Annotated in this window: 52 protein-coding genes and 1 pseudogene (2 of these 53 running past the window's edge); 29 read left to right on the forward strand and 24 right to left on the reverse strand. The window is 42.1% G+C overall.

Annotated elements, in window-relative coordinates:
- The 4 genes from NOS7524_RS14125 to NOS7524_RS14140 form a co-directional block, all read right to left on the reverse strand.
- Positions 1-704: the 5' portion of a HetZ-related protein 2 gene (locus tag NOS7524_RS14125; RefSeq protein ID WP_015139153.1), read on the reverse strand. 472 nt of this gene lie to the left of the window's left edge; only the first 704 of its 1,176 coding nucleotides appear in the window; it begins with the start codon at positions 702-704; its stop codon lies off the left edge, out of view.
- Positions 705-1,511: 807 nt separating this feature from the next.
- Positions 1,512-1,862 carry a carbon dioxide-concentrating mechanism protein CcmK gene (locus NOS7524_RS14130; protein ID WP_015139154.1) on the reverse strand — a complete coding sequence of 117 codons (351 nt, stop codon included), beginning with the start codon at positions 1,860-1,862 and terminating at the stop codon, positions 1,512-1,514.
- A 91-nt stretch (positions 1,863-1,953) separates the two neighbouring features.
- Positions 1,954-2,265, reverse strand: a complete 312-nt coding sequence (locus tag NOS7524_RS14135) for a carbon dioxide-concentrating mechanism protein CcmK (protein ID WP_015139155.1) — start codon at positions 2,263-2,265, stop codon at positions 1,954-1,956.
- A 100-nt stretch (positions 2,266-2,365) separates the two neighbouring features.
- Entirely contained in the window at positions 2,366-3,049 is a 684-nt protein-coding gene (locus NOS7524_RS14140) for a hypothetical protein (RefSeq protein WP_041555327.1), read from the reverse strand.
- Positions 3,050-3,224: 175 nt separating this feature from the next.
- Between NOS7524_RS14140 and NOS7524_RS14145 the strand changes: the two genes are divergently transcribed.
- Positions 3,225-4,124, forward strand: coding sequence for an alpha/beta fold hydrolase (locus NOS7524_RS14145; protein ID WP_015139157.1), 900 nt, complete (start codon positions 3,225-3,227; stop codon positions 4,122-4,124).
- A 332-nt stretch (positions 4,125-4,456) separates the two neighbouring features.
- On the forward strand, positions 4,457-4,621 hold the full coding sequence (locus NOS7524_RS30055) for a hypothetical protein (protein WP_171815332.1): 165 nt from the start codon (positions 4,457-4,459) through the stop codon (positions 4,619-4,621).
- Between the two features lie 80 nt (positions 4,622-4,701).
- Here the strand turns inward: NOS7524_RS30055 and asnS are convergent, their stop codons facing one another.
- Both asnS and NOS7524_RS14155 read right to left on the reverse strand, forming a co-directional pair.
- Positions 4,702-6,093, reverse strand: a complete 1,392-nt coding sequence (asnS, locus tag NOS7524_RS14150; RefSeq protein ID WP_015139158.1) for an asparagine--tRNA ligase — start codon at positions 6,091-6,093, stop codon at positions 4,702-4,704.
- A 2-nt stretch (positions 6,094-6,095) separates the two neighbouring features.
- Entirely contained in the window at positions 6,096-6,464 is a 369-nt protein-coding gene (locus tag NOS7524_RS14155; protein ID WP_015139159.1) for a hypothetical protein, read from the reverse strand.
- A gap of 51 nt (positions 6,465-6,515) precedes the next feature.
- On the opposite strand from NOS7524_RS14155, the gene NOS7524_RS14160 reads away from it, so the two are divergent.
- Positions 6,516-6,812, forward strand: coding sequence for a DUF6439 family protein (locus tag NOS7524_RS14160; RefSeq protein ID WP_015139160.1), 297 nt, complete (start codon positions 6,516-6,518; stop codon positions 6,810-6,812).
- A gap of 99 nt (positions 6,813-6,911) precedes the next feature.
- On the opposite strand, the gene NOS7524_RS14165 is transcribed toward NOS7524_RS14160, so the two are convergent.
- Both NOS7524_RS14165 and rlmD read right to left on the reverse strand, forming a co-directional pair.
- The gene (locus NOS7524_RS14165) at positions 6,912-7,361 is read right to left on the reverse strand and encodes an ATP-binding protein (protein WP_015139161.1); all 450 of its coding nucleotides are present in this window, start codon (positions 7,359-7,361) and stop codon (positions 6,912-6,914) included.
- 409 nt (positions 7,362-7,770) lie between these two features.
- Positions 7,771-9,153, reverse strand: coding sequence for a 23S rRNA (uracil(1939)-C(5))-methyltransferase RlmD (gene rlmD, locus NOS7524_RS14170; RefSeq protein ID WP_015139162.1), 1,383 nt, complete (start codon positions 9,151-9,153; stop codon positions 7,771-7,773).
- Between the two features lie 178 nt (positions 9,154-9,331).
- On the opposite strand from rlmD, the gene NOS7524_RS14175 reads away from it, so the two are divergent.
- The 4 genes from NOS7524_RS14175 to purF all read left to right on the forward strand — a co-directional run bounded on the left by NOS7524_RS14175 (position 9,332) and on the right by purF (position 15,250).
- A complete protein-coding gene (locus NOS7524_RS14175; protein WP_015139163.1) occupies positions 9,332-9,817 on the forward strand; it encodes an allophycocyanin subunit alpha-B in 486 nt (161 codons plus the stop codon).
- 546 nt (positions 9,818-10,363) lie between these two features.
- A complete protein-coding gene (locus NOS7524_RS14180; protein ID WP_015139164.1) occupies positions 10,364-11,014 on the forward strand; it encodes a hypothetical protein in 651 nt (216 codons plus the stop codon).
- Between the two features lie 136 nt (positions 11,015-11,150).
- Entirely contained in the window at positions 11,151-13,496 is a 2,346-nt protein-coding gene (purL, locus tag NOS7524_RS14185; RefSeq protein WP_015139165.1) for a phosphoribosylformylglycinamidine synthase subunit PurL, read from the forward strand.
- 254 nt (positions 13,497-13,750) lie between these two features.
- Positions 13,751-15,250 carry an amidophosphoribosyltransferase gene (gene purF, locus NOS7524_RS14190; RefSeq protein WP_015139166.1) on the forward strand — a complete coding sequence of 500 codons (1,500 nt, stop codon included), beginning with the start codon at positions 13,751-13,753 and terminating at the stop codon, positions 15,248-15,250.
- Between the two features lie 116 nt (positions 15,251-15,366).
- On the opposite strand, the gene NOS7524_RS14195 is transcribed toward purF, so the two are convergent.
- The 3 genes from NOS7524_RS14195 to NOS7524_RS14205 all read right to left on the reverse strand — a co-directional run bounded on the left by NOS7524_RS14195 (position 15,367) and on the right by NOS7524_RS14205 (position 17,359).
- Positions 15,367-15,648 (reverse strand): hypothetical protein, encoded by a 282-nt coding sequence (locus NOS7524_RS14195; RefSeq protein ID WP_015139167.1) that lies wholly within the window; start codon positions 15,646-15,648, stop codon positions 15,367-15,369.
- Positions 15,649-15,736: 88 nt separating this feature from the next.
- Positions 15,737-16,777, reverse strand: coding sequence for an ABC transporter permease (locus NOS7524_RS14200; protein WP_015139168.1), 1,041 nt, complete (start codon positions 16,775-16,777; stop codon positions 15,737-15,739).
- A gap of 63 nt (positions 16,778-16,840) precedes the next feature.
- Positions 16,841-17,359 carry an adenine phosphoribosyltransferase gene (locus tag NOS7524_RS14205; protein WP_015139169.1) on the reverse strand — a complete coding sequence of 173 codons (519 nt, stop codon included), beginning with the start codon at positions 17,357-17,359 and terminating at the stop codon, positions 16,841-16,843.
- Between the two features lie 440 nt (positions 17,360-17,799).
- Between NOS7524_RS14205 and NOS7524_RS14210 the strand changes: the two genes are divergently transcribed.
- Entirely contained in the window at positions 17,800-18,426 is a 627-nt protein-coding gene (locus NOS7524_RS14210) for a DUF3038 domain-containing protein (RefSeq protein ID WP_015139170.1), read from the forward strand.
- The gene (locus NOS7524_RS14215; protein WP_015139171.1) at positions 18,423-19,925 is read left to right on the forward strand and encodes a DUF4335 domain-containing protein; all 1,503 of its coding nucleotides are present in this window, start codon (positions 18,423-18,425) and stop codon (positions 19,923-19,925) included. The genes NOS7524_RS14210 and NOS7524_RS14215 overlap by 4 nt, the downstream gene beginning before the upstream one ends.
- Positions 19,926-20,012: 87 nt before the next feature.
- Here NOS7524_RS14215 and NOS7524_RS14220 read toward each other — a convergent pair whose 3' ends face one another.
- Complete coding sequence (locus NOS7524_RS14220) at positions 20,013-22,283, reverse strand: transglycosylase domain-containing protein (protein ID WP_015139172.1); 2,271 nt, start codon at positions 22,281-22,283, stop codon at positions 20,013-20,015.
- Between the two features lie 444 nt (positions 22,284-22,727).
- On the opposite strand from NOS7524_RS14220, the gene NOS7524_RS14225 reads away from it, so the two are divergent.
- Positions 22,728-23,228: a hypothetical protein gene (locus NOS7524_RS14225; protein ID WP_015139173.1), complete on the forward strand. Its 501-nt coding sequence runs from the start codon at positions 22,728-22,730 to the stop codon at positions 23,226-23,228.
- Positions 23,229-23,551: 323 nt separating this feature from the next.
- On the opposite strand, the gene lspA is transcribed toward NOS7524_RS14225, so the two are convergent.
- Positions 23,552-24,028: a signal peptidase II gene (lspA, locus tag NOS7524_RS14230; protein WP_015139174.1), complete on the reverse strand. Its 477-nt coding sequence runs from the start codon at positions 24,026-24,028 to the stop codon at positions 23,552-23,554.
- A gap of 124 nt (positions 24,029-24,152) precedes the next feature.
- Positions 24,153-24,740: a biotin transporter BioY gene (locus NOS7524_RS14235; RefSeq protein ID WP_015139175.1), complete on the reverse strand. Its 588-nt coding sequence runs from the start codon at positions 24,738-24,740 to the stop codon at positions 24,153-24,155.
- A 724-nt stretch (positions 24,741-25,464) separates the two neighbouring features.
- Here NOS7524_RS14235 and pstS point away from each other — a divergent pair.
- From pstS to pstB, 4 genes are all read left to right on the forward strand, one after another.
- Positions 25,465-26,646, forward strand: coding sequence for a phosphate ABC transporter substrate-binding protein PstS (pstS, locus tag NOS7524_RS14240; RefSeq protein ID WP_015139176.1), 1,182 nt, complete (start codon positions 25,465-25,467; stop codon positions 26,644-26,646).
- 219 nt (positions 26,647-26,865) lie between these two features.
- Positions 26,866-27,816, forward strand: a complete 951-nt coding sequence (pstC, locus tag NOS7524_RS14245; RefSeq protein WP_015139177.1) for a phosphate ABC transporter permease subunit PstC — start codon at positions 26,866-26,868, stop codon at positions 27,814-27,816.
- Positions 27,817-27,835: 19 nt separating this feature from the next.
- On the forward strand, positions 27,836-28,717 hold the full coding sequence (gene pstA / locus NOS7524_RS14250; RefSeq protein WP_015139178.1) for a phosphate ABC transporter permease PstA: 882 nt from the start codon (positions 27,836-27,838) through the stop codon (positions 28,715-28,717).
- Positions 28,718-28,783: 66 nt separating this feature from the next.
- A complete protein-coding gene (gene pstB, locus NOS7524_RS14255; protein WP_015139179.1) occupies positions 28,784-29,590 on the forward strand; it encodes a phosphate ABC transporter ATP-binding protein PstB in 807 nt (268 codons plus the stop codon).
- Between the two features lie 130 nt (positions 29,591-29,720).
- Here pstB and NOS7524_RS14260 read toward each other — a convergent pair whose 3' ends face one another.
- The 3 genes from NOS7524_RS14260 to NOS7524_RS14270 all read right to left on the reverse strand — a co-directional run bounded on the left by NOS7524_RS14260 (position 29,721) and on the right by NOS7524_RS14270 (position 32,922).
- On the reverse strand, positions 29,721-30,611 hold the full coding sequence (locus tag NOS7524_RS14260) for an ABC transporter permease (protein ID WP_015139180.1): 891 nt from the start codon (positions 30,609-30,611) through the stop codon (positions 29,721-29,723).
- A 91-nt stretch (positions 30,612-30,702) separates the two neighbouring features.
- Positions 30,703-31,785, reverse strand: coding sequence for a polyamine ABC transporter substrate-binding protein (locus NOS7524_RS14265; RefSeq protein ID WP_015139181.1), 1,083 nt, complete (start codon positions 31,783-31,785; stop codon positions 30,703-30,705).
- Positions 31,786-31,791: 6 nt separating this feature from the next.
- Positions 31,792-32,922 (reverse strand): ABC transporter ATP-binding protein, encoded by a 1,131-nt coding sequence (locus tag NOS7524_RS14270; RefSeq protein WP_015139182.1) that lies wholly within the window; start codon positions 32,920-32,922, stop codon positions 31,792-31,794.
- A gap of 484 nt (positions 32,923-33,406) precedes the next feature.
- Here NOS7524_RS14270 and mrdA point away from each other — a divergent pair, with 484 nt between their 5' ends.
- Entirely contained in the window at positions 33,407-35,239 is a 1,833-nt protein-coding gene (gene mrdA / locus NOS7524_RS14275; protein ID WP_015139183.1) for a penicillin-binding protein 2, read from the forward strand.
- Positions 35,240-35,346: 107 nt separating this feature from the next.
- On the opposite strand, the gene NOS7524_RS14280 is transcribed toward mrdA, so the two are convergent.
- Both NOS7524_RS14280 and NOS7524_RS14285 read right to left on the reverse strand, forming a co-directional pair.
- Positions 35,347-35,751: an ExbD/TolR family protein gene (locus NOS7524_RS14280; protein ID WP_015139184.1), complete on the reverse strand. Its 405-nt coding sequence runs from the start codon at positions 35,749-35,751 to the stop codon at positions 35,347-35,349.
- Positions 35,735-36,388: a MotA/TolQ/ExbB proton channel family protein gene (locus tag NOS7524_RS14285; RefSeq protein WP_015139185.1), complete on the reverse strand. Its 654-nt coding sequence runs from the start codon at positions 36,386-36,388 to the stop codon at positions 35,735-35,737. The genes NOS7524_RS14280 and NOS7524_RS14285 overlap by 17 nt, the downstream gene beginning before the upstream one ends.
- Before the next feature lie 260 nt (positions 36,389-36,648).
- Here NOS7524_RS14285 and NOS7524_RS14290 point away from each other — a divergent pair, with 260 nt between their 5' ends.
- From NOS7524_RS14290 to NOS7524_RS14330, 9 genes are all read left to right on the forward strand, one after another.
- On the forward strand, positions 36,649-38,166 hold the full coding sequence (locus tag NOS7524_RS14290; protein ID WP_015139186.1) for an energy transducer TonB: 1,518 nt from the start codon (positions 36,649-36,651) through the stop codon (positions 38,164-38,166).
- Positions 38,167-38,376: 210 nt separating this feature from the next.
- A complete protein-coding gene (locus NOS7524_RS14295) occupies positions 38,377-38,859 on the forward strand; it encodes a chemotaxis protein CheW (protein WP_235622345.1) in 483 nt (160 codons plus the stop codon).
- 43 nt (positions 38,860-38,902) lie between these two features.
- Complete coding sequence (locus NOS7524_RS14300; RefSeq protein WP_015139188.1) at positions 38,903-40,117, forward strand: CheR family methyltransferase; 1,215 nt, start codon at positions 38,903-38,905, stop codon at positions 40,115-40,117.
- A gap of 209 nt (positions 40,118-40,326) precedes the next feature.
- A complete protein-coding gene (locus tag NOS7524_RS14305) occupies positions 40,327-41,967 on the forward strand; it encodes a methyl-accepting chemotaxis protein (RefSeq protein WP_015139189.1) in 1,641 nt (546 codons plus the stop codon).
- A gap of 55 nt (positions 41,968-42,022) precedes the next feature.
- On the forward strand, positions 42,023-42,694 hold the full coding sequence (locus NOS7524_RS14310) for a chemotaxis protein CheW (protein WP_015139190.1): 672 nt from the start codon (positions 42,023-42,025) through the stop codon (positions 42,692-42,694).
- A complete protein-coding gene (locus NOS7524_RS14315) occupies positions 42,691-44,961 on the forward strand; it encodes a hybrid sensor histidine kinase/response regulator (protein ID WP_015139191.1) in 2,271 nt (756 codons plus the stop codon). The genes NOS7524_RS14310 and NOS7524_RS14315 overlap by 4 nt, the downstream gene beginning before the upstream one ends.
- A 259-nt stretch (positions 44,962-45,220) precedes the next feature.
- On the forward strand, positions 45,221-46,204 hold the full coding sequence (locus NOS7524_RS14320) for a chemotaxis response regulator protein-glutamate methylesterase (protein WP_015139192.1): 984 nt from the start codon (positions 45,221-45,223) through the stop codon (positions 46,202-46,204).
- A gap of 235 nt (positions 46,205-46,439) precedes the next feature.
- Entirely contained in the window at positions 46,440-47,813 is a 1,374-nt protein-coding gene (locus tag NOS7524_RS14325; protein ID WP_015139193.1) for an ATP-binding protein, read from the forward strand.
- A gap of 348 nt (positions 47,814-48,161) precedes the next feature.
- Positions 48,162-49,643 carry a cytochrome P450 gene (locus NOS7524_RS14330; RefSeq protein ID WP_015139194.1) on the forward strand — a complete coding sequence of 494 codons (1,482 nt, stop codon included), beginning with the start codon at positions 48,162-48,164 and terminating at the stop codon, positions 49,641-49,643.
- A 74-nt stretch (positions 49,644-49,717) separates the two neighbouring features.
- On the opposite strand, the gene NOS7524_RS14335 is transcribed toward NOS7524_RS14330, so the two are convergent.
- Positions 49,718-50,395 (reverse strand): response regulator transcription factor, encoded by a 678-nt coding sequence (locus NOS7524_RS14335; protein WP_010997804.1) that lies wholly within the window; start codon positions 50,393-50,395, stop codon positions 49,718-49,720.
- Between the two features lie 975 nt (positions 50,396-51,370).
- Here NOS7524_RS14335 and groES point away from each other — a divergent pair.
- The 5 genes from groES to NOS7524_RS14360 all read left to right on the forward strand — a co-directional run bounded on the left by groES (position 51,371) and on the right by NOS7524_RS14360 (position 55,228).
- Complete coding sequence (gene groES / locus NOS7524_RS14340) at positions 51,371-51,682, forward strand: co-chaperone GroES (protein ID WP_015139196.1); 312 nt, start codon at positions 51,371-51,373, stop codon at positions 51,680-51,682.
- A 98-nt stretch (positions 51,683-51,780) separates the two neighbouring features.
- Positions 51,781-53,418, forward strand: a complete 1,638-nt coding sequence (gene groL, locus NOS7524_RS14345) for a chaperonin GroEL (protein WP_015139197.1) — start codon at positions 51,781-51,783, stop codon at positions 53,416-53,418.
- 143 nt (positions 53,419-53,561) lie between these two features.
- Positions 53,562-53,849, forward strand: a complete 288-nt coding sequence (locus NOS7524_RS14350) for a hypothetical protein (protein WP_015139198.1) — start codon at positions 53,562-53,564, stop codon at positions 53,847-53,849.
- Positions 53,850-54,254: a PIN domain-containing protein gene (locus NOS7524_RS14355; protein ID WP_015139199.1), complete on the forward strand. Its 405-nt coding sequence runs from the start codon at positions 53,850-53,852 to the stop codon at positions 54,252-54,254.
- Between the two features lie 155 nt (positions 54,255-54,409).
- On the forward strand, positions 54,410-55,228 hold the full coding sequence (locus NOS7524_RS14360; RefSeq protein WP_015139200.1) for a DUF4351 domain-containing protein: 819 nt from the start codon (positions 54,410-54,412) through the stop codon (positions 55,226-55,228).
- 106 nt (positions 55,229-55,334) lie between these two features.
- Here NOS7524_RS14360 and NOS7524_RS31195 read toward each other — a convergent pair.
- The 4 genes and pseudogenes from NOS7524_RS31195 to uvrB all read right to left on the reverse strand — a co-directional run.
- A pseudogene (locus NOS7524_RS31195) lies at positions 55,335-55,412 on the reverse strand (UvrB/UvrC motif-containing protein); the annotation flags it as partial.
- A 35-nt stretch (positions 55,413-55,447) separates the two neighbouring features.
- The gene (locus NOS7524_RS14365) at positions 55,448-55,975 is read right to left on the reverse strand and encodes a hypothetical protein (protein ID WP_015139201.1); all 528 of its coding nucleotides are present in this window, start codon (positions 55,973-55,975) and stop codon (positions 55,448-55,450) included.
- A gap of 26 nt (positions 55,976-56,001) precedes the next feature.
- Entirely contained in the window at positions 56,002-56,448 is a 447-nt protein-coding gene (locus tag NOS7524_RS28735) for a hypothetical protein (protein ID WP_015139202.1), read from the reverse strand.
- 48 nt (positions 56,449-56,496) lie between these two features.
- A protein-coding gene (gene uvrB, locus NOS7524_RS14375; protein WP_015139203.1) for an excinuclease ABC subunit UvrB crosses the window boundary here: on the reverse strand, positions 56,497-57,671 show its 3' portion. 823 nt of this gene lie beyond the right edge of the window; the window shows 1,175 of its 1,998 coding nt (coding positions 824-1,998); its start codon lies beyond the right edge, outside the window; its stop codon occupies positions 56,497-56,499.

The raw sequence follows: 57,671 nt of genomic DNA on the forward strand, positions 1-57,671 counted from the left end.
GCTTCTTGATATTCTGCGATCGCTTGGTTATCTACCAAGTTAACGCGATTATCGCTGTCATCGGATAGCACTTCTTCGGAAACTAACCGTACTAAGTCGTTGGTAGGTACTTGAGTTAAACCGCCCCGTTGAGAGCGCCGCAGATAGTTAACGAAACGATACACTATTAATGGTTGATTACGTACTGGTCGTAAAGCATACTCTTCTACTGTCGCCAAGAGTAAATTATCTTTCAGTCGTTTATCTAAGGTAGTTTCGGCGATGTAAGCCATTTGTTGCTGCATATAGTTATCGCTTTGCAGCATTTCTTGCAATACCTCTTGCAAGACATCCATTACACTGCGCTGGCGATCGCGACTCAGGGAAATCCAGGTTTGGATCTTATTGCGTAATGTGACTAAACTGCCTAACCGCGTGATGAGATTACGATAAGCACGTTCCCGTCCTATCCCTAAGTAGCGTTGAATTAAAATTTTCCAGCGATATTCCATCGCTTGTTTCACAATATCGAGTTCCTTGGGGTTGAGCAGATCAAACCGTTGTAAATCACGACCCAACAGCCAGAGAACAATACTTTCCCTAGCTGCCACATTTTGTTCTGGACATTCCGCAGCTAGCCGCTTATGCCAATATTGCGCTAGTTTTTCTGCTTCCGTTACCATAGCGAGATTGCGCTCCTCGAAACCCTGTTTTAAAGTTTGCATCACAACCCCCTTTCGTCGCCCTCAAATGATTAGCTAGCAGTTGCCCGTAAGTCCATCATCTTCAATGAAGACTTCTCAGCGATTACATTGTTATTACGTCTCTATTGACGAACTTTATGCAGGAATTTACTCAGAAATATAATAATTTCTCTTGTCTAACTACCGGAAAACACGGTATATCAGGAATTTACCTCTCTTGCAGTCAAGTTAAAGTTTTGTATACTTTCTTGTGGGCAGCCAACAAAAGTAGAGGACGATTCGGAAAAGGATTGAGAAAAAACGACATTTTGCACTGATATGAACCTATATGGAGGAGCTAGTTTGATTTACTCCATTAAGACGCTGTTGATATCCTGTAAGTTTCAGTTTATGGGGCTTTATGTTGTCAATGAGGGAATTTTGTAATTTTTATTGTTAGTACCCTATCAGGGTTATTCTACTGATGCAACATTTTGGCTTATAAATGCAATAAAATATCAGATTGACTTGAAAAATTAGCATAAAAACTTAAAAGTACCCTGATGGGTACTCAATTCAAAATTAAAGAATTCCTGGGGATTATTGACTGCTCATAACTCAGACGCGGCTCAACGCCCTGCTACCGCTATAGCAATAGACAAGGCGGTTAAGACAGTAATAGACGATGAAACCTAGACATAAATGTACTTTCAACTCTGTCACCTGTCACCTGTCACCTGTCACCTGTCACCTGTCACCTGTCACCTGTCACCTGCTACAACAGCAATTTCGAGCCAGTAGTCAAAAATGATAGTGGCTACTGACCTGATACGAGCATCAAATATTAATCTAGCGTCCGTTAGATGAGCGAATGATGGGGTTTTCTACGGAGTCCCGATATTGTTGAACCGCTTCGGTATAACCAATTGGTAGCACAGCTTCAACGTTTTCATGGGGACGGGGAATAATCACCCAAGATTCTAGAGTTCCACCATGCACATTTTGTGCTGCTTCTACCCCAGCCGCCATAGCAGTTTTAACTTCTGAAACGTCTCCACGGATATTGACTGTAAAACGTGCGCTACCCACTCTGATATAACCTACAAGGGTAACTCGACCAGCTTTCACCATTGCATCTGCTGCGGCTAATACAGCCGGAAAACCCTTAGTTTCCAACGCTCCAACTGCCTGTAGTGACATTAGTAATCTCCTGTATGAATAAAAGTATGAGGTAGAGGGTATGCCAGTTAATTGTACGCAGCTTCGTTACAAATTTTGATGACGAAATTGCCTAGAAGATTCGGAAAGGCTCAGATTTTTGGGTGAAGTGGATTGGTAAAATATCTTCCACATTTTCTGGGGGGTTGGGAACTATGTAATGGGTGATAACTTCACCACCATAAGCTTGTTCACCAGCTTCAATACCAGCTGCAACTGCTGTTTTGACTTCTGCTACTTGTCCCCTTACGGCCACTAATAAACGGGCGCTTTCTGCTTGACCATAATACACAAGTGTCACCGCCGCAGATTTCACCATTGCATCTGCGGCTGCTAACACAGCCGGAAAACCCAAAGTTTCAATTACGCCAACCGCCATTGGCATGGCATCAGCTCCTCAGTCAATAATAAGTAATATTAATTCTACGAGGCTTTGTCCCTATTTTGACACTGGGGATATTTTTCTCTCTGGGAAAAGTTAAACCTTAGACGGCAGATTGATTTCTGCTTTGCTGCACAAGCCAACTTAATATGCTGCCACTCAACACTGCATAAATTGGCGAAAAACTCACTATGAATATGCCCATACCAGGTAAACCACCGATGTTATAACCCTGGAGAAATACTCCCAAAGCTGCCATTAGCATGATGAAAGCATTGACGGGAATCCACCAAAATGATTGTCGCAGAGTTGAACGCAGAATTAGCCATTGAAATAATCCCATGAGCGCACCGGCTAGGGTAACTTGGGCGATCGCTCCCCCAGCCGAGGGTAATCTAGTCCAAATTGGTTGCCCAAAATCAGGTGAGCCAGGTGCAGATGTAGCTGTGTATAGCATGACAGTCAATGTGAAAGCAATCCCGCACCATCCCAAAGCTGATGCCAGAATCCACCATTGAAAACGCGGTACAATACCACGGAGAACGAAACACTGTGCTGTACCAACTGATACTCCTAGCCCTAAAGCTGCGCCTAATGCTGCACCGATAATCATACAAGAGATCGCACCTTGTCCTTGGCATCCACTAACTACCGTCGTCAGTGGGTAGCCGATAAAGGGGATACCCATAAATCCGCCAATTACGCCCACAATCCCACCAACTAAAAAGCCTGCCAAAGTGAGGAGAGTCCACTTGCGCCACAGATGAGAACTAAAAAATCGAGTCATTATCCTAAACATCAGTATTTTTATTCCTCTTTAGATATCCCCGAAATTGGCAGGGCTTATGCACAGTTAAGCTAGGGGATGAGGGAGTGGAGGGAGACAAGGGAGCAGGGGAAAGAAATATTGACTAATGACTATTGAGTATGGACTAATGACTATTGACTATTGACTATTGACCATGTTTCCAAATTTTTTACCTGCTACCGTTGGACAACTGACAGAACCTAGCTCGATCGCGATCGCTCAAAGTATTCAAACTCAGGCGATCGCTACTCCTTTACTAAATCAGCCAATTAACACCACCTATGTACGTCAGGGAAGTGGTGGTACACCTATTTTATTAATTCATGGCTTTGACAGTTCGGTTTTAGAATTCCGTCGGCTTTTGCCACTGCTAGCTAAAAAAAATGAAACTTGGGCAGTAGATTTGTTGGGTTTTGGATTTACAGACAGACTCTCAGGTATCCAATTTAGCCCCATCGCGATTAAAACCCATCTGTATTATTTCTGGAAAACCCTCATTAACCAACCTGTGATTTTGGTTGGTGCATCAATGGGAGGTGCAGCCGCACTGGATTTTACCCTCACTTACCCAGAGGCTGTACAAAAGCTAGTGTTAATTGATAGTGCTGGATTAAAGGGTGGTTCACCATTAGTAAAATTTATGTTTCCGCCTCTAGATGCCTTTGCTACCTCATTTTTGCGTAGCCCGAAAGTACGCGATCGCATTTCTCGCACTGCCTATAAAAATCCCAGTTTCGCCTCTTTAGATGCTCTATGTTGTGCTGCGTTACATTTGGAAATGGCAAATTGGTCTCAAGCTTTAATTGCTTTTACCAAAAGTGGCGGTTACAGTGCTTTTAGATTTAAAAAACTGGCAGAAATTAACCAACCCACTCTAATTTTATGGGGTGATTCTGACAAAATTTTAGGGACTGAAGATGCTAAAAGATTTAAACTAGCTATTCCTCACAGTCAACTAATTTGGATCGCTAATTGTGGTCATGTTCCCCATTTAGAACAACCAGAAATGACTGCTCATCATATTCTAGAATTTGGTATTTCAGATCATTATTGATCAAATAATTTATAGACCAACTACAACACTAATAAGCTACAAAAAAATATAGCAGCAGGTAGTGCAATTTTAGCAGGGATTGTCTTAAAGAAAGATGTAATTAGCAGAGTCTTAAGGAGCGAGATTATGCGCGAATCATTGAACAGGGTGTAGGGGGTAGGGTGTAGGGGGTAGGGTGTAGGGGGTAGTGAAAACGGCGTTGGAAGAGGATTCAGACCCCTTCCAACGCAGCCGCCCTGAAAGGGCGGGGCTTCTAACCCTACGGTTGTTGGGGCTGTCTTTTCCCCTACACCCCACACCCTACACCCTACACCCCGCCCCAACGGGGCTTGGTGATTTATCAAGAGATTCTACAAGAAGGTGAAGCCAAAGGCAAAGCAGAAACAACAAGAAAGTTGGCTGTAAATTTACTGCGAATTGGTATGAGTTTAGAGCAAATTGCTCAAGTTACTGAATTATCTCTTGAGCAAGTTCAGGCTTTACAAAGGGAGATTTAAAGTTTGTAGTAAAGACTTTAGTCATCAAAGAAAAGGCTTTAGCCTTTACTACGAACTTAATTTCTAATTAGTTGGCACTGCTAAAACTCGGCGTTTTGTGGTGTACGGGGGAAGGGAATCACATCCCGAATATTACCCATACCAGTCATAAACTGTACAAGTCTTTCAAAACCTAAACCGAAGCCAGCGTGAGGAACTGTACCGTAACGGCGTAAATCGAGATACCACCATAAATCTTCGGGTTTCATCCCTTGTGCTAAGACGCGACGTTCTAGAACATCTAGACGTTCTTCCCGTTGCGAACCGCCGATGATTTCACCAATTTTTGGTGCAAGAATATCCATTGCGCGGACGGTTTTCTCATCATCATTCAAGCGCATATAAAATGCTTTAATTTGCGCTGGATAATCTGTCACAATTACCGGTTTTTTAAACAGTTGTTCGGCTAAATAACGTTCGTGTTCTGATTGCAAATCTAAGCCCCAACTTACAGGATATTCAAACTTAACATCGGCTTTTTCCAACAGTTTGATAGCATCTGTGTAAGTCAGACGTTCAAATTGATTGTTAATAATATTTTCGGCTGTAGCTAAGACGGTATTATCAATGCGTTGGTTGAAAAATTCCATGTCTTCAGGGCATTTTTCCAAGACATAGCTAAAAATATGCTTGAGAAATGCCTCAGCTAAATCCATATCACCGTCTAAATCGCAAAATGCCATTTCTGGCTCAACCATCCAGAATTCTGCTAAGTGACGGGATGTATTGGAGTTTTCGGCACGGAAAGTAGGGCCGAAAGTGTAGACGTTGCTAAACGCCATCGCCATGACTTCCGCTTCTAGTTGTCCACTCACTGTTAAGTAGGTAGGTTTAGCAAAAAAGTCTTGGCTGTAATCAACTGCTTGGTTTTCTGTGCGGGGTATATTCTTTAAATCTAAGCTGGTGACGCTGAATAGTTCCCCTGCACCTTCACAGTCACTGGCGGTAATAATAGGGGTGTGTACCCACAAAAACCCTCTTTCTTGGAAGAATTGGTGAATAGCCGCAGAACAGGCATTTCTGACGCGGAACACTGCACCAAAAGAATTGGTGCGCGATCGCAAGTGTCCAATTGTGCGTAAAAATTCAAAAGAGTGGCGTTTCTTTTGCAGTGGGTAGGTTTCGGGATCAGCTTCACCGTAGACTTTCACCGCCTCGGCTTTTAACTCAATACGCTGTCCTTTCCCTTGGGAAGCCACCAGTACGCCTTTTACCTCAACTGACGCACCCGTATTTAGTTGTTTCAAAATTGCTTCGTAGTCTGGCAAATCCTGATTGATGACAACTTGCAAATTAGCTAATGATGAGCCGTCATTCACCTCAATAAACGCAAACCCTTTCAAGTCGCGCTTCGTTCTTACCCAGCCTTGAACTACAAGAGACTCATCAGGTTGACCACTTCGCAGTATTTCTGCAATCCTTTGATTTACCATATTTACCCAGCACAGGACTTTAATATCCAGCCTATAATAACGCCCAATCCACCAAAGCGGACTGCTTGCCAGAAAGGTTTCTTGAGGCTACGCCAAGAAAACAACTGACTTTCTAGATTTAGTTCTAGCACTTCTAACTGCTGTTTGATGTGCCGTAACTCGGCTTTGATTTCTGGTGTTTTATGCTTATTGTGCTGCAATTCGTCCCGACGTTGTTGCCATTGTGCCTGTTGGGAGCGATCGCGTGTTACTTGATCATACCGTTCTCTTAAGGCCAAGAGCGATCGCTCTACTTCTTCTAACTCCTGGGCAAAATCGAGTTCTTGATTATCTTCTGGCGACTGCTGGGATGATTTTTTCGGTGGCTTCATTTACCAAGTAGTAAAGTAATAAGTAAATGTAACTGTTGCCAATAGTTATTTATGTCTCAACCTAGCCAGCTATCTAAAACCAATCAACTGAATGAATTGAGCGATTTGGAACTAGCTCAAGCCCTAATGGAAAGGCTGAGTATTTCGCCTAACGATTGGCATCGCCTCAAGTCTAACCGCAATTCTCGCGCTAGTGAACAAATAGCAGCCGCTATGGTATTTCTGCTCAAAAATCAACCCCAAGAAGCTCTTGCTAGACTAGAACAAGCTGTTGGTTGGTTAGATCGTTCTATTTCCGCCCCTCCCTGTCCGACTCATGGGCATAAGGGAGTAGGGAGTGGGGAGTAGGGGAGATGAGGGGGATGAGGGGGATGAGGAGCAGAGGAGCAGGGGATCTGAAGAGAGTTATTATTCCTAGTACCCAGTCCCCAGTCCCCAGTCCCCAACTTACCGCCTCAAAAATAGACGGGGGCGGTTTTCCATTTGCTTACAAAGTCTTAATTCTGTGCCTTTGCGATTCCACTCTACTTGATCAAAAATTTGGTGAAGAAGACACATCCCTCTACCGTTTTCTGATTCATCGGGTGGTAAATAATCTGTGGGATCTTCATCCCCACCAGCTACGGGATTGAAGCCTTCACCTTGGTCTGATATCACCCACCAATACTGATTATCTATTAGGGAAAACCGGACTACAACTTTTTTGCTAGGGTCAAGATTATTGCCATGTTTAGCTGCATTAACTAAGGCTTCTTGAAGCCCTAGCCGCAGTTCTGCTTGTAATTTTGCTGGAATTTCTGCCAGCAGTAAATCTAAAATCGGACAGAGATAAAGCGTTGAGGCGAAACTAATAGTGCCCCAATAACGTCCAACTGGACGGAGGGAAATGGTAATCACGAGAGAAACCCCATAGCTTTCAGTTAGCTAGACATCAGTTTGCTTTCACTGGCACCCTGATAAATGTTGAGGTGGTCATGCTGCCTTCAAACTTGCGTCTTGATTACTAAATATTGAAAATGCTGGGGAGCATTGACTCTATTTATGATGCTTGATTGCTGATACATAAAACGGCTTTGAGAAATTATGCTAGTACAGTTAGCAGATTGAAAATTATATAAATTACAAGAGTTTTTAGATTCTCTTTACATTGCCGAATTGTACTTTAAACAATCTTATTCATTTGTTGTTAGAGCCTATGCAACTTGAGTTTTTTAACAAAATCATTGCTACTTTTATGTTAATTCGATTCTAGCATTTTTACTATGCAATAGACTACAAATTTGAAATTTGAGTTTTTGATAAAGGACTAAGTATCCTTGTCCAACTGTGATAGCACAAGAAAGGCAGCAGTTTCCACATGAGATGTTTGGGGAAAAAAATCAGCAGGTTGAATGCGTTGGATTGTATACAAACCATCTAGACAAAGTAATTTTAGGTCACGGGCGAGAGTCGCTACTTTACAGCTGACGTAAACGATGCGTGGCGGTTTCGATAATAATAAAGATTCGATGACAGTGCGATCGCATCCCTTACGTGGTGGGTCAAGTAGTAACACATCTGGTAGTATTCCCATTTTTGGCAGCAAATCTTCAACAGCCCCTACTTGAAATTGCACATTCTTTATTTTATTTTGTTGAGCATTGAAAATTGCTTGCTGGATAGCTTCTGGCTGCAATTCTAATCCTATAGCTTGGTGTACCTGTTGAGCTAGGGGCAAGGTTAAAGTACCAATGCCACAATAGGCATCAACTAAAGTCTCATGACCTTGCAAATTCAGTTCTGATTGAATTACCTGTAATAGTGCTTCGGCTGTTTCCGTGAAAACTTGGAAAAATGTATCGGGACGCACTTGAAATTCCAACCCAGCAAAAATTTCTCGCAGATAAGGAACTCCTGCAATACATCGGGTTTCTCTGCCAAAAATCGCATTTGTGCGCTCAGGATTGCGATTTAAGGACACTCCCACTAACTGAGGATAACGCTGTAGCCAGACTTCGGCTTGTTGCTCAATTCCCAGTAAATGCCAATCCTTAACTACCAAAGTTAATAAAACTTCACCTGTCCGCCGTCCAATGCGTAAACCTAGATGGCGGATTTGTCCTTGATGGCGCGTTTCATCGTAAATAGTCCAGCCTTGTTGTTGAATATCTTGCTTAATTTCCGCCAGGAAAGGATTTAAGCGGGGATCTTGGACTGGACACTGATTTAAGTTAACTAATTGGTGACTACCTTTTTGGTAGTAGCCAGCTTGTACTTGACCTGTAGTAGAAACATCCAAAGGATAAGTAACTTTGTTACGATAGCCCAAAGGAGAAGCCGCCACTAATACGGGATCTACTGATGGTGTAGTAAAACCACCGATTCTTTGTAAAGCTTGGATAACTTGATGACGCTTGGCTGTGAGTTGATATTCATAATCAATATGCTGCCACTGACAACCGCCACACTTATCAGCCACAATGCAGCTAGGGCGGATGCGCTGCGGAGATGGTTGCAGCAGGTGTTTAAGCTGACCATGACCGTATTTAGGCTTAACGTGTACTAAACGCACTTGAGCGCGATCGCCTGGGACAGTATCAGGGACAAACACCACGCGATCGTCAAAACGTCCCACCCCATCACCGGTATCACTCAAGTCTGTAATCGTAATTTCAATTAATGCACCCTGATGCCAAATAGATTTAGTCATTAGTCAATAGTCATTAGTCAATAGTCAATGGGCATGGGGCATTGGATTTTTCCCTTGCTTCCCCAACTTCCTCTGCTTCCCCTGCTCCCCCTGCTCCATTGTCTCCCCAATCTCCCTTCACTTGTGTACCTCAGACTCGTTAAACTAACAAATAATATTTCGCGTGATTTAAATAATCATGACTGTAATTAGCCAAGTTATTCTCCAAGCCGACGACGAACTGCGTTATCCCAGCAGTGGCGAACTTAAGAGCATCAGAGAGTTTTTGCAAACTGGTCTCCAAAGAACACGGATTGCTGGTACTTTAGCAGAAAACGAAAAGAAGATTGTTCAGGAAGCCACCAAACAACTGTGGCAGAAGCGTCCTGATTTTATCGCACCTGGTGGCAACGCTTACGGTGAAAAACAGCGTGCGTTGTGTATTCGTGACTTTGGCTGGTACTTACGCCTAATTACCTATGGCGTACTAGCTGGAGACATAGAACCAATTGAAAAAATTGGCATCATTGGTGTACGAGAAATGTACAATTCCCTTGGCGTTCCCGTACCAGGAATGGTAGAAGCTATCAATGCTCTGAAAAAAGCTTCTCTTGACTTACTCAGTGCAGAAGATGCAGCAGAGGCAGCACCTTACTTTGATTACATCATCCAAGCGATGTCCTAGTACAAAGTATTGACCAGTTCAAAGGATACTTTTGGTTTCCTCATTGAGTGTTAAGCATTAACCTCAAAAATCCATAAGATTCTCATTTGATCATAACCTCCCCACATTTGGTAGTGGCTCTGGCAAGCTCTCCGTCAAGTTACCACCCAGTTGTGGGGAAATTTTATTTAGGCAATAGGCAATAGGCAATAGGCAATAGGAATTAGTTTTTCTCCCCTGCTCCCCTGCCCCCCTGCTTCCCACCCAATCCCCAAACAAAAAGCCGACAACCTTTTTTACGGAATGTCGGCAGTTAGTGTGTTCCCTATTAATGACTCGGCTAGAGTTCAGTAATACGTAAATATTCTCTATTTCCTGATACAAGGGAAACGATCTTAATCATTGAACTCTGTGATTGTTATCACTTGTTTTTTATGATCAAACTGCATTTAGGTGAAAAATTTATTCCTACAGGGAGACGACACACATAATGGGACGAAAAAATGTTACTTAAACTACAAAAGTAACTTAATTTTAAGTATTACTACATCTGAGGAAATTCAGAATATGCACTATGTTTATCTTCTAGCTGGGTCAGTTCTTCTGGGAACGTTGTTTGGTTGTACTGTGCCACAACAGGATCAAGTGGTTCAAAGCGACGGTGTTACAGTTACGTCTAATGCTCCCCAAACCAGTTATAACTCGAAATCTCCTAGACCGGCCACAAAAACTGCCACAATTACTATCGAAGGAGAAAAAACTCCCATAACCCTAAAACTGTATGAAGAACAGAACGAATTATTTATTACTTACTTTCCTAGTGAAGAGTTTGTAGCCGAAAGTGTTAGTTCTGGAGAAGGAACGGCAGTGAAATTTATTACCAATTTTGACGGTAATAAAGATGAGAATGCTTATATTAGTATCTTCTTTCCGAACAACGTCAACACTATCAAACAGCTAGAAAGCTTTGTGAATGGTCAATCTGGCCTCCTTGCAGCTAATAAATGGCAAGTGATCAACAGGACTCAAAATGTCTCTTATGCTTGGGCAAAAGAAAAGATTGATTTTCGTCAAGGACCAGAGATTATCGGGACTTTGTATCTTGGTGAACAAAACGGCAAAGTATTCTATGTGATTATCCATTATCCAGCAGAGTACGGTGATGGAATAACACCAAGAGCCGATTTGATTTTACAGAATCTACAGGTTGGAGGCTGATTGATTTGGATGCGATCGCTAGTTAGTGATATGTGGCAACTGAGCGATCGCATTTGAATAGAGATATCCGAGAACTGCACATACAACGCAAGTAACTCGATACAATAATGCTCTGTACTCTTGGTGCATTATTTCCATGACTGCCACATCTCCTGCTCCCTTTTCTCCCCAAGAAATCGCTGCTGAAGGTATTAAACCAGAAGAATATACAGAAATTGTCCGCCGCTTAGGTCGTCATCCCAACAAAGCTGAATTGGGAATGTTTGGGGTGATGTGGTCTGAGCATTGCTGCTATAAAAATTCCCGTCCTTTACTCAAACAGTTTCCCACCACTGGCCCCCGCATCCTGGTAGGACCAGGAGAAAATGCTGGGGTTGTAGATTTGGGGGAAGGACTGCAACTAGCATTTAAGATTGAGTCTCATAATCACCCCTCAGCTGTTGAACCCTTTCAGGGTGCAGCCACCGGAGTTGGTGGTATTCTTAGAGATATCTTTACAATGGGTGCGCGTCCCATTGCGTTGTTAAACTCACTTCGTTTTGGTTCTCTAGAAGACCCCAAAACCCAAAGGCTTTTCTCTGGGGTAGTTGCAGGCATTTCCCATTATGGTAATTGCGTCGGCGTTCCCACTGTCGGTGGTGAGGTGTACTTTGACCCTGCTTACTCTGGTAATCCCCTAGTGAATGTCATGGCGTTAGGGTTGATGGAAACGCCAGAAATTGTCAAATCTGGAGCATCTGGTCTAGGGAATCCTGTATTGTATGTAGGTTCCACCACCGGACGCGATGGTATGGGAGGAGCTAGTTTTGCCAGTGCGGAATTAAGTGATGAATCTATAGATGACCGTCCGGCTGTGCAAGTAGGCGACCCCTTTTTAGAAAAGTCACTAATTGAAGCTTGTCTGGAAGCATTTAAAACAGGCGCAGTAGTAGCCGCCCAAGATATGGGTGCTGCGGGTATTACCTGTTCAACTTCCGAGATGGCAGCGAAGGGCGGCGTGGGTATTGAACTAGATTTAGATAAAATTCCAGTGCGGGAATTAGGAATGGTTCCCTATGAATATCTGCTGTCTGAGTCCCAAGAACGGATGTTATTTGTTGCCCATAAAGGACGAGAACAAGAATTAATTGATATTTTCCACCGTTGGGGATTACAGGCAGTAGTTGCGGGTAGAGTCATTGCCGAACCCATTGTCAGGATTCTTTTCCAAGGTGGAGTCGCCGCCGAAATTCCGGCGGATGCTTTGGCAGAAAATACTCCACTTTATGAGCGTGAATTATTGGCAGAACCACCAGAGTATGCCCGTAAAGCTTGGGAATGGTCGCCTGAGACTTTGCCTGCTTGCACCACTGCTGGGGTTGAAATTCAAGGTAATCTGCAAAGTTGGCAGGAAATTTTCTTAACTTTGCTCAATACGCCTACGATCGCCTCCAAAAATTGGGTGTATCGTCAATATGACCATCAAGTCCAAAATAACACCGTCGTTCTCCCAGGTGGTGCAGATGCGGCGATCGTCAGGTTAAGACCATTAGAAAACCAGGGGAAAATTGCCAATGCCCAAAGTGGTGTAGCGGCTACGGTAGACTGTAATTCTCGTTATGTTTACCTTGATCCCTACGAGGGAGCTAAGGCAGTAGTCGCCGAAGCAGCCCGGAATCTTAGCTGTGTGGGTGCAGAACCTTTGGCGGTGACAGATAACCTCAATTTTGGCAGTCCTGAAAAACCCATTGGTTACTGGCAATTAGCAGAAGCTTGTCGAGGTTTGGCGGAAGGTTGTCGAGAATTGGCAACTCCGGTAACTGGGGGTAATGTGTCTCTATACAATGAAACTCTAGATTCTCAAGGCAATCCCCAACCAATTTACCCAACCCCAGTAGTGGGGATGGTAGGGTTAATTCCTGATTTAAACAAAATTTGCGGTCAAGGTTGGCAAACCCCAGGCGATATTATTTATCTGCTTGGCTCATCTCCCAGGAGTTTAGGCGCATCTGAATATTTAGCTACCATTCACAGCATTGTCGCAGGTAGACCAACCAAGGTAGATTTTGACTTGGAACGGCGTGTCCAAAAAGTTTGCCGCGAAGGGATTCGTGCAGGTTGGATACATTCAGCCCATGATTGTGCTGAGGGTGGTTTAGCTATTGCTGTAGCAGAATGTTGTCTGGCTGCTAAATTGGGAGCAGAAATTTACCTAGAAGTCACTCAGTCAAAACGCCTTGATGAAATGCTATTCGGTGAAGGTGGCACAAGAATTATTGTGTCCATAGCCCCATCCCAGCAAGAGATTTGGGAATCCTATTTACAGGAGCATTTGGGTCAAGAATGGCAAAAATTGGGAACTGTGGGTAATACCGATACAGAATTGGGGGTTTTAACCACTGATAACCAAAGCTTAATCCAAGTTAGTATCGAAGAGATGAATGATCGCTATCAAAATGCGATCGCTAGACGTTTAGCCATCTATACCACTACCTCTAGTTGAAATTCACTACTGAGTTCCGGGTGCTGTATTTTCGGTTCAGTCTGGAGAAAAACATCTCCATGATTGACCGAATAATTTCTATTCCAATTTCTGGAATGTCATTTAGCACCAATTTGTCGAAAGCGATAGCATCTTTGGACACATTTAGGGTACTGTTTTAATGGATGGTTAAAGATTTATTAAGATTAACACCACTATCCGGTTCATAGAAATAATCCCAGTGACTTGACACCCCAACCAGGAGCAAAGCTAGCATGATTCCCATTGATTCCGTCACTTTGGATGAGTACCCCCAACATACCAACGACTCAATCAATAGTCTGGAAAATCGTCCTGACAAGCCAGAAGAAGCTTGCGGAGTTTTCGGCATCTACGCACCAGGAGAAAACGTTGCTAAACTGACCTACTTTGGATTGTATGCCCTGCAACATCGGGGTCAAGAATCTGCTGGCATTGCCACCTTCGAGGGTACACAAGTCCACCTACACAAGGACATGGGTTTGGTGTCTCAAGTCTTTAATGAGTCTATCTTAGAAGAGTTGCCAGGCAGTATAGGCGTTGGTCATACCCGTTATTCCACCACTGGCTCCAGTCGCAAAGTTAATGCCCAGCCTGCTGTACTAGAAACGCGCTTGGGTAAATTGGCATTAGCACATAACGGCAATTTAGTCAATACTGTGCAATTAAGAGAAGAGTTACTCAATAGCAACTGCAACCTAGTCACCACTACCGACTCAGAGATGATTGCCTTTGCGATCGCACAAGCAGTTAACGCAGGTGCAGATTGGTTAGAGGGTGCTATCAAAGCATTTCATCGCTGTCAAGGTGCGTTTAGTTTAGTAATCGGTACTCCTGTAGGTGTGATGGGAGTCCGTGATCCTAATGGCATTCGTCCCCTAGTAATTGGGACTGTGGCAGGAAATCCCGTCCGTTATGTTTTATCTTCCGAAACCTGCGGCTTAGATATTATTGGGGCTGAATACCTGCGCGACGTAGAGCCAGGTGAAGTAGTTTGGATTACCGAAGAAGGTTTGGCTTCCTACCATTGGAGTGAAAAACCCCAGCCCAAATTGTGTATCTTCGAGATGATTTACTTTGCCCGTCCTGATAGCCAAATGCACAACGAAAGTCTGTATAGCTATCGGATGCGCTTAGGAAGGCAACTAGCTAAAGAATCCTATGTAGATGCTGACATCGTTTTTGGTGTCCCTGATTCTGGTATACCTGCCGCCATTGGGTTTTCTCAAGCTTCTGGTGTCGCCTACGGTGAAGGACTGATTAAAAATCGCTACGTTGGGCGTACCTTTATTCAGCCAACGCAAACCATGCGTGAGTCGGGGATTAAGATGAAACTCAACCCACTTAAAGATGTGCTAGCAGGTAAACGGGTAATTATTGTTGATGACTCCATTGTGCGGGGTACTACTAGCCGCAAACTGGTGAAAGCTTTGCGTGAAGCCGGTGCAGCAGAAGTACATATGCGGATTTCTTCGCCACCAGTTACTCATCCCTGCTTCTATGGTATTGATACTGATACCCAAGATCAGTTGATTGCGGCTACCAAATCTGTAGAAGAAATTGCCCAACAGCTAGAAGTAGACACCCTAGCATATCTCAGTTGGGAAGGAATGCTATTAGCAACAGGGGAAGATCCTAATAATTTCTGTTCTGCTTGCTTTACTGGAGATTATCCTGTAGCCATTCCTGAGCAAGTGAAGCGTTCTAAATTGGTGCTGGAGAAGGTAGTAGTTTAGAGGCTGAGGACTGGGGTAAAGTCAAAAAAATCCCAAATGTAGGGTGCGTCAGTACCAGAAAACCTAACTACACCAGGAAATTATTCATACTGACGCACCCTACTAACTACTGGGTATCAACTGTGTTGTAAAAAATCTACTTTAGGTAACAACGGATCAGTGACAACCCCCACACCAGTAAAACCCCAGCGTTGCAGTAAACTGCCTAACTGTGTACCAGGAATAGACTCTACAGCAAAACGGTTTGCTACTTCTGCGGCGTGTGTATTAAGATACGTTAAGGCATCAAAGTTTTCCCGAAATAGCAGCAAATAACCTGATGTGTCTTCATTGGGACGAGCAGTCAGATAACGACCATCAGCTTTTGAGCGCACTATGTAATAGACTTCGGACAGCATGAAGATAGGTGACAGGTGACAGGTGACAGGTGACAGGTGACAGGTGAGAATAACTATTGCCTATTGCCCATTGCCTATTGCCTATTAATTATGAGTCTAAACGAATGCGGGGGTCGGCTACTTTCAGTAATAAGTCTGCCATTAGGTTGCCGACGTTGAGTAATACGGCGCTCATGACTAGGCTAGCCATAACTAAATACTGGTCTTTGGCGATTACTGCCTGTAAAGTTAATCTGCCTAAGCCTGGCCAGTTAAAGAACTGTTCGGCGATAAATGCACCACCTAATAAACCTGCTAACTCAAAACCTAACAAAGTAATTAGCGGGTTAATAGCATTACGGAGAGCATGGACGTAAATCACACGGTTTTCTGGCAGTCCTTTGGCGCGAGCTGTTTGGATGTAATCTTGCCGCAACACATCTAATAATTCACCGCGCATGATGCGTTGTAAACCGGCAAAACTGGTGATACTTAAGGCAATGGTAGGTAAAATCATGTGCCAGCCGACATCGACGATTTTACCAAACCAAGATAAATCAGCGTGGTCAATGCTGGTCATACCACCCACGGGAAATAAAGGTGTGGTGACTTGGGCAAAGATGAGGAGAAACAACACAGTGATAAAACTGGGAAATCCTTGCCCGGTGTAGCTAATCACCTGTAAAATTCGGTCTGTGGCTTTATTTTGCTTGACAGCCGCTACGATACCCAAGGGAATAGCGATCGCCCAGGTGAAAAATAAAGACGCGATCGCTAACATTAAAGTAGCCGGTATTCTTTCCCACAAGAGAGACGCGACTGAACGCTGATAAACAAAACTTGTGCCGAAATCTCCCCTGGTGATAATGCGCCATAACCACAACCAATACTGTTCCAACCAAGATTTATCTAAACCAAACTGTCTCTTGATTTCCTCAATCCGTTCTGGAGAGATTTTTGGATTCTGCCGTAACGTATCTACATAATCTCCTGGTGATAATTTCATGATGAAAAATGACAGTGCGGATGCTAACAACAGGGTAAACAACGCCTGCAATATCCGCTTAATCACATAAATAAACGTTTCGCTGGTGACAAACCTCATCAACCAGTCCCAACTTCTATCCCAGGAAATGCGTGTAGATGTCATGGTAGTTAGTCAATAGTCAATGGTCAATAGTCAATGTTGGAAGTTTGGAATTTGAACTAATAACTAATATTCAACTACGGAAATAATTGGCACATCTGGTAGATGTTTGCGTCCTTGTAAATCCCGTAGCTCGATAATAAACCCAAACCCCACTAATTCGCAGCCTATTTGCTGGACTAACTTGGCTGTGGCGCTGGCTGTTCCACCTGTAGCAATCAAATCATCGACAATCAAAACTCGACTACCTGGGTGTAAAGCGTCTTGATGGAGTTCTAAACAGTCAGTACCATACTCTAATTGATATTCAACTGAGTGAACTGCTGCTGGTAACTTACCTTTTTTCCGCACAGGAATAAAACCAGCCTCTAATTTATAAGCCAAAGGAGTGCCAAAAATGAACCCCCGTGACTCCATACCAGCAACATAGTCTACTTCTAAACCAGCATCAATACATTTTTCCGTCAAAAAGTCAATAGTATATCGCAATCCTTCGCGATCGCGCAGTAAAGTAGTGATATCACGAAATAAAATTCCAGGCTTAGGAAAATCAGGGATGTCGCGAATGAGAGATTTTAAATCCATAGTTTTTAGGGATTGGGGATTGGGGACTGGGGACTGGGGACTGGGGACTGGGGACTGGGCTAGATAAAATTAGTATTCTCCACTGCCCCTCTGCTCCACTGCTCCCCCGCCTCTTCTACTCCCCAGTCACCTGAAAAATCGTACACTATAATGTCATACGCTTGGGATCAATGCCTAGGTTTCGTCATCCATTGACGATACTGAGAATTTACACCAAGCTAAGAGATGGATTTATACTCAGAAAATAAAAGAGTAAAATTATGCTTTAAAAACTTAAATTTACGTATAGGTCAACCTTTGAGTAGAACAACTATGTAAATGTATATATCAAGTAGCCTTACTACTGCCACCAGTTTCATCTTGCTGTCTGGCTGTATATCCTCAAGTTAGTTCTCCTACTTTTACCTGGTCTATTGGAGCCGCACAAGGTATTTTATAGAATGAATGTTTCTGCAAGCTTAACGCCGTTCAACAGTCCAACCCCCCCATCATTGCCGATGATTTTGGACACTCTACCAGATCCTGCGATCGCTGGACATGGATGTCCGGCCAGAACTAGGTTGCAAATTGATCTCATCTTACTGGCGATTGAAGCTTTAGAACTGGGTGGTTCTGAAGCCATCCTAACTTTTGCCCAAGAGTTGGATTTGAAAGGAATTGTTAAAGATAGAGTGAATTTGTGGCGGATGCGGAGTTCTAACCCCATCAGAAGAGCGCATATTCGCCGCCCTTTAACCATTATGGAGGCCAAAGCCTTAGTTGTAATTGCCTGTTACATCGCCCGGCGTTTAACAGTGGTGATCCGCCAAATGCTGATGATTTGTCAACAAATGAACGAAAAGCAAATTCCCTTAGAACAGAATTTACGCTTATCTAATTACTTAGAACGGTTTAGAGCGCATTTTAAAAGCCGCATGAACGCTCGGCGATTTGGTGCTTTAGCATTAAGTTCTGATGAAAAATTAAATGAATTAGCTATAAATTTATTGGGACAACTGCTATTTTGTACTGGCACGGCTGGAATGCAGCGATTCTGGATCAGTTTATTTGACGGGGAAGTAGAATGAATATTCAACGGAAGTACAGTTTACCTAATTGTACGTTACTTTTAGAGGGATTAAGTGATGCTACCAGGGGCGCACAATTTCAGGAATTGCGCCCTGAACTGTCAATACTGGTAAATGCAGAATGTTATATATCCGGCCACAACCAACCTCTGGTGGGCGGGAGAGAATTCTTTGAAAGTTTGGTAAGATCTGTCAGTGGTTATGCTCAAGAATTTTTAAGTAATGTGCCGAATCCCCAAGCACACAATCAAGATTCAGAGCTGGTAGAGTTACAAAAAATCGATACTAACCGCCATAGGTTAATAGTACATTCTGAGAACGCACCAGAAGAATTTAATTCTAATCCTCATCTACAACCTATTCAATTAGATTTAAATACAGTACAGCTGTTTGACTTAGTAGAAGCTGTAGATCAGTTTTTTGCTGACACGCAAACTTTACCGGAATTATCACTGGAATTACAACCAGTGACTAGACGTTATGGTGGTGCTAGTCAAGTTGTACTTAAGCAAGCACTACCGGCAACTATCGGTGTTTCTAGTTTAGCTGTGGCAGCGATCGCCTTTAGCTTGGTTCCCGCCCCAGAGATGCGTCCACCAGAAACCAAGCCAGAGGAGCAGAGTTCTACTACTCCTACAACCGCCCCAAATACAACACCTTTAGCTGAAACAACACCTACACCTACGGCAACTACAACGCCTTTAGCTGAAACAACACCAACATCTACAGCAACCTCCACACCTGTAGCCGCAACACCCACCCCCAATGCCCTAGGAACTGCCGCAGCTGCAACTCAGCCCACAGTCAAAGATTTAGAGGCACTTTTAAATACAGTTAGTGAAATAACTGATCCATCTCAGCTCAAAGCTTTAAATCGTCAAGTTTGGAACCTAATTGATCCAGCGTGGAATAGTCGTGCTGGAATTAAACAGGATTTAGTTTATCGTGTGGGTGTAGCTGCTGATGGTTCGATTGTAGGATATAAATCCGTCAATCAAGAAGCAAATGAAGGTATAGAATTAACTCCTCTGCCTAACTTACTTTACAATCCTGCTAAACGTACTCCCATCGCTAATGAACCAATTGCCCAATTTAAAGTAGTTTTTACTAGCAAGGGTGTACTGCAAGTTAGTCCTTGGCGGGGATATGTCCGAACACCAGAAGTCATCGGTGCTAAAATCACTGATGCTAATACCATCAAATCCTTAAATACCAAGCTTCATGATACGATACGGCAAAGTTGGAGCGGTACTCCCACCTATACCAAAGATTTAAAGTATCGGGTAGCAATCAATAAAGATGGCACAATCGCAGATTATGAGCCACTCAACCAATTAGCCTTTGACTATTTCCGGGAAACACCTTTACCTAAGATGTTTGAAGCAGTCTATGGTTCAAACGCAGCTGCTCCCAACACCAGAGAACCTCTAGCTCACTTTCAAGTGATATTTAAACCTAGTGGACAATTAGAAGTAACTCCTTGGCAGGGATATCAGTAATTGGGTGTTGTTAGCGGTAGTACGGCGTTTAGTCGGTGCTGAGTGTTAAAGCTCATCACCCTTACACCCCGACTCCCCACTCCCTATCTATCTCGCAATTCTCCTCATATAATTGCCCCACAGTTGGGCTGCTTGGGCGCTGCTACCATTGGTGGGAGAATTATTATCGTTGCCAAGCCAGATACCTGTAGCTAATCGGCGACTGGGAATATAGCCAATAAACCACAAGTCAACGTTTTTATCAGTTGTCCCGGTTTTGCCTGCTTCCCCCAGTCCAATGGCAGCACTGCGTCCAGTCCCCCGCGTCACTGCCTGCTGCATCATATCAGTCATTTGAGCAGCGATCCTCTCTGGTAAGACTCGCTTATTGGCTTCTCGATTTTGGTCGAAGGAATAGATGACACGACAGGTTTTCAAATCATTGCGATCGCTACAATCACCACTGTCCAAAATTCTACTAATGGCATGAGGAGGATTCCACACGCCACTATTACCAATAGCAGCAAAAGCACCAGTCATCTCCAAAACATTCACCACACTTTGACCTAATACCAACCCAGGTACTGCTTCTAGTGATGACTTGACCCCCAAACGGTGTGCCATTGCTACCACTCTATCTAAACCAACTTCCCTGGCAATTCGCAAAGCAATGGGATTCTCTGAAAGAGCTAATCCAGTGGTAACGTCTAAACTAATACCCGCACCAGAACGACATGGGCGATACGTAAAACCTTGCCACGTCAAAGGAGCGCAAGAATATGTTCTTGATGTTGGTATACCCTGTAGCAATGCTTGAGCGAAAGCAAAAATTTTAAAAGTTGAACCGGGTTGTCTTTTAGCTTGCACCGCCCGATTAAATTGACTCTGACGATAATCAGTCCCCCCCACCATTGCCAAAATACTACCTGTTCTGGTGTCTAGTGTTACCATTCCACCTTGGGAAAACCGAAAAGTCGAGCCTGCGGTGTTAACTGCATTTTGCAACGATGTTTCTGCTTGCGCTTGTATCCTAGGATCTAGCTGAGTTTCAATTATGTAGTTTCCTTCTCTAGCTGCACCTGCACCTAAGATGTCTTCCAATTCCTGAAACACATAGTCATAAAAGTAAGGAGCTATAGTTTTAGCTTGCTGCTCACATACTTTAGGACTGACTTGAACAGTTGATCTTCGGGCGCGGTTGGCTTCCTCTTGGGAGATTTTTCCCATGTCCAGCATCCGCTTAATTACACGGTTGCGATAGTCGGCTGCATCTAGCCTCCGGGGGCCATCGCCACAAAAATTAAACGCATTGGGAGCAGGTAAAATTCCTACCAATGTTGCTGCTTCAGCCAGAGTTAAGTCTTTAGCCGACTTATCAAAGTAATATTGAGCCGCATCTTCAAAACCAGAGGTATCCGCCCCTAAAAATACCCGATTTAAGTAAGTAAGTAAAATGTCGTCTTTGCTGTAAAACGTTTCTAATTTTAGAGAAACAATTGCCTCTCTTAATTTCCGCCCGATGGAGTCTTGTGCGCCTACATAGTCACGAAACAAACTCCGAGATACCTGTTGGGTAATGGTACTAGCTCCTTGCTGCACATCTCCACTACGAGTATTAATCAACACGGCTCGTAAAATGCCCAAGGGGTCAACCCCGACGTGCCAATAATAGCGGCTATCCTCAGAAGCCACTACTGCCGCAGGTAAATAGCGACCAAATTCTTCTAGACGTTTCATGTCTACATGAGAAACCGTCCGGGGTTCACGTAGGGGAGTGCTACCATCACGAGCATAAACTACTACAGGAGCGCGGGTAGCTGTCGGTAAAGGGCGCACGGAAAATTTGAACCATTCGACCCCAATCACCAATGCTAATAAGGCGCTAACTCCACCGATCCCATAACCTGCCCAAGTTGCAGCTTTCACATACACAGGTGGTGGATCAACATATTGTAACCGCACCGAAGCTGCCAGTTCTGGTGGCCCTAGGGTAAGAATATCACCGTGACGGAGTTCTAAAGTGTTGACGCGCCGTTTGCCACGATAAATGCCATTGGTAGAGTTTTCGTCTTTGATCACAAATACCGGGGTACGTTGGGAAGAATCCCGTGATAAAGACAAATGAATTTGACTGACCACTGGGTTACGAATGACGATATCACAGGACTTGGAACTGCGACCCAGTATATAGCGATCGCCCAACAATGGATAAATTTCAGCCTTATCTGCCCCTGCATCCTGCACCCAGAGTTCTGGTACTTTGGCATTAGGCTTGAGCGCCAGTTTAGAAAAATCAACCCTAGCTTGAATAGTATGTACAGCTTGAGTCAGTTGACCAAGTAAAGTTTGCGGCTTGTGAGGAGGTTGGGGAGAGTTCATTGGCTGTTTACATCACAGTTGCTAGTGAAGAATCGGGCTAATGGCAGTCTCTACTATTCGGTATTACACCATTTTACTCCTAAGCCAAAAAATTAATTGGCTTTACGGAATTATTGCCGATTCAATCTTACATCTATAGTCTATATATCTAGTAAATTTACTTTTTTGGTTCACTTACTCATCAACACCAGGAAAATTTTGATTACTAACCTAAAATGCTGATTTTAGCTAATTTGAATTGTTCCATTACCAGACATTACACTTTCCTTTTGGTATCAGTGAGAACCTCCTATGAAGAAAACGTTAATTTACATTTTACTCCGTTGAGATGTTCGCTTACTTTACAACACCAAAAAACATCTATATTTCGGAAGATTTTCTAAAAATAGATTGTCTGTTTTAATGGTGCGAGTGTTCCGTTTCCGTTGAGGTTAAGTTCAGATTATGGGAAAATCTCTGACCCTGATTGGTACAGCCCTGACCTTGGCAATCACAGCTAATGTTTCTGTTGCCCAATCTAGTAAATCCCCAGTAGCTCAATCTATCGGCTCATCAGCTAGTTCACCAACGGAAATCAAATTGTCACCAGAAGGCTTCAAAATTCTGTGTGAGCGTTTTCCTCTCAATTCCCGTTGTGCGGGTGGTCAAGCAGTCACACCTAATAATTCTGGTAGCACTACTGTAGAAACCCAACCTTCTGAAACTATCAGCACACCAGAAAGCACAATTGTACCTGAATCTAATCCTACCGAAAGTACAACCCCCGCACCAGAAAACACAACCCTCCCTGCATCTAATCCTGCCGAAAGTACAACCCCCGCACCAGAAAGCACTACCCTCCCTGCATCTAACCCTGTTGAAAGTACAACACCCGCACCAGCAACCATCTCTCCCAACCAACTGCCAAACTCTGGTGTACCTGTAATTCCCTCTATTGGTCAATAAAAGTGAAACCATAATATCAGTTTCAACGACTTTCATGATTGAGGGTGCATGGCAAATTGCTAAACGAACAACAGAGATTGTTTCAAGACCAACCAATACGGTTCAGATAAGTCCAAAATCATTTTGTAGAGACGCGATAAATTGCGTCTCTACAAAACTAATTTTTACACCAAGAACCCATCACGGAATTATATTGTGTAATCAGCTATCCTCTAATGTTCTAAAGTCTCTAAAGGTCTGCTAGTGCTAGCATCAACAATCAGTTACTTCTAAAAGCAAGGGCAAGGGATGAAAACTTTGCCCTTTTTCTCAATGCAGATACTTCACCGAGACCTGCGACTGGAAGTAGGTGTTTTTTGGAAAGAAGCAATGAGTAGACAAACAATACCTATGCTAATGAATGAATCTGCCACATTAAATACAGCAAAGTTAATCAATCGAAAATCAAGAAAATCAACTACATAGCCTAAAACAAATCTATCAATACCATTACCCATAGCTCCACCCAAGATCAAACCATAACCTAGTTGATCCCAACGACTTAATACTGGACCAAAAAATGCCATGGCGATTAATACTAAACTCACTCCTAAAGATAGCCAACGCAACCACTCTACTTTGCCACTTAATAAGCTAAAGGCTGCACCAGTATTAGTCACATATGTAAAGTGAAATACACCAGGTATCAGTGGTAGTGTTTGACCTAAGCTAAAGGTTTGCACCACCCAGTATTTTGTCAGTTGGTCTAGGAAAAAGGCGATAAAAGCAGCTATCCAAAAGAGGCGATTTTTAAAACGCATGAAATTAGGGATTGGGGATTGAAGATTGGGGATTGGGTAACAACCATTCCGGGGAAGCAACCTAGGCGTAGGTTCTAGCAGGGATGAAATATTTTTTAGTTGGAAGTATCTAGCCTCTCCATAACTAATAAAACATTAAATGTCGCAACACATATGCTACTACAGTAACGGCACAAACTACAGCTAATTGTCCTGGTATGGGCAACCAAGAGTATGAGAGGATGGCTTGCATCAAGGGTATGCTGTCTGGACTTTGCCAAGGGAAAACATAACTAATAATCAAATAAGTAATTCCGCAAATATGGACGGTTATCAAGCCACAAATACAGCTAAATGTGAGTGTTTCTAATCGGGGTCTGGCTTGAAAGGCGAAAAAGCCACAAATCCATGCCCCAGGAATAAAACCTAGTAGATAACCAAACTGAGATAACTTGATATAACCAAGACCGCCACCATCATAAAACACAGGATGCAAAGTTAAACCCATGACTAAATAAGCAATTTGCGACAGCGCACCAGCATTTTGCCCCCCTAAGCAGCCTACTAATAGCACCGCACCAATTTGATAGGTGACACCTAAAGAAAAAGTTTGAATTCCATACTGACTCCAACTCCAAGGCAATGTAATACTGTGGGCTTCTAGGAAGGTACCACCTATTGTCAGAAGTAAGCCAATCATAGACCATAGCAGTTGATTGGAAGCGGCAAACATTGATTAAGAGGCTACAGGGCAAACTAACAGCAACCAGTATAGGCATTAATTATCAGGACTTACACAAGTTTCATAACTTTTTCGTTGGGGTAGTCAATAGTTAAAAGTAAAACTAATTACCATTAACCACCTGCAATTTTATTTGAGTGTGCCAGTTGCCTAAGTCCTATACATTTTGTCTGATTGTGGTGTGTCAAATAAAATGGTAATATAATTAACAGTTATCTTGGGGTTTATGCTGGCTTATCAGTTTGGTGATGAATAACTACAAACTTGATAGGTTATGTTATGTGAAATTATTTGAAGCGATCGCACCTCTAAATTTTTGAGCATTCAGATTTGGCTATTTTTTTAACTTTCCCTTCTGGAATCGAAATTTTATGCTGTTTTTATTGATTTTGGTACTATCAATATTTTAAGTCTGCACAAAGCTACAGGCTCATCTGCGATCGCTTTTTCTCGCTTTTGTGGCACGGGATCACTGAATACCATTGAACGATAGAGTGATGCGAATGCACATGATAGATGCTATGCAGCATCAATAAGCAGAAATTTTACTGTTATCTTGTATCAAATTTATCTAGTAAGCAAGGAGTAACTCTTGGTAACTGAGTCTAAAAAAAATATGTTTTTTTGCTTATATTAACCTATTCTTAACCTTTAGCCTACCTGTAAGGAGTAGCTTAGAAAAGCCTATGTGGAAATTTACTCAAAACTGACAGCTATGCGTTCAAGTCTACATACGAAAAAAAGTAACCGCATTCCAGCTATTGCTTCAGTGTTAGCACTGACAATCGGTCTAGCTGCTTGTGGTGGACAGCAAGCCTCAGACAATAATGGCACCAACGATGCTTCCTCTGGGACTGCTACAGATGCTACAGCCTCCAGCCCGGCAAAATTGGATCTTGGCGGTAACGTGGCTTTGACAGGTGCCGGTGCGTCTTTTCCTGCTCCCCTGTATCAAAGTTGGTTCAAAGACTTAAACAAAAAGTATCCAAATTTGCAAGTCAACTACCAGTCAGTGGGTAGCGGTGCTGGTGTTGAGCAATTTCTCAAAGGTACTGTAGACTTTGGTGCCAGTGATGTCGCCATGAAGGATGAAGAAATCCAACAGGTGGCAGCTGATAAGGGGGTGTTATTGCTACCCATGACAGCTGGTAGCATCGTTTTGGCTTATAACCTGCCTGGTGTTCAAGAGATGAAACTACCACGGGCAGTTTATGTTGATATCCTCCTGGGTAACATCAAGACCTGGAACGACCCCAAAATTGCTGCTGCTAATCCTGGTGTCAACCTGCCTAACCAGCCAATTACAGTTGTATATCGTTCTGATGGTAGTGGTACTACAGGTGTTTTTACACAACACCTCAGTGCGATTAGTCCCGATTGGAAAAGCAAAGTGGGCGATGGCAAAACAGTAAACTGGCCAGTGGGAGTTGGTGCTAAAGGTAATGAAGGTGTCACCGCCCAAATTCAACAAACTCAAGGTTCAATTGGTTATGTTGAGTACGGCTATGCTAAACAAAATAAACTCAACTTTGCCGCTTTAGAAAACAAGAGTGGGAAATTTGTTGTACCAACAGATGAATCAGCTTCTAAAACTCTAGAATCAGTAACATTACCAGAAAACCTCCGTGCCTTTATTACAGATCCAGAAGGTGCTGATTCCTACCCTGTAGTCACCTACTCCTGGATTTTGGCTTACAAAAACTATCCTGATGCCGCTAAAGGCAAAGCGATGGAAGCGATGATTGAGTACGGTTTGACTGAAGGACAGAAAATTGCAGCAGAGTTAGGATATGTTCCTTTACCTCAAAATGTAGTTCAGAAAGTGGCTGCTGCTGCTGACCAAATCAACCCAGATTACAAAATTGCTGTTGGTGGTAATACCAGTGCTAGCAAGTAGGCTGAAAAACTCATGCCATCTCAGTAGTTTAAGCTGGTATTAGGGTATGAGCAATTGTAGACTGGCCAATTCATGTAGTTTGTCACTAGCTCATGATTAACAAACAGAAACCCTGATGAAACTGGGGTTTTCCCATGTCAGAGCAGACGATGACAACTTTATTTATTATCTGGTTGCTTCTCACATTTATCTCTGATTTAATTTTTACAATCAGTATTCATGGCTACCAATTCTCAGAATCTGCCATCAGCAATTAAAAGTCGCTCTGAAGTAGAGCAGTCTCTAGATCGAGGCTTTATTTGGCTAACTAGGATTTTTGCTCTAGCGATCGCTGGTACTTTATTATGGATAGCGTTCCAAGTCACAGTTGATGCTTGGCCTGCAATCAAAGAATTTGGTGTCAGTTTTTTAGCTAAGAGTGCTTGGAACCCAGTCAAAGACGAATATGGAGTGCTGCCTCAGATTTATGGAACTCTGATGAGTTCTTTTCTTGGTCTCTTAATCGCTGTGCCTATAGGCGTTGGTACTGCTGTCTTATTGAGTGAGGATTTCCTACCTGGAAAAATCAAGACGGTACTGGTGTTTTTAGTAGAACTGCTAGCAGCTATTCCCAGCGTTGTTTATGGCATCTGGGGAATTTTTGTGTTAATCCCCATATTAACTGAAATTGGCAAATGGCTGAATAGTGCTTTGGGCTGGTTGCCCATCTTCAGCACTCCTCCCACGGGACCAGGAATGTTACCTGCGGGGGTGATCCTGGCAATTATGACTTTGCCAATCATCACCGCTATATCTCGTGATGCTTTGATTTCCGTACCACCCAGTTTGCGCCAAGCATCTTTGGGATTGGGGGCAACTCGCTGGGAAACAATTTTTCAAATCCTGATTCCCTCGGCATTCTCTGGTATTGTGAGTGCAGTCATGCTGGCACTGGGTAGGGCTATGGGAGAAACAATGGCTGTAACCATGTTAATTGGTAACTCCAACAATATCAACATCTCCCTGTTAGCACCAGCCAATACGATTTCTTCTTTACTAGCAAACCAGTTCTCAGAAGCGAGTGGTCTGCAAGTTGCAGCCTTGATGTATGCTGCTTTAGTTTTGTTTGTGTTGACTCTCGCAGTGAATATTTTGGCTGAGTTTATCGTGCTTCGGGTCAAGCGAATATAGCTGAGTTGTGGATGAAATTATGACTGCTGATTTTCCCGAAAGGAGTTTAATTCGCGCCTCTAACTCTCCACGGACGTTATTTAATACCGTCATGACAGGAGTAGCATTTCTTTGCGGAGCATTGGCGCTTTTACCCTTGATAGCAGTGCTGTCTTACGTCTTGATTCAAGGTTTTAGTAGCCTGAATTTGAGCGTATTTACTGAACTACCACCAGCACCTTTGCGGGGGCAAGGAGGCTTTGGTAATGCCATCTTGGGAACTTTATTAATGGTAGGTATTGGGGCATTAATTAGTATCCCAGTCGGCGTAATTGCAGCAATTTATTTAACAGAATTTAGCTCTGGTAAATTGGCCAGATGGATACGCTTTGCAACTAATGTGCTGAGTGGAGTTCCATCTATTATTGCTGGGGTATTTGCCTATGGAATTGTGGTTTTGACATTAGTAAAGTTGAATTTAGGTTCTTATTCTGCCATAGGTGGAGGATTTGCATTATCAATTTTGATGTTGCCAATTATTGTCAGAACCACTGATGAAGCCTTACAGCTAGTGTCACAAGATTTGCGACAAGCATCTGTAGGGTTGGGAGCGACTAATTTTCAAACCGTTACCCAAGTTGTTTTACCTGCTGCCTTACCAGCAATTGTCACCGGAACAACATTAGCGATCGCACGGGCATCCGGAGAAACAGCACCTCTGCTATTCACAGCCTTATTCTCGTCATTTTGGCCCAATAGCCTATTCCAACCCACAGCATCCTTAGCTGTTTTGGTTTATAACTTTGCCATTTCTCCCTTCAAAAACTGGCAATCCTTAGCTTGGGCTGCTTCTTTGATTTTAGTCTTGATGGTTCTGATCACCAGTATCATAGCTCGCTGGGCAACACGCCAAAAAGCTTAGAGAATCATCTTTTCATCGCTTAGTTCAGATTGCTCAACTATCCCTAAAACGTAAACTAGACCATTTATGGCTACTAACATTAGTACAGTTAACAACACAGAAACCGTTTTAAAAACGGAAAATCTCAATGTCTACTACGGTAAATTTCTGGCTTTGCAGAATATTTGGCTAGATATACCGAAAAATAAGGTGACAGCTTTTATCGGGCCCTCTGGTTGTGGCAAAAGTACATTGCTGCGTTGCTATAACCGCCTCAATGACCTGATTGAATCATTTCGGGCGGAAGGTAAAATTTTCTACTATGATAAGAATTTGTACGCACCCGATATCGATCCAGTAGAAGTACGTCGCCGGATTGGCATGGTATTTCAAAGACCAAACCCATTTCCTAAATCCATTTATGACAACATTGCTTTTGGAGCTAAAATCAATGGCTACAAAGGTAACATGGACGATTTGGTAGAGCGGAGTCTACGCCAAGCAGCATTATGGGATGAAGTAAAAGATAAATTGCGGCAAAGTGGCTTATCTTTATCTGGTGGACAACAACAAAGATTATGTATTGCGAGGGCGATCGCTGTACAGCCTGAAATTATCCTCATGGATGAACCTTGCTCTGCCCTAGATCCCATCTCCACCTTACGAGTTGAAGAATTAATTCACGAACTGAAAGAGCAATACACCATTGTCATTGTTACCCATAATATGCAGCAGGCGGCACGGGTTTCTGACAGAACAGCCTTTTTCAATGTTAGGTCTACAGAAACAGGTGGACGTATAGGCTACCTCGTAGAATACGACGCAACCGAAGTAATTTTCAATAACCCCAAACAGGAAGATACCAGAGACTACGTTAGCGGTAGATTTGGCTAAAAATTGTCTGTTCCTTAGATTTTAAGCAGTGGGGGATGCTTTGCATCCCATATTTTATATCTATATATTAAATTCCTCAACTCGCGTCGTGACAGCGACACAAGCAGCTAAACGGGACATATTTGATTTCTTATTGTTTAGGTGTAGCTTCACCAAATTTAATTAACAGAGCGATCGCAATACTCACCGCCAAAATTAATGTCATACTCAAAGCTGAACCAAACCCCCAGTTTTGAGTGACTCCGAGAAACTGGTTATAAACTAATCGTGCCGCCGTCATACTAGCAGCACCACCCAATAACTCTGGATCAATAAAATCCCCTAATCCTGTTATGAATACCAGTAAAGAACCAGCCGCAATTCCTGGTAAAACTTGCGGAACTGTCACTTTCCAAAAAGTCTGTACAGGATTTGCACCTAAATCAGCTGCTGCTTCTAGTAAACGCTTATCTAATTTTTCTAAGGAAGCATATAAGATTAAAACCATATAGGGTAACAAGCTATAGCTCATACCAATTAATACAGCTGGCACTGTGTTAAGTAACTGTAGAGTGGGTAAACCTAAACTACTGAGCAGACTGTTGAATAAACCAGTGCGACGCAAAATAGTAATCCAAGCGTAGGAACGCAGTAGGGAAGAAGTCCACAAAGGTAAAACAAAACCTAATAGCAGCAAATTTCGCCAACGTTGCGGTGCTAGTTGAGCAATCCAATATGCGACAGGGAAACCCAACCCTAAACAAATAACTGTTGTCCCAAGTGCTAACCCTAGCGATCGCACAATCACTTGTAAGTATAGAGGATCAATCAGCCGGATATAGTTATCAAAGCCACGAGGGTTAACTATATCTCCTGGACGGATATCTGGTACTAAACTTAACTGCAAAATAATCAGTGTTGGTAACACCAGCAACAGTAACAACCAAACACCAGCCGGTGCAAGTAATATCAAAGGTTGTAGCCAATTAAAGCGGGGGTGATTTAGTTTGATATTTTCAAAATTACGAATTTCGGTAGACATGATTGGGGATTGGGGACTGGGGATTGGGGACTGGGGATTGGGGACTGGGGATAAAAACTATTGCCTATTGCCTATTGCCTATTGCCTTTCCCTAACTGCTAGTTAATTGAGTCCAATATCGCTCATAAATATCTTCAAATTGTCCTAATGGACTGATGCGTTCACATTTCTCCAAAAGCGCATTTGGAGGGAACAAATCATCATTATTTTTAATTTGATTAGGTAATAATTCAAATCCGGCGCTATTGGGTGTGGCAATTTTCAATCTTTGGCTAGTGGTGGCTGCTATTTCTGGTTGCAAAATAAAGTTTATCCAAGCATAAGCACCATCTATATTTGGTGCTGATTTAGGAATTACCATTGTGTCAGTCCATAATGAAGAACCACTGCGGGGAATTACATATTTGAGCTTGGGGTTTTCCTTACTCACCCTGATGGCATCTGCGGAATAACACATGGCTAAAACTAAATCACCTGCTAACATCTGATTTTGCCAAGCATCAGTATCAAAAGCAGCGATCGCAGGTTTTAATTCTGTTAATTTTTCATAAGCTTGTTTGATTTCATTTTCATTTTGTGAGTTGTAAGAATAACCCAACATTCTTAAAACTGCACCCATGACTTCCCGCACATCATTTAATAATGTCATGCGCTTATTGAGTAAGGCTTGATTTTGCCAGAGATAATTCCAATCTTCCGGTGCTTGTTTCAGGATTTCCGAGTTATATAGTAAACCTGTTGTTCCCCAATTGAAGGGGATACTATAACGGTTTTTAGGGTCGTAAGTGGGGTTTTGAAACTGCGGAAATAAATTCTCTAAACCAATCAGGCGATCGTGTTGTAATTCTATTAATAAATCCCTGTCTACCATCTTCTGCACCATATAATCAGATGGGTAAATCAGGCTATAAGTACCACCACCGCTAGCTAACAGTTTCGCTAGCATCACTTCATTAGAATCATAAGGATCTACCTGTACCTTCATCCCAGTTTGGGTACTAAAGGTTTGCAGTAGTTTTTTGTCAGAATATTGCGTCCAAGTATAAAGATATAATTGGTCAGTGCGACCAGAGCTAGTAGCAGCCCTCACATCAGCCAACTTCCAGCCACATCCACTTAAAGATAAAGTAGAAAGTGCTGTTACTCCTTGTAAAAATTTGCGTCTGTTAGTCATGAGTGATTAGTCAATCGCTATACAATCTTCTTCTGCCCACCAAGCATATATAGGTGTATCGCGATCTGGCAAACTACCAAAGGTGTTTGGTTGTAAAACATTCAGACTAATACCGTTAATTAATTCCACGACATAATTAACGTGAGTTCCTAAATACATCACATTGACTAGCCGTCCTTCAAAACAGTTGTTCTCTACACTGGGCTGATATAAGGACAGCTGAATTTTTTCTGGACGTACACTAACTACTACAGCTTTTAATAATTCCGTTGGTGTATCTTCTGTCCGATTGACGACAATAGTCAATCCAGTTTTTGTGACAATTTTGACTGTAGACGCTTCTACATCTGTGATTTCACCACTAAATAAATTGGTATCGCCAATAAAATCCGCTACAAAAGATGTCTTGGGGCGTTCGTAAATTTCACAGGGAGTACCAATTTGCTCGATTTTGCCTTGATTCATCACAGCGATGCGATCGCTCAACGATAACGCTTCTTCTTGGTCGTGCGTCACCATGATGAAAGTTAAACCCAGACCTTTGTGTAAATTAGATAACTCAACCTGCATTTCCTTACGCAGTTTTAAATCTAATGCTCCCAAAGGTTCATCTAGAAGCACCACAGCCGGACGATTGACTAAAGCCCTAGCCAAAGCTACCCTTTGCTGTTGACCACCAGAAAGTTGACTAGGAAAGCGCGATCGCAAACTTTCCATTTTTACCAGCCTTAAAGCTTCGTTGACTCGACTTTCAATTTCGGCTTTACGGAGTTTCTCTTTTTTGAGGCGTAATCCAAAGGCAATATTATTCCACACATTCAGATGGTTAAACAGAGCATAACTTTGAAAAACTGTATTCACAGGGCGACGGTAAGGCGGTACATTAGTCATCGGCTGACCCTGAATCAATAACTTGCCAGCATCAACCCTTTCAAACCCAGCAATTAAACGGAGTGTGGTTGTTTTACCACACCCAGAAGGCCCCAAAATACTAAAAAACTCTCCCTGTCTGATATCTAAATCTACTCCGTGTACTGCTGGTTCTTGATTGAAAAACTTGAACACGTTACGCAGTTCAACATCAAGCGGCTGAAAAGCCACAATTCCTTTCTGGTGCTGGGTCACAGTTTGAGCCATAATCCTCAGTAGAATGCCGCGAGTTTACGTGATTTTGTCATCTAATGTAGCCTATTAAGTAGAACAAAAATCACACTTGGGTTTATTGTATCCGCCGACAACAACTGTGCAGAAAAGAATGTTCCCAATTGTTACACGCTCAAAATTGGTTAGTAGTTTCTGGGAACTATATACAACGAATACCCATCCCTTGTGCTGTTCTTTGACTTTTCGCTTTTGCCGTCCGCGTAAGTGGTATGAGATTCAAAAGTATGATATTCAGCCTATCTCTCAATTGATAAACTGATGGACATAGATTTAATTCCTAATTTGGCATCATAGTTGGAGCCATAATTCTGAGTAAAATCCTCAGACAGTGCCAATGCCCTAGGCAATCACACAACCAATCGCTATTTGTGTAGCCCATAGCGGTTTATTTCACCATCAATAATCGATAGGATGTGAGCAGCATCGTATCCCAATCGTCATAACTCATTCTCTTACTATGGCTTTATTACAACCACTTTCTCCCCTTAGTGGACAAAAAAATACCCGTACAGTCGGACGTAGTTATCAATCTATATTTTTGATTATCTTTACCCTATTAATGACGACTGGGATCGGTGTGCGCTTGGCATATTTACAAATTGTGGAAGGAGAAAACCACCGCCAGCGAGCAGAGGCAAATCGAATTCGGATCATTCCTAAACATCCAGAGAGGGGCAATATTTTTGACCGCAATGGCAAACTTCTAGCCAGTACACGTTATCCCCGTTCTGTATATCTCTGGCCAATGGCACATACCAAACCCTCTTGGACAGTTGTCGGGCCGCGTTTGGCGAAAATCTTAGATATCCCTCAAGAAGATATAGAAAAGAAGTTACAAGAAGCTGGTGCTAACTCGTCTTCATTAATTCGGATTGCTCGTGATTTGAACGAAGCCCAAATCACCGCTATGAAAGAGTATGAGAATGAACTCCAAAATGTAGAAATACATACGGAGGCTGTGCGTTACTATCCCCACGGTAGGGAATTAGCTCATGTGCTGGGCTATACAAGAGAACTCACGGCTGAACAATTACAAGAAAAGCGAAAAGAAGGCTACCGTTTGGGCGATGTGATTGGGCAGATGGGAGCAGAAAAAGCCTTTGAAACAACACTGCGGGGTGAATGGGGAGGTCAGCAGGTAGAAGTTGATGGTGCAGGTAGACCCCTGCGGGTTTTGGGAGAGAAACAGGCCAAACCCGGTAATGACATTCACCTGACTATAGATTTAAATGTACAACTAGCAGCAGAAAAAGCCTTGGGAACTCGCAATGGTTCAATTATCGCCCTTGATCCCAAAAATGGTGCTGTTTTAGCGATGGTGTCTCACCCCACTTTTGATCCCAATATTTTCTCCAAGCAAAAACTTTCACAAAAAGACTGGGAATCTGTACAAGGTGCAGACCACCCCCTAGTTAATCGCGCCCTCAGTGCCTTCCCTCCTGCCAGCACCTTTAAAATTGTCACCAAAACCGCCGGACTAGAATCGGGTAAGTTTTCCCCTAACACAGTGCTGCAAACCTACGGTTCTTTAACTATTGGTGGAACTAGATTTGGTGAGTGGAATCACGCTGGTTTCGGCCCATTGGGTTTTGTAGGAGCAATGCAGTGGAGTAGTGATACTTTCTTCTATCAAATTGCTAAGGGAATTGGCGGGCCGACTCTGATTAAATGGACTCGCAAGTATGGCTTTGGCGAAAAAACAGGCTTTGAGTTCACTTCGGAAGAATCAAAGGGTTTAGTCCCGGATGACGCATGGAAACGGAAAGTTCGCAAGATGCCTTGGACTGTAGGCGACACTATTAATATGTCTATTGGTCAAGGTGCTTTATTAAGTACGCCTTTACAAGTGGCAGTGATGTTTGCTGTCCCAGCTAATGGTGGCGATCGCGTCCAACCACATTTGCTTAAAGATAATGAAGAAGCCAAAAGCTGGCGAGAACCTGTCCATATCAAGCCATCGACGATGAAACTTCTGCGTGAAGGATTGCGTAAAGTGATCACTGAAGGTACAGGCCAAGTTTTAAATCAACCCACTGTTCCCCCAGTTGCTGGTAAAAGTGGCACAGCTGAAGCCTGGAAGCGTGGTGTCAAGCAAAATCATGCTTGGTTCGGAGCTTACGCCCCTGCTGATCAGCCAGAAATTCTCATTGTCGCCTTTGCGGAACATTCTGGTGGTGGTGGTGGTAGCCTTGCAGCTCCCATGATTTTACAAATCATGGAAGACTATTTCCAACGTAAATATCCGGGTAAGTATCAAAAACCGGAAGTAAAAAGATCAGGTAATAGGTAATGGGTAATGGGTAATGGGCAATAGGCAATAGGAAATAGGCAATAGGCAATAATTCTCCCTCTGTTTCCTAATCCCCAGTCCCCAGTCCCCAGTCCCCAGTCCCAAAATTACTGCTTCTGGGTAGCGATCGCTAATTTTGCTCCCTTTACCTGCCGTACCTGATCCATCACTGCTACAACTTTACCGTGTCCTACTCTCTCATCAGCATTAATAACTACTAAAGCTTCTGAGTTAGCACCAGCTAAATTACGTATTTGTTCTGCTAGAGAATTCACTAGAACTGGTTGACGATTCAAGCTAACTTCTCCTTTTTCGTCAACCGTGATCGTGATTTTTGTGGGTACTTGCTGTTGATTGGCTGTTGCTGCTTTCGGTAAATTTACTGGCAACCCTTGTGACCTAGTTAAAAACAGCGTTGACATAATAAAAAATGTCAAAATCGCAAAAATCACATCGATCATCGGCACAATATTGATCTGTGCTGGAATATCAGCGTCATCTTGTAGGCGCATAGGCTTTTTCTCCTCGTTCATAGCGGCGACGATAGAGTAATTCTAACTGTCCCCCATATTCCTGAAACAACGCCATTTGTCGGCTATAAAGTCCGCGAAAGGAGTTGGCGAAAAACAATGCGAATATAGCCACAATCAACCCGGCAGCTGTAGACACCAAAGCTTCACTGATCCCAGCTGTCACGTCTGCGGTTTTTGTACCTCCCACATCCCCAATATCCAAAGAAGCGAAGGAAGTAATCAATCCTAATACTGTACCTAACAAACCTAATAGTGGTGCTAAACCGATAATGGTGTCAAAGATATTTTGAAAGCGTTTGAGTATAGGTATCTCAGCTTGTGCTTCACTTTCTAAAGCTAAACGAAATTCTTCTGGAGTTGGTTCTTCTAATTCCAACGCTGCTAAAAAAACCCGTGCAAGAGGCAAATCTGCATTTTGTCGGAGTTTATCTATTGCACCTACTACATTGTCTAAGCGATAGAGCTTCAATACCTCTGCGATTACACGACTTTGACGGTTATGTATTCTCAGCCAAAACCTGACACGTTCAATAATTAACGCTACTGCCAATATAGAAAACACCAATAGCGGCCACATAACTACGCCACCAGCAGTGAACAGATTCTTAATTCCCATGCAAAGCCTCGTTATCCCACAAACACAAAAACTACTAGCATACTCAGACAAATTGAGAGTTATTGTCAAGATACTTTCAAAGAATATGCTAATCTTTGCAATTAAGATGTAATGGTTTTCCTAAAAAAATCGCTCAATAAGTCTTTATAACTATTTTCTAGCTATTTAATACAGCTAGTAACTTGATTAATTAATTACTTGATATTTGTATCTAAGCATTCTACTATATCTAAGTTAGTAATATTAAGTTGCAATAAATTATGACCTTTTCGGGCATAGCTGTTGAGCAGCGTTCCAAAGAAACTGAGGCTCTCAGGTCTTTTCTGGTTTACAGTCTGATTGGCTCGGTGGCATTGCATATTGGTATATTGACCATAGGTATAGGAAATCTGTTGCGGAAAACTGCTGAAGTCGAAGCTGAACCTCTAGAGGTAACAATAGTTGAGTCGCCGACTGTAGAAACAGAACCAACACCAAAAGAGATAAAACCTGAACCAAAACCTCAGCCGGAAACTCCTATACGCCGGGTGACACCAGAGGTTAGCAGTCCCAGCGAAATTGCATTAGCACCTCAACCACAACCTCAAGCTGCTCCGGTGGCTATTACTCCTCTAAAATTAAAAACTGAGCCAGTAAGTAACCTCAAAACTCCCCCAGTTCCAAGCAAAGCGCCTGAAAAACCACAGTCAACAGCACAACCCCAAAGAGTCCTCACATCTGAACCTAGCAATACCCAACAAACGACAACCCAACCTGTAGCACCAAGCAGTGACAAATTAAGAAGTTTGTTAAGTGGTATCAGAGATACTAGAGCAACTCAGGGAAACAGTAGTAATAGTGATACTGTAGCAGAGTCAAATAACTCTGCTAGTATAGGTTCTAATGTCGCGGTAAATACTGGCAATACTGCTGACACTGGCTTGAATGTTACTAACAGGCGCAGAAGAAGCAGTGACACAGTAGCTACAGCCCCAAGTTCTGTCAAAATAGAATCACCATCAGGCAATAATAGTGGCAATGACTCTTCCAGAGCAGGAAATGGTCGTGCAGCTTGTCGTGAGTGCAGCACTAGGTATCCCGAATCTGCTAGAAGACGAGGTATAGAAGGTAAAGTTGAAGTAGCTGTTGATACTGATGAAAAAGGTAACGTCACTAATGTCAGGATTGTGAACTCTAGTGGTAATCGTGACTTGGACGAAGAAACCATTAGACAAGCACGTAACTGGAAATTAAAACCTGCTGCTAATGGTAGACAGGGAGTATCTATCGCCACTGAATATGCCATTACAGGTTCCCGGCGTTATCGCGAACTGCAAGAACGCAAAAGACAAAGACAAGCACAAGCAAGACAACGAACCACAGCTGCTAGTGCAAATACTACAGAAGAAGCTGTGAGTAATCAACAAAGTTCACGAACATCAAATAATACAGAAAATAGAATCAGACGGCGGCGATTATCTCCTACATCATCTCCAGATACCCGACCATCAACAGCCTCAACCACTAACACTAGGACATCTGAAAATCAGAGAAGCATTCGCAATTCTCTACGTAGAGCGCGGCGTGAGCTTCCAGTTACCCAAGCATCGCCTACATCACAACCACAACCAACTGCAAATCGACGGCGGCGCAGGAACCAGACACAAGAAGCCTCATCTTCTAGTGCAAGTAGGTTGCGGAATGCTTTACGTCGTTCTCGTCAGCCATCGCAATCTCAACCTTCTTCATCGACAACTTCTACAGAGACTTCTACCCCTACGGAGAATAAGAATGAGTAAGTTCTACTAAAACTCTACGGGAATTAACGTATAGTTTTTAGAATAGTTAATTTAAGTTAGTCTGCGATCGCTATTTTGTCTTTGAACTGCTCAAGGCTACCATTCTCAATTAGATTTAGTTTACCAAGAATAGGGTTTTCACTTCTGAAGTCATGCGGCTATCTTAGAGGGGACAAACTTTTTGAGGCTGGGTGAGGTGGATAGATGCTAATGTTGCTCTTCTACATAAATAGTCAGTGTTACGCTCTCCCTAGCCAACAGGTTGTCGAAGTTTTACCACTTGTCACCCTCAAAACCCTTCCTCATGCACCTGAGTATTTTGCTGGTGTATTTAATTATCGAGGGCAGATTATTCCTGTACTGGATTTATGTCAGTTGATGGCAGGTAAACCCTGCTGTGAACATTTGAGTTCTCGGATGATTCTGGTAAATTCTCAGGGAGAGAATACTGCAAAGTCGTCTGTATTATCTACAACTGCAACTTCATCGGTGTCTGTGATTGGTTTAATAGCAGAACGAGTTGTAGAAACATTGCATAAACCGAATCTACAGTTAGTTGATGCCAATGTCCAGATAGGTACAGCACCCTATTTGGGTAAGATGATCCTAGATGAACAAGGCATAATTCAATGTCTGCGGATTGAACATTTGTTATCAGAGGCTGAACAGGTTGATTTTTTGCCAGCTAACTAAATAGTGTATTTACCACAAGTCATCATCACCCATCGCTGAAAACATGACGTATTCTGATGGCGAAGCTTTACTCAGACAAAAAATTGGTTTAGATGCAAATTCAATAGGCTCCGCCAGCATTACTAGAGCTATTGAGCAGAGGATGGCGGATGGCAAAATCACAGATATAGCCTGCTACTTGGAACAATTGCAGGAATCTAACTTGGAATGGGAAGCACTGATTGACAGTGTGATTGTTCCAGAAACTTGGTTTTTTCGGGAGCGAGAATCGTTTAAGTTTTTACAAAAATATATTCAATCTGAGTGGTTGAGAACTCAGCCTCAAAGAGTATTGCGGGTTTTGAGCGTGCCGTGTTCTACTGGTGAAGAACCTTATTCAATTGCGATCGCTCTTTTAAAAACTGGGTTAAATCAGGCTAACTTCCACATTGATGCTGTTGATATTAGCAAGAAGTGTTTGTTATCTGCTCAAAGAGCAATTTACGGAAAATATTCCTTTCGTGACAATACTTTATCTTTTCAAGAACAGTATTTTCAAGCAACTGAGGCGGGATATCAGCTATGTGAACAGGTAAGGAATTTAGTACATTTTCGCCAAGGCAATTTAGCTGATCTCGATTTTTTGGTTGGTGCTGCACCTTATGATATTGTTTTTTGTCGCAACTTGCTGATTTATTTTGACCCCGATACCAAAGAACGTACTATCCGCACCTTGGAACGGTTACTAATTCAGGATGGTTTGTTGTTTGTTGGTCATGCGGAAACAGGTTTGTTACTCAACTCTCGCTTTACTTCGGTGCGTCACTCTTTGGCTTTTGCTTATCGTAAAGCGAATATTTTATGTTCTGTAGCAAAACAGAATAGTGGCAATGAACACAAAAAGCATCATCCAATTCAACACAAACAACATATTGCTCGCCATCCCCAACCACACAAACAACAAATTCAGCAGGCAAACTTACTAGATACCGCTAGGACTCTAGCTAACCAAGGCTCTCTTTCGCAAGCCTGTCAACTTTGTCAAGACTATATAAGCAAAAATTTGATTAGTGTTGAAGCTCATGTACTGCTTGGTCAAGTGCAACAAGCGATGGGTCAAAATGAAGAAGCCGCAGCATCATTTCAAAAAGCAGTTTACCTGCAACCTACTTACGAAGAAGCTTTAATTCATTTAGCATTACTACGAGAACATCAGGGGGATGTGACTAATGCTAATCTTCTTTGGCAGCGCATTCGCCGACTCCATAATCGCCGATAAATTATGAGGCGCAGTAGTAGCATTTCCCCAAAAAATCATGAATTATTAAGTTATATATTATTTGTTTAAAAACTGTTTGTCTCGTAGTTTGTATGGGAAACCTTGCAGTCATAAGGCATTTCTATGTCTTGATGACCAGTTTGTTATGTATTAAATTTCTGTAAATTAAATAAACTTTTTTTTACAGCATTTGAGGATGTAGTAAATATATGCAACAAGGTTTAAAACTTAACCATTTTGTCATAGCTGGATGTGGGTTGATAGTTATATTAACTAGCGTTACAACTTACATTACAAAAAAAACGAATCAAGAATTGGTAACTAATTCAAATCTCCTTAGTGAAACTTACGCTTTAAAAACAAATTTAAAAGAACTAGAAAAACTTTTAGTTGATTCCGAAACAGGACAACGAGGATTTATTATTACCAAGGAAGAAGAGTATTTAGAACCTTTTTACAAAGCAAAAGAAAAATTAAATAGTAATTTAACTCAAATGGAACGAGATTTTAGAGATGATCATGAAGAACTGAAAATTCTCAATAAAATCCAAGAGTTATCTAAACAAAAAATTAAAATTTCGGAAGAAACAATTTACCTTAAAAGACTTGGTAAGGAAAAAGAACTGCTGAATTATTTTTCTGCCAATAAAGGTAAAATTCTTATGGATGAAATCAGGCAGGAAATAGAAAAGACTCTGCAAATTGAAGATGATAAATTAAAAGAACAGCAAAAGCAAGTTAATCAACTTCAAAATTTTGCTGACTTAGTTATTTGGGGAAGTCTGATATGTATTATCCTCACAGTAATATCAGTTTGCCTTGCTATTATTCTAATTCCTGGGCGAGCTTTGAGTCGTTCTTTACAAAATGCTTTTACTTTAGCTGAAAAAGTTTCTGATGGTGATTTAACAATTGAAGTCGAAGCAAATTCAACTGATGTTATTGGTAAGCTCATGTCTACTTTAAAAGACATGGCAAAAAATCTTAATAATCTGATTCGTCAAGTACAACAGTCTGGTATTCAAGCAACTTCTTCGGCCACACAAATAGCTGCATCAGGTAAACAATTAGAAGCCACTCTAACAGAGCAGGTAGCCTCAACCAATCAGGTAGCGGCAGCAGCGAAAGAAATTTCTGCCACTTCCAGAGAACTTGCCAAAACAATGGAAGAAGTGGCGGCTATGTCGCAAAGTACAACCATCGCAGCCAGTGATAGTCAAAAAGATTTGTTGCGGATGGAATCTACAATGCGTCAACTGGCAGAAGCAACTAATTCCATCGCGTCTAGGTTGGGAGTAATTAGTGAGAAAGCTAACAATATCAACAATATTGTGGTCACAATTACCAAAGTTGCAGATCAAACAAATTTGTTGTCTTTGAATGCGGCAATTGAAGCAGAAAAAGCGGGTGAGTATGGTTTAGGTTTTGCTGTGGTTGCTAGGGAAATTCGCCGATTAGCAGACCAAACCGCAGTTGCTACTCTCGACATTGAGCAAATGGTCAAACAAATGCAATCTTCTGTGTCTACAGGCGTTATGGAAATGGATAAGTTCGCCACAGAAGTAGGACGCACTGTGGAAGATGTTGCCAATATTAGCACTCAAGTAGGACAAATTATTGAGCAAGTGCAGGATTTGACCCCGCGATTTGAAGTTGTAAGTCAGGGGATGGAAACGCAATCTCAAGGAGCGCAACAAATTAGTGAAGCGATGACACAGTTAAGCAATACCTCTTCTCAAACAGCCGCTTCCTTGAGAGAAATTAATCATGCTATTTCTCAACTCAACCAAGTTGCTCACGGGTTACGCCAAGAAATTTCCCGCTTCAAAATTAGGGCTGTTAGTCAATAGTCAATAGTTTTTTTCCTGCTCTTCTGCACCTCTGCTTCTCACCTCCCTGTTCGCTATGAATAATTGTTACAATCTCATCGGTATTACAGGCGATCGCTCTTGTCCAGAGTTATCTAATTTTATCCATTGTCGGAACTGTCCTGTTTACTCAAATATTGGTCGTCAGTTACTAGAGCGCACCATACCTGACAACTATCGCTATGAGTGGACTGAGTTATTTTCTGAGCAACGGGGAGATGATGCTGACACCTTAATCACTACAGCAACTCTCACAGTCGTCATCTTTCGTTTACAAAGAGAATGGCTGGCACTTTCTACACAAGTTTTTAAAGAAACCATATCTCCAACTTTGATTCATAACCTACCCCATCGGAGTAATCAAATATTACGAGGATTGGTAAATATTCGTGGTGAACTACAATTGTGTGTCTCCTTAACTCATTTGCTGAATCTGGAAACGGTTGATACTCCCGTAGCAGCTTTGAGTCCTGTGGTGTACCCACGTATGGTGGTGGTGGAAAAGGCGGGTAGTGTTTGGGTATTTCCTGTAGACGAACTGTATGGCGTACAGCGATTTCATCAACATGAATTACGAGATACGCCAAATAGCATGACGGCGACAACTCACAACTTTACCAAAGGGTTTTTCTATTGGCGAGAGAACAGTCTGGGCTATTTGGATGAGGAATTACTATTTACCACCTTAAATAGAAAGGTGTGGCGATGACAAAAGAAACTGATTATAGTCAATTTTCCTTGCTGGATTTATTCAGCATGGAGGTAAAAACCCAGGTAGCGATATTAAACGATCGCCTATTGGCACTGGAAACTCAACCCCAACCCCAGGAAGACTTAGCAGCCTTAATGCGGGCAGCTCATTCTATTAAAGGAGCGGCGAGGATTGTACAACTTAATGCCGTTGTTACCCTAGCTCATGCAATGGAAGACTGTTTTGTTGCAGCCCAGACGGGACAAATCCGGCTCACTGCGGCTGATATTGATGTGCTGTTGGCGGCTGCGGATATGCTGCTACATATAGGTGAAGCTTGTGACGGTAACTCTCACCCCCAATTGCCAGAGGCAGCCAAGATTCAATCTTTAGTTACTGCGATCGCTAATATTCTCAATTCTCAGCCTGCTAGTCAAACTGTACCAGTAGAATTTCCACAACCAGAAACAGCATCAGCTTGGGTTGTCCCACCATCTCAAGTATTTACCCCTGTGTCCAAGGCTGAAGTCGTACAAAACCGAGCTGTGCGGGTGGGTGCAGATAATCTTAACCGCTTGATGGGATTAGCTGGAGAGTCATTAGTTGAAGCTAAATGGCTGGAAACCTTTGCTGACTCACTCCTAAAATTAAAAACTAGGCAGACGCAGTTATTCGGCTTATTGGAAGGGTTAGAAGAACTATTAAGTAATAATTCTCGGCATTTATTAGAACGCCAGATCCAGGAAAAAATGAGTGCAGTACGTCAAACTGCTAGTGAATGTCGCCAGCTGTTAGGCGATCGCCATAATGAACTAGAGTTATATTCTCAGCGTTCTACCAACCTCGCAGATCGGCTATATCGCCAAGTCATCGCCACACACATGAGTCCCTTTGGCGAAGGAGGACAAGGTTTTCCGCGCATGGTGCGGGACATGGCTAGGCAATTAGGTAAACGTATAAAACTAGACATTGTTGGTAAATCGACGCTGGTAGACCGAGACATTTTAGAACGTCTAGAAGTGCCTTTAACTCATATTTTGCGAAATGCTATTGATCACGGCATTGAGACACCCCAAGAACGTGTAGCAGTAGGTAAGTCAGAAACAGGAACAATTCGGATTGAAGTTGTCCATCGTGCGGGAATGTTGTTAATTACTGTGTCAGATGATGGACGGGGTATAGATTTAGAATTTTTGCGTCAGGAGATTGCCAGAAAAAACCTGACTACGCCAGAAATGGCCGCCCAATTAACAGAAGCCGAGTTAATGGAGTTTTTATTTTTACCTGGGTTCTCCACCACTAAGACAGTAACAGAAATTTCTGGTCGGGGTGTTGGTTTAGATGTGGCGCACAGCACAGTCCGGGAACTTGGCGGCAGTTTGCGGGCGGTTTCTCAGCCAGGGTTTGGTATGGCGTTTTACTTACAGCTACCCCTAACCCTCTCAGTATTACGTACTCTAGTGGTGGAGATTGCTAACGAAGCTTATGCTTTTGGGTTGGCACGTATTGATCAGGTGGTGATGATTCTCAAGTCGGCAATTGTGGTGTCCGAGAATCAGCCGTTTTTCATGTTAAACGACCAAGCAGTAGCCTTAATCTCAGCCCATCAAGTTTTAGAGTTGCCAGCACAGGTAGTAAATCCCGAATTACTGCCAGTAGTAATTATTAGCGATCGCCTCAGCCGTTATGGTGTAGTAATTGACCGTTTTATTGGTGAGTGTAGTTTAGTTGTCCGTCCCCTCGACCCCCGTCTGGGTAAAGTTCCTAACATTAGTGCCGCCGCCTTAATGGATGATGGTTCACCAGTATTAATTATTGATATTGAAGATTTAGTTCGTTCCATTGCCAAGGTGCTGGCTAGTGGACAACTCAGCCAGGTAAATCACTCCACTCAACAAGCAGTTGCCAAAACTTACAAACGTGTCTTGGTGGTAGATGATTCCATTACAGTCCGCGAAATGGAGCGTAAACTCTTAGAAAACAAGGGTTTCAAAGTCGAAGTAGCGGTCAATGGTATGGATGGCTGGAACGCCATTCGCAGCAGTGATTATGATTTGGTAATTACCGACATTGATATGCCAAGAATGAATGGTTTTGAACTTACCAGCCAAATCAAAAACCATGCCAAGTTAAAGCATATTCCTGTAATTATCGTTTCCTACAAAGACCGAGAAGCAGACAGAATTCATGGCTTAGAAGCCGGTGCAAACTACTATCTGACTAAGAGTAGTTTTCATGATGACACTTTATTAAACGCCGTTATTGACTTGATTGGTGAGGCTTAGTCAAAAAGAAGGGTGTAGGGTGTAGGGGAAATCAGTGGGGGCTTGACCCACCACTGATTTTAGACCACCAAATCGGAGATTTTAGTGGGGGCTTTGACTCGAAGGTGGTTTCGGGGCAGGGTGTAAAAATAATCTAGTTTCTCTTCTTCCCCCACACCCCACACCCTGCACCCTACACCCTGTTGTGGTCAATAGTAGAGACTACAAGTCTTGATTGCTGAGGGATGAACCTTTAATTTACTAATTTTGAATTACATCGATGAGAATTGCCATTGTTAACGATATGGTTATGGCTGTAGAGTCGCTACGGCGTACCATTGCCAAAATCCCGGACTACGATGTGGCCTGGGTTGCTTATGATGGAGCAGAAGCTGTGACCAAGTGTGCAGTCGATACTCCGGACTTAATCTTGATGGATGTGCTGATGCCAAATATGGATGGAGTCGAAGCCACGAAGCACATCATGAAGCAATCACCTTGTGCAATTATGATGGTGACTGCCAGTGTTAACCGTTATGCTGGTCAAGTTTTTGAAGCCATGTCTTATGGTGCTTTAGATGCCATCAATACACCTATTGAGGGTAGTACAGGACTGCTGAAAAAAATCTCTACGATCGCCAAACTAATTGATAAGTCTCCCCGTTCCAGGATAGTCAACAAATCGCATAATTTACCATTATTGATTGCGATTGGTGCTTCTACAGGTGGCCCACAAGCATTAGTAACAGTTCTCTCCCAGTTTCCTCAAGATTTTCCTGCTGCGATCGTCATTGTCCAACATTTAGATGCTCAGTTTACTCCCAATTTTGCTACTTGGTTAAACGAACAAACTCCTCTATCTGTGGAAATAGCCAGTCCTGGTTCTTGTCCCCAAGCAGGAAAAATTTTGCTGGCTGGTACTAATCATCATCTTGTCCTACGTCCCAACCTGACCCTTGAGTATGAGCAAGAATCTGCGGATTGTTGTTACCATCCATCGATTGATGTCTTGTTTAAAAGCATAGTTAAACACTGGACTGGGAAAGGCATAGGAATTCTGCTTACAGGTATGGGACGGGATGGCGCACAAGGTTTGAAAATGATGCGGGATGCAGGTTGGCATACCATCACTCAAGACAGCAAAACTTCTGTAGTTTATGGTATGCCCAAAGCGGCAGCAGAATTAAATGCGGCTGTGGAGATTTTAGCACTGGAGGCGATCGCCTCAGCTTGTACCCGGTTTTTATCTACTGGTCAATCCTGATTTTGAGGTTATTAATAAAAATTTCAGTAAATTTACTAATATCGATTTTTTAATTGTTTATTCCTATTAGGAAATATCCCAATAAATACTTAATTAAGGCTAAAAAATATTTTGAAAATTCGATATGATTATTGATTTTTACAAAATGATACAAAATCAGTAATTACTTAAAATTAAGTTAATATTAATACAAAGACTAATTTTAGACTTATTAATAATTTGAGAGTATATAACAATGAAATTAGAATCAATATCATTATCTCCAGAGAACAAACAAGCTGTCCCGAATTATCTCCAAGTAAATACTCCTGAATCTGCGTTATCTGGGGGAAATTTAAACACAGATCAAACCACAGTTATATTAATTGACGATCAGCTAATTATTGGTGAAGCAGTTTGTCGGATTCTCTCTAGTGATTCAAATATTTCATTTCACTATCTAAGTGACCCAACACAAGCCATTCAGCAGGCGATCGCTCTTTCCCCCACAGTAATTTTACTGGATATGGTCATGCCAGAAATGGATGGGTTAATGCTGTTGCGTTGGTTTCGTTCCCACCCAGCAACCCGTGATATTCCTATTGTCATGCTATCCAGCAAAGAAGAAGCGAAACTCAAAGCAGATGCCTTTGCTGAAGGTGCAAACGATTATCTAATTAAGTTACCTGATCCAGTTGAGTTAATTGCTCGAATTCGTTACCATTCCAAAGCTTACAACAACCTCAAAGCACTCACTAATACAACTATTAATGCCCAATTACAAGCACAAAAATTAGAGCATACTTTACGGCAATTACAAACAACTCAAGTCCAGTTAGTGCAAACAGAAAAAATGTCTGGCTTAGGCCGCATGGTTGCAGGATTAGCACATGAAATTAATAATCCCATAAATTTTATCAATGGTAACTTCAAACATTTAAGTAACTATATTGAGTCTTTGGTTGATTTAATCAATTTTTATCAGCAAGAATATCCAGAACTAACTTCTGCTTTGCAAGAAAAAATTATAGATATTAATCTTGAGTTTATTATAGAAGATATACCTAAGCTCCTCGCCTCAATGAAACTAGGAACTGAGCGTATTAGTGAGATAGTTTCATCATTACGAAATTTTTCCCGGTTAGACCAAGCTGGTAAAAAAAGTGTGAATATTCATGAGGGTATTGAAAGTACACTATTACTTTTAAAACATCGTATCAGGCAGGAAATTAAAATTATTAAAGAGTATGGTAATTTACCACTAATTGAATGTTATCCAGCAGAACTAAATCAGGTATTCATGAATATTCTGAGCAATGCCATTGATGCTGTTCTAGAGCAGCATGATAAATCTCAGGAAAAAGAAATTTTCATTAACACTGAAATCACTGACTACCAAACAGCCAGAATTACTATTACAGATAATGGCGTTGGCATTAATCCAGAAATACAAAGCAAAATATTTGATCCTTTTTTTACAACTAAACCAGTTAATAAAGGAATCGGGCTAGGCTTATCAATTAGCTATCAAATAATTCAAGAGCATCAGGGTGATATCAAGGTAAAATCTGAACTTGGACAAGGCACAGAATTTATTCTTGAAATTCCCGTGACACTAAGTAAACAGTAAAAATTTATTGTGGCTAGCCTAGAAATACAGCAGATTCGATGTTTATGAGGTACAGCAACTAATTGAAAAAAGTAATGAGTAATAAGTAGTGAGTAATAAGTAAATTTCTTACTCATTACTCATGATGTACCTCACTTACTTCAAAAGTGCTGTATATTTATTTGTGTCTTTGTATTTAAGAAATGTTCTTACAGTACAGAGGCACATATTTTTTTTGAAATTGTATTTTATATAGCAAAAAGCTGTTAAAAATCTAATATATTAAATCACTGATTCAGAATAAATTTTTATTATTTCATAAAGGAATAATAGACTAACATTTCTATATTCCTGGTGTTTTATATAAAGATGGCAATAACCACCGATAGACCGAAATTAACTGTACCTGGGCCGAATCCTTTACCAATTTTTGGACGTACAGCTCTGCTGGTAGAATATGTCAAAGATTCCATTGCTTTATCACGTCGTCTATTTAAGAAATATGGTTCAGTGGTTTCTCTAGCAGCCGGAGGTGGAACAAATCTTTACTCATCAGAAGATTACTGTCCGGGTACTGTGCTGGCTTATGGGCCAGAAAATGTTCGGGAAGTCACAAGTCAGCATGAGATTTACCATAAATATCCTTTAACCGGAGGCTTGTACCGCAAGCGCAATGACTCTCCACGGACAGAAACTCTCAAACATTTTGGTGTGGGGTTGTTTGGTGTTAACAGTACAACCCATCGCCAACATCGCCAGCTGTTAATGCCCGCCTTTCACAAACAGCGCATTGAGTCTTATCGTGATGATATTGTCGGCATTACTCAGTCAGTTTTAGAGCAATTGCCATTGGGTAAGCCTGTTAACCTTTGTGAAATTATGCGGTTGCTGACTCTGCGTGCAGCGACAAAAACCTTATTTGGTGCTGATATTGGTGATGAAGGGGGTAGTAGTGCGAGATTATTGCAGAAAATTGGCACTCTACTAGGTTCACCTGCGATCGCTATCTTACCTTTTGATGTGCCAGGGCTACCTTTCCATCGCCTGCTGAATTTAATGGCGCAACTAGATGACGAAATGCGTACCTTAATTCGGTGCAAACAAGCTAGCGGTACAGACTCAGGGGATGTCCTCTCTATGCTTATCCAAGCACGGGACGCAGATAGTGGACTGGGGTTAACTGAGGATGAATTGCTAGGTCATGTGAGCGTTATCTTTGCAGCTGGTCATGAAACTAGCGCCAATGCTTTAACTTGGACACTGTTTTTGCTTTCCCAACACCCACAAGTCGCAGCCGATTTACTGGATGAACTAGAAAGTGTTCTGCAAGGCGCACCACCAACTATTGAGCAGTTGCAGCAGTTACCTTTATTAGAGCGTGTAATTAAAGAAAGTTTGCGAATTTTACCGCCTGTACCCTGGAATGCGCGGGTGACATCGCAACCAACTAGCTTGGGAGGCTATGAATTACCGACAGGGACGGAAGTCTTCGTAAGTATTTACCATACTCATCATCTGCCCCAAATCTTCCCCAACCCAGAGAAATTTGACCCCCAGCGTTGGGAGACCAAAGAACCCACGATGTATGAGTACAACCCCTTCAGTGCTGGTTCGCGCATTTGTATAGGAGCGCCTTTCGCACTGATGGAAATTAAAATTGTGCTAGCAATGCTATTAATGCAGTACCGCCTACAATACATTTCTCGGCAACAGCTAGAACGGGACGCTTTAATTGTTATGGCTCCCAAAAATGGAATGCAAATGCTCATCCACAAGCAAGACCGCCAATTTACCCAAGGAGTGGGGGGAGTGCGTGGTAATGTTTGTGAAATGGTGAGGCTCAATAATTAAGCAAATAATTAAGCTATCAGCTGTCAGCAGTCAGTTAATTATTGTAAAGCTGACTGCTGAACGCTGATAGCTAATTAAGCCATTTGATTTTCAATCGCCCAACGCGCTAGTTCAGTGCGGTTGTGGAGATTAGTTTTGCCCAACATATTGGAAACGTGGCTTTCAACAGTACGCTGACTAACATTTAATTCTTCAGCGATTTCGCGGTTGGCTAAACCCCTAGCTACAAACTGCACCACTTTTAGCTCGGTTGGGGTTAACTGCACATCGAAGGGAACCTGGATACGGGAACCGTTTTCTCCTCCTTTGGCTTGGTGTTCTTTCCAACGGATAGTTTGCTTCAGGGAGGATTCTACCTGCGCTACGAGTTCTTCTGGTTCAAAGGGCTTGACCATATAGACATCAGCGCCTTTATTGAGACCTTTAACTCGGTCTGCACTTTGTCCTTTTGCTGACAGGAAAAGAACAGGAATCCAACTGGTGCGTTCATTTTGCCGGACTTGTTCTACAAAGGTATATCCGTCCATTTCCGGCATCATCACGTCACAGATAATCATATCTGGTACATCATGTTCGAGAATCTCTAAAGCTTCTCGGCCATTTTCTGCGGTGATGACTTCATATCCTCGGAACTCCAAATAGTCCTTCACCAGCAAGATGAGGTTAGGGTCGTCATCAATCAGTAGAAGTCGTTTGTGATCTTTCATGCTGGGCTCTTTCATAGCAGTGGCACTTGTCGCGCTTCGATCCATCAAGGTATTGAATGGTTATCCTTATATGGTGGATTGTTGAGATGTTGTCATTTTTCCCACTTAACTTACCCTTGTTTAACTTGAAGTCTCAAAAGTGTTTGTCACTTTTATCAGACCGCTAGCTCTTTGGCATTATTCCAGTAAGGATACGTAGAGCAGTAGTATTTATAATGCGCTATTATATATCCCTTTGAAAGTAGCGGGTAAAAAAAACACTGATTAAATAATAATCTTTCTAGTTCACGAGTCAGTATCGGCTTCAGATGACCCTAGTTGTAAAACAACCCGCGCTTTCATTGGCTGACTACTCTACAATACCCTACGGATATTCAGCCTAGATTCATATGTTCACCAGCAAGTTAGGGAGTTGTCGGCAAAGGATGGGTTAAAAACGCTGATTCTTCAACCACCATTATGCCTATCAAGTGTTCTTGGATGATCCGCTCAATAACCTCCGGGTTTGCTTGGCGATACCAGACACTATCCGGGTAGACAACTATTATCTATCTATAACAACAAACTCGCAAGCAAAAAACTTTAATTTTGTTGCTCTAGATCACTGTATTGTTACTCATTGAGCGGCTCTCTGATTACTGTTCTATAACAATTTCCCCACTTTGCAAATAAAGTTGACCATATAAAAATATTCGTAACTTATGGAAAAGAACCCGAAAAATACTAATAATTAAGCATTTGTACTTACGCAATTCACGGGATGTGTATATACGAGGACTCAAAATGGGGAATAGGGAATAGGGAGTAGGGAATGGGGGATAAACAGTAGATATTTTTTCTGCTGTGTCTACCTCATCCTCCCCATTTTCGCCTACTTTCCCCACTCACCACTCACTACTCCCTACTCCCTTCCCTACCTAGTTCGGAAACCCGTACACCCTGCATTATTGCCATTGTCGGTTGCTCTTCGCTAAATTAGCACTCAGGAGTTGAGAGTGCTAACTCTGGAGAAATTGAAATATGGCAGCTGTATCTTTAAGCGTATCTACAGTTAAACCTTTAGGCGATCGCGTTTTCGTGAAAGTGAGCGCCTCGGAAGAAAAGACCGCAGGTGGTCTGTATTTACCCGACACCGCTAAGGAAAAACCCCAAGTAGGGGAAGTAGTCGCCCTTGGCCCTGGCAAGCGTAACGACGACGGTAGCCGTCAAGAATTAGAAATCAAAATTGGCGATAAAGTGTTGTACTCCAAGTACGCTGGCACTGACATCAAGCTCGGAACTGAAGAATACGTACTGCTGTCTGAAAAAGATATTTTAGCAGTCGTTGGCTAATGGGTGGTTCGGGTCACGACACATCATGCCCCATACCCCATGCCCAAATCAATTATTCAAAACCAAATTGACTGACAATTCCTGAGATTGAGACACCTATGGCAAAGCGCATTATCTACAACGAAAACGCCCGTCGCGCCCTTGAGCGTGGTATTGACATTCTAGCTGAGGCTGTAGCTGTTACCCTTGGCCCCAAAGGTCGGAACGTAGTATTAGAAAAGAAATTTGGTGCGCCTCAAATCGTTAACGACGGTGTAACCATCGCTAAAGAAATCGAATTAGAAGATCATATTGAAAACACTGGCGTTTCTTTGATTCGCCAAGCTGCTTCTAAAACCAACGATGCAGCAGGTGATGGTACAACCACCGCTACCGTTTTGGCTCATGCCATTGTGAAAGAAGGTTTGCGGAACGTAGCCGCAGGTGCTAACGCCATCCTGTTGAAGCGCGGTATTGATAAAGCTACCAACTTCTTGGTAGAGAGAATTAAAGAACACGCTCGTCCTGTAGAAGATTCTAAGGCGATCGCGCAAGTTGGTGCAATTTCTGCCGGTAACGACGATGAAGTCGGTCAGATGATTGCCCAAGCAATGGACAAAGTAGGTAAAGAAGGTGTAATTTCCCTAGAAGAAGGGAAGTCCATGACCACCGAATTGGAAATCACCGAAGGGATGCGCTTTGATAAAGGCTACATCTCTCCTTACTTTGCCACCGATGCAGAACGGATGGAAGCGATTTTTGATGATCCTTACATCCTGCTCACCGACAAGAAAATTGCTCTGGTACAAGATTTAGTACCTGTTCTTGAGCAAGTTGCCCGTCAAGGTAAACCCCTGGTTATCATTGCTGAAGATATTGAAAAAGAAGCTTTGGCAACCTTGGTTGTTAACCGTTTGCGTGGTGTGCTGAATGTAGCGGCTGTAAAAGCTCCTGGATTTGGCGATCGCCGCAAAGCTATGCTAGAAGATATCTCCGTTCTCACCGGCGGTCAAGTGATCACTGAAGATGCTGGTCTGAAACTGGAAAACACCAAGATAGATGGACTGGGTAGAGCGCGTCGCATCACCATTACCAAAGACAGCACTACAATTGTTGCTGAAGGTAACGAAGCTGGCGTTAAAGCCCGTTGCGAACAAATCCGTCGTCAAATGGAAGAAACTGAATCTTCCTACGACAAAGAAAAACTCCAAGAGCGTTTGGCTAAATTGTCTGGTGGTGTAGCTGTAGTGAAAGTTGGTGCAGCTACCGAAACCGAAATGAAAGACAAGAAACTGCGCTTAGAAGATGCTATCAACGCTACCAAAGCTGCTGTAGAAGAAGGTATCGTTCCTGGTGGTGGTACAACCTTAGCTCACCTCGCTCCTGAGTTGGAAACTTGGGCTAACGGCAACCTCACTGGTGAAGAATTGACCGGTGCTTTAATTGTGGCTCGTGCATTACCCGCACCTCTGAAGAGAATTGCTGAAAACGCAGGTCAGAACGGTGCTGTAATTGCTGAACGCGTGAAAGAGAAAGAATTCAACGTTGGCTTCAACGCTGCTAGCAACGAATTTGTAGATATGTTCGGTGCTGGTATTGTTGACCCCGCGAAAGTAACACGTTCTGCTCTGCAAAATGCTGCTTCTATCGCTGGTATGGTGTTGACAACCGAGTGCATCGTTGTTGACAAGCCTGAACCCAAGGATGCTGCTCCTGCTGCTGGTGGTGGCATGGGTGGCGGTGACTTCGATTACTAATACTCTATAGTCGCCTCATAAAAAACAGCTGCTTCCTTTTTGGAGGTGGCTGTTTTTTTGTCAATTTCTACATTTTCAGAGAAATTGTAGCTGCTAACATAGGATTTAGATTACTCAACAACTTATTTTGAGGAAATTTAACTATGACTCTAATTAACTATCAATCCAATTCTCAAAAATTAACCGAAATCGTCAAAACTTTAATTGACAATAATACTCTTTATCAAGAAAACTTAGATAAACAGGAAATGATAGAAGTAATTAACCGTACTTTTGACCCTGCTGCTGTTCCTGATTTGGAAAGTATCTCTGAGGAGGAATTAACCAAACGGATTAAGAGAATTTTGTCTTTACATTTAGTATCAGGAATGCTAAATGATTTGACTCCAGAGCAAATGCAACTTTTTGATGAATCTGTAAAACGGGGTTAGATGGGTTATTTATTAGATACTAATATTGTTTCAGCTTCACTAAAACAGAATGTCAAAATCAACTTAAAGTTGCAAGAGGTAAGTAGTTTAGATATAGACATTTTGATTAGCGGCATAACTTACTATGAAATTCAAAGAGGACTTTTGAGGAGCAATGCCACTAAGAAACTAGCTTTATTTCAACAATTTTGCCAAGATTATCCCATTTTATTCTTAGATGATATTAGGATTTTTCAAAAAGCCTCAGAAATTCATGCTGATTTAACAAACAGAGGTCAAATTATTCAGGATGCTGATATTTTGATAGCTGGTACCGCTATCATTCATAATTTAATTTTAGTTTCTCACGATTCTGATTTAATTAGAGTTAAAGGTTTACAGTTAGAAAATTGGTTAATTTCTTAGGTTAAACGCATTTTGGTAAATATAAACACATTATTCATACATCAAATACAGTATTAACACTGTTTTTTTATTAAGCTTTTATTCATACAAATAAGTACAACAATCAATATTCCGATAAAGTAGAGACTATTGTTGAGTAGGAAGCGAAATCAAGTTTGAGTTACGATAACGCTTGTAAGTATTTAGCTGAACAGTATCCAGAGGAGTTTGTGCGTTGGCTACTGGGGGTAGATGCACAACAAATTGAAGTATTAAAAACTGAACTTACCCTTGAACCGATTCGTGCTGATTCTGTGACATTTTTACGCACAGCAAACAGGATTTTACATATTGAATTTCAAACCTTAGCAACATCTAATCCGCCGCTTAATTTCCGAATGCTTGATTATTCCGTGAGGTTAAAGCGTCAATATCGCTATTCTGTAGCGCAGGTGGTGATATTTTTGCAAGAAACGACTAACGAAGTGGCGTTTACAGAGGAATATCGAGACGACACAACTATTCACCGCTATCAGGTTATTCGTCTGTGGGAACAAGATTCAGCATTATTTTTGGATAATCCTGCTCTATTACCTCTAGCAACTTTAACCCGAACTAACTCACCATTAGGGTTGCTTTCCCAAGTGGCTGAACAAGTCGCTACAATTTCTGATAGGGAACAAAGACAAAATATTGCTGGTTGTACAGAAATTCTTGCAGGTTTGCGGTTTGAAAAGGATTTGATTCGCCAATTATTACGGGAGGATATTATGCGCGAGTCTGTAATTTATCAAGATATTCTGCAAAAAGGAATAAAACAAGGTGAAGAAAGTTTAATATTACGTATGCTGAATCGGCGTTTTGGTGAAATAGGCGTGTCATTAATTGAAAAAATTAGAGGATTATCTGCTGAACAGTTAGAAGATTTAGGAGAAGCTTTGTTTGATTTTTCTGATGTTGCTGATTTAGAAGTTTGGTTAAACCAGCACAATTAGTCATCTGATGTGTTACGGCTAATTTCTCCAAGGAAAACGCTCAACTCCTGAAATAGCCGTAACACACCCTACTTAATATTTACGATTTTGTTACGAGTATCAAACTTTAGTGTCCTAGTATTTTATCGCGTAATTGTTTGATGCGATCGCGCAATTTTACAGCCTCTTCAAATTCTAAGTATTTGTGCAAAAATCAAATAGCAATTCTATAGCTAAAATTCAACTTACAAACAAAAGTTCATCTAGTTTACGTTTTAATTCTGGAGATGCCATTAACGGATTATAAACTTCTCCCTTGTAGGGTTGCCAAACATAACCAGAACTAAATGGTCGAAAAACTGGTAATGTTTCTACTTCCTGCTCAATTGTTTTCGACAGGACTAATCCTGGGATAGCTAAATTAGGCAAGTCTTCAATCAGTTCGCTATAAGTCCTAAATTCGTCAACTTCCACACCGACTAAAGCATAACGAAATGGAGGAGCGAGGCGTAGATTTTGATAGAGTAAGATACCTAATTCTGTCATTAAATAAGCACTTTCAGGTTTATCTATTCCCACTTCACTAATATTATTGGGATAAACCCGACACCACCAATTTTCTTCTATATCTTGAAAAGTGTCTGCACGACATAGGCATGGGCTACCATTTGAGAGTATTAATGTTTGCCCTATAAAATGTTGAGAAAATTCATGAGCATTGCTTTCTTCAGAGCCACACTCTGCTGATAAACTAAATAGCCATGCCATGCCTGTAGCCTCCTAGTGTTATGGTTTTAATCAATTCTTTTCCAATGGTTTTGGGTGTTTGCTAAGGCTAGCTCGTACTTTTCTAGTAACATTGTAACTCTTGGCAAAATGCTGATGTGAGTTGGGCTATCCTGAATAGCTTGTAAATCTCCGGTAATATTACTGTCATCAACTTGCCACAGGGGATCTTTTCCTGTTCCCCCAAATTTGGCAGGTTTACGAAATGCCGGTAAAGCTTCAATGGAGAGTGAAACTGACATTCCCTTTGTATCTCTGATGGCGACAGTAACAAGCTCTCCTTGAAACTTACGTTCTGACTCTGCTAACAAATAGCCTTGCTCATCCAAATAGCCTACGGGCATTTGCTCAATATTAATATCAATGCCAGGTCTAACTCCTAATAGTCTGGCACTCCGACCTATTTTGGGCTTGCCTTTTTGCTCCGCCATGCCTCGATAGTAGAGTTTTGCCATTAGCTAATGTGAGAAGAGTCCAGATAGCATGAAGTGAAATATCAAACTTTAGTGTCCTAGCATTTTATCGCGTAATTGTTTGATGCGATCGCGCAATTTTGCCGCCTCTTCAAATTTTAGTTTTTTCGCAGCTTCTTTCATTTGGGTTTCTAGTTGGGTAATCAATTCGGGTATCTGTTCTAAAGGTAATTCTCCGATATTTTCCTCAACAGTTTTTAAATCGGCTGCATTTAATCTTCTAGAAATATCTAGGAACGATAAAATCGCATTACTTGATTTTTTGACAATCGGTTGAGGTGTTATTCCGTGCATCTTGTTATATGCCATTTGAATCCCGCGTCTTCTGTCAGTTTCTTCAATGGCTTTAATCATGCTGTCTGTTAAATTATCAGCATACAAAATCGCTTGTCCCCGGATGTGACGAGCGGCTCTACCTATGGTTTGAATTAAGGAACGTTCAGCACGCAAAAACCCTTCTTTATCTGCATCTAAAATTGCCACTAAAGAGACTTCTGGTAAGTCTAAACCTTCCCGTAATAAGTTCACACCTACCAATACATCAAAGTTACCATCGCGCAAATCTTGTAATATCTCAATGCGCTCAATAGAATTAATCTCTGAATGTAAATAACGCACGCGAATACTATGGTCTTGCAGATACTCTGTTAAGTCTTCTGCCATACGTTTAGTTAAGGTAGTAATCAGTACCCGTTCTTGACGGTCAACTCTATCTTTAATTTCTCCCAACAAATCATCAATTTGTCCCTCTGTCGGACGCACAAAAATCTCTGGGTCAATTACCCCAGTCGGTCTAATGACTTGCTCAACTATTCTATCTTCGGAAATTTCTAATTCCCAATTTCCTGGAGTGGCGGAAACGAAAATACATTGATTAACTTTCGTCCAAAATTCCTCAGCTTTTAAAGGACGATTATCCGCCGCACTCGGAAGCCTAAATCCGTGTTCAATTAACACTTTTTTCCGAGCTTGGTCGCCGTTATACATACCGCGAATTTGCGGGACTGTGACGTGAGATTCATCTATTACTAAGAGCCAATCTTTAGGAAAATAATCAATTAAACACTCTGGTGGTTCTCCAGCTTGTCTTCCTGCTAGGTGACGGGAATAATTCTCTACGCCGTTGCAGTAACCAACTTCACGCAACATTTCTAAGTCATAGCGTGTACGCTGGTCTATACGTTGTGCTTCTACTAACTTACCAG

The sequence above is a fragment of the Nostoc sp. PCC 7524 genome (genome assembly GCF_000316645.1).
Lineage (GTDB): Bacteria > Cyanobacteriota > Cyanobacteriia > Cyanobacteriales > Nostocaceae > Trichormus.

Coding starts and splice junctions, on each gene's coding strand:
- pstA (WP_015139178.1), top strand. CDS start 27,836: ATGACTGCTGATTTTCCCGAAAGGAGTTTAATTCGCGCCTCTAACTCT.
- NOS7524_RS14155 (WP_015139159.1), bottom strand. CDS start 6,464: ATGAAGCCACCGAAAAAATCATCCCAGCAGTCGCCAGAAGATAATCAA.
- NOS7524_RS14225 (WP_015139173.1), top strand. CDS start 22,728: ATGGGAAAATCTCTGACCCTGATTGGTACAGCCCTGACCTTGGCAATC.
- NOS7524_RS14295 (WP_235622345.1), top strand. CDS start 38,377: ATGTTGCTCTTCTACATAAATAGTCAGTGTTACGCTCTCCCTAGCCAA.
- NOS7524_RS14260 (WP_015139180.1), bottom strand. CDS start 30,611: ATGTCTACCGAAATTCGTAATTTTGAAAATATCAAACTAAATCACCCC.
- purF (WP_015139166.1), top strand. CDS start 13,751: ATGATTCCCATTGATTCCGTCACTTTGGATGAGTACCCCCAACATACC.
- groL (WP_015139197.1), top strand. CDS start 51,781: ATGGCAAAGCGCATTATCTACAACGAAAACGCCCGTCGCGCCCTTGAG.
- purL (WP_015139165.1), top strand. CDS start 11,151: ATGACTGCCACATCTCCTGCTCCCTTTTCTCCCCAAGAAATCGCTGCT.
- NOS7524_RS14195 (WP_015139167.1), bottom strand. CDS start 15,648: ATGCTGTCCGAAGTCTATTACATAGTGCGCTCAAAAGCTGATGGTCGT.
- NOS7524_RS14145 (WP_015139157.1), top strand. CDS start 3,225: ATGTTTCCAAATTTTTTACCTGCTACCGTTGGACAACTGACAGAACCT.
- NOS7524_RS14160 (WP_015139160.1), top strand. CDS start 6,516: ATGTCTCAACCTAGCCAGCTATCTAAAACCAATCAACTGAATGAATTG.
- NOS7524_RS14205 (WP_015139169.1), bottom strand. CDS start 17,359: ATGGATTTAAAATCTCTCATTCGCGACATCCCTGATTTTCCTAAGCCT.
- NOS7524_RS14130 (WP_015139154.1), bottom strand. CDS start 1,862: ATGTCACTACAGGCAGTTGGAGCGTTGGAAACTAAGGGTTTTCCGGCT.
- NOS7524_RS14140 (WP_041555327.1), bottom strand. CDS start 3,049: ATGACTCGATTTTTTAGTTCTCATCTGTGGCGCAAGTGGACTCTCCTC.
- pstB (WP_015139179.1), top strand. CDS start 28,784: ATGGCTACTAACATTAGTACAGTTAACAACACAGAAACCGTTTTAAAA.
- NOS7524_RS14175 (WP_015139163.1), top strand. CDS start 9,332: ATGACTGTAATTAGCCAAGTTATTCTCCAAGCCGACGACGAACTGCGT.
- NOS7524_RS14310 (WP_015139190.1), top strand. CDS start 42,023: ATGAATAATTGTTACAATCTCATCGGTATTACAGGCGATCGCTCTTGT.
- NOS7524_RS14315 (WP_015139191.1), top strand. CDS start 42,691: ATGACAAAAGAAACTGATTATAGTCAATTTTCCTTGCTGGATTTATTC.
- NOS7524_RS14285 (WP_015139185.1), bottom strand. CDS start 36,388: ATGGGAATTAAGAATCTGTTCACTGCTGGTGGCGTAGTTATGTGGCCG.
- NOS7524_RS14265 (WP_015139181.1), bottom strand. CDS start 31,785: ATGACTAACAGACGCAAATTTTTACAAGGAGTAACAGCACTTTCTACT.
- NOS7524_RS14210 (WP_015139170.1), top strand. CDS start 17,800: ATGAATGTTTCTGCAAGCTTAACGCCGTTCAACAGTCCAACCCCCCCA.
- mrdA (WP_015139183.1), top strand. CDS start 33,407: ATGGCTTTATTACAACCACTTTCTCCCCTTAGTGGACAAAAAAATACC.
- NOS7524_RS14290 (WP_015139186.1), top strand. CDS start 36,649: ATGACCTTTTCGGGCATAGCTGTTGAGCAGCGTTCCAAAGAAACTGAG.
- lspA (WP_015139174.1), bottom strand. CDS start 24,028: ATGCGTTTTAAAAATCGCCTCTTTTGGATAGCTGCTTTTATCGCCTTT.
- NOS7524_RS14270 (WP_015139182.1), bottom strand. CDS start 32,922: ATGGCTCAAACTGTGACCCAGCACCAGAAAGGAATTGTGGCTTTTCAG.
- pstS (WP_015139176.1), top strand. CDS start 25,465: ATGCGTTCAAGTCTACATACGAAAAAAAGTAACCGCATTCCAGCTATT.
- pstC (WP_015139177.1), top strand. CDS start 26,866: ATGGCTACCAATTCTCAGAATCTGCCATCAGCAATTAAAAGTCGCTCT.
- NOS7524_RS14135 (WP_015139155.1), bottom strand. CDS start 2,265: ATGCCAATGGCGGTTGGCGTAATTGAAACTTTGGGTTTTCCGGCTGTG.
- NOS7524_RS14235 (WP_015139175.1), bottom strand. CDS start 24,740: ATGTTTGCCGCTTCCAATCAACTGCTATGGTCTATGATTGGCTTACTT.
- NOS7524_RS14335 (WP_010997804.1), bottom strand. CDS start 50,395: ATGGATCGAAGCGCGACAAGTGCCACTGCTATGAAAGAGCCCAGCATG.
- NOS7524_RS14180 (WP_015139164.1), top strand. CDS start 10,364: ATGCACTATGTTTATCTTCTAGCTGGGTCAGTTCTTCTGGGAACGTTG.
- NOS7524_RS14305 (WP_015139189.1), top strand. CDS start 40,327: ATGCAACAAGGTTTAAAACTTAACCATTTTGTCATAGCTGGATGTGGG.
- NOS7524_RS14355 (WP_015139199.1), top strand. CDS start 53,850: ATGGGTTATTTATTAGATACTAATATTGTTTCAGCTTCACTAAAACAG.
- NOS7524_RS14200 (WP_015139168.1), bottom strand. CDS start 16,777: ATGACATCTACACGCATTTCCTGGGATAGAAGTTGGGACTGGTTGATG.
- NOS7524_RS14280 (WP_015139184.1), bottom strand. CDS start 35,751: ATGCGCCTACAAGATGACGCTGATATTCCAGCACAGATCAATATTGTG.
- NOS7524_RS14215 (WP_015139171.1), top strand. CDS start 18,423: ATGAATATTCAACGGAAGTACAGTTTACCTAATTGTACGTTACTTTTA.
- NOS7524_RS14330 (WP_015139194.1), top strand. CDS start 48,162: ATGGCAATAACCACCGATAGACCGAAATTAACTGTACCTGGGCCGAAT.
- asnS (WP_015139158.1), bottom strand. CDS start 6,093: ATGGTAAATCAAAGGATTGCAGAAATACTGCGAAGTGGTCAACCTGAT.
- NOS7524_RS28735 (WP_015139202.1), bottom strand. CDS start 56,448: ATGGCAAAACTCTACTATCGAGGCATGGCGGAGCAAAAAGGCAAGCCC.
- NOS7524_RS14300 (WP_015139188.1), top strand. CDS start 38,903: ATGACGTATTCTGATGGCGAAGCTTTACTCAGACAAAAAATTGGTTTA.
- NOS7524_RS14350 (WP_015139198.1), top strand. CDS start 53,562: ATGACTCTAATTAACTATCAATCCAATTCTCAAAAATTAACCGAAATC.
- NOS7524_RS14325 (WP_015139193.1), top strand. CDS start 46,440: ATGAAATTAGAATCAATATCATTATCTCCAGAGAACAAACAAGCTGTC.
- NOS7524_RS14220 (WP_015139172.1), bottom strand. CDS start 22,283: ATGAACTCTCCCCAACCTCCTCACAAGCCGCAAACTTTACTTGGTCAA.
- NOS7524_RS14320 (WP_015139192.1), top strand. CDS start 45,221: ATGAGAATTGCCATTGTTAACGATATGGTTATGGCTGTAGAGTCGCTA.
- groES (WP_015139196.1), top strand. CDS start 51,371: ATGGCAGCTGTATCTTTAAGCGTATCTACAGTTAAACCTTTAGGCGAT.
- NOS7524_RS14365 (WP_015139201.1), bottom strand. CDS start 55,975: ATGGCATGGCTATTTAGTTTATCAGCAGAGTGTGGCTCTGAAGAAAGC.
- rlmD (WP_015139162.1), bottom strand. CDS start 9,153: ATGACTAAATCTATTTGGCATCAGGGTGCATTAATTGAAATTACGATT.